The 57,671-nt window shown below is 35.9% G+C and carries 46 protein-coding genes, 5 tRNA genes and 1 other RNA gene (1 of these 52 only partly in view); 26 read left to right on the top strand and 26 right to left on the bottom strand.

Going from position 1 to position 57,671, the window contains the following annotated elements; translation table 11 throughout:
- Positions 1-295: 295 nt before the first annotated feature.
- The gene (gene gltB / locus A9G07_RS10580; protein WP_065735076.1) at positions 296-4,753 is read left to right on the top strand and encodes a glutamate synthase large subunit; all 4,458 of its coding nucleotides are present in this window, start codon (positions 296-298) and stop codon (positions 4,751-4,753) included.
- Positions 4,754-4,767: 14 nt separating this feature from the next.
- Positions 4,768-6,180: an FAD-dependent oxidoreductase gene (locus tag A9G07_RS10575; RefSeq protein ID WP_065563736.1), complete on the top strand. Its 1,413-nt coding sequence runs from the start codon at positions 4,768-4,770 to the stop codon at positions 6,178-6,180.
- Between the two features lie 234 nt (positions 6,181-6,414).
- Here the strand turns inward: A9G07_RS10575 and A9G07_RS10570 are convergent, their stop codons facing one another.
- Both A9G07_RS10570 and mazG read right to left on the bottom strand, forming a co-directional pair.
- On the bottom strand, positions 6,415-6,855 hold the full coding sequence (locus A9G07_RS10570) for a hypothetical protein (RefSeq protein ID WP_065735074.1): 441 nt from the start codon (positions 6,853-6,855) through the stop codon (positions 6,415-6,417).
- Positions 6,848-7,645: a nucleoside triphosphate pyrophosphohydrolase gene (gene mazG, locus A9G07_RS10565; protein ID WP_218060063.1), complete on the bottom strand. Its 798-nt coding sequence runs from the start codon at positions 7,643-7,645 to the stop codon at positions 6,848-6,850. The genes A9G07_RS10570 and mazG overlap by 8 nt, the downstream gene beginning before the upstream one ends.
- A 220-nt stretch (positions 7,646-7,865) precedes the next feature.
- Here mazG and A9G07_RS10560 point away from each other — a divergent pair, with 220 nt between their 5' ends.
- Both A9G07_RS10560 and A9G07_RS10555 read left to right on the top strand, forming a co-directional pair.
- The gene (locus A9G07_RS10560; RefSeq protein ID WP_065735072.1) at positions 7,866-9,869 is read left to right on the top strand and encodes an OPT family oligopeptide transporter; all 2,004 of its coding nucleotides are present in this window, start codon (positions 7,866-7,868) and stop codon (positions 9,867-9,869) included.
- 221 nt (positions 9,870-10,090) lie between these two features.
- A complete protein-coding gene (locus A9G07_RS10555; RefSeq protein ID WP_065735071.1) occupies positions 10,091-12,016 on the top strand; it encodes an ABC transporter ATP-binding protein in 1,926 nt (641 codons plus the stop codon).
- A gap of 312 nt (positions 12,017-12,328) precedes the next feature.
- On the opposite strand, the gene fbpC is transcribed toward A9G07_RS10555, so the two are convergent.
- The 12 genes from fbpC to tcdA form a co-directional block, all read right to left on the bottom strand.
- Positions 12,329-13,375, bottom strand: coding sequence for a ferric ABC transporter ATP-binding protein (fbpC, locus tag A9G07_RS10550; RefSeq protein WP_065735070.1), 1,047 nt, complete (start codon positions 13,373-13,375; stop codon positions 12,329-12,331).
- Between the two features lie 162 nt (positions 13,376-13,537).
- Positions 13,538-15,622: an ABC transporter permease gene (locus A9G07_RS10545; protein WP_065735069.1), complete on the bottom strand. Its 2,085-nt coding sequence runs from the start codon at positions 15,620-15,622 to the stop codon at positions 13,538-13,540.
- A gap of 116 nt (positions 15,623-15,738) precedes the next feature.
- On the bottom strand, positions 15,739-16,740 hold the full coding sequence (locus A9G07_RS10540) for an ABC transporter substrate-binding protein (RefSeq protein WP_416379937.1): 1,002 nt from the start codon (positions 16,738-16,740) through the stop codon (positions 15,739-15,741).
- Positions 16,741-17,264: 524 nt separating this feature from the next.
- Complete coding sequence (gene nusG, locus A9G07_RS10535; protein WP_065563741.1) at positions 17,265-17,810, bottom strand: transcription termination/antitermination protein NusG; 546 nt, start codon at positions 17,808-17,810, stop codon at positions 17,265-17,267.
- A gap of 1 nt (position 17,811) precedes the next feature.
- Entirely contained in the window at positions 17,812-18,213 is a 402-nt protein-coding gene (secE, locus tag A9G07_RS10530; protein WP_065563742.1) for a preprotein translocase subunit SecE, read from the bottom strand.
- Positions 18,214-18,348: 135 nt separating this feature from the next.
- Positions 18,349-19,533 (bottom strand): elongation factor Tu, encoded by a 1,185-nt coding sequence (gene tuf, locus A9G07_RS10525; RefSeq protein ID WP_065733704.1) that lies wholly within the window; start codon positions 19,531-19,533, stop codon positions 18,349-18,351.
- A gap of 182 nt (positions 19,534-19,715) precedes the next feature.
- Positions 19,716-19,791: transfer RNA gene (locus A9G07_RS10520), tRNA-Thr, on the bottom strand.
- A gap of 3 nt (positions 19,792-19,794) precedes the next feature.
- Positions 19,795-19,869, bottom strand: a tRNA-Gly gene (locus tag A9G07_RS10515).
- 55 nt (positions 19,870-19,924) lie between these two features.
- Positions 19,925-20,009: transfer RNA gene (locus A9G07_RS10510), tRNA-Tyr, on the bottom strand.
- Between the two features lie 32 nt (positions 20,010-20,041).
- Positions 20,042-20,117, bottom strand: a tRNA-Thr gene (locus tag A9G07_RS10505).
- A 153-nt stretch (positions 20,118-20,270) separates the two neighbouring features.
- Entirely contained in the window at positions 20,271-22,982 is a 2,712-nt protein-coding gene (gene adhE / locus A9G07_RS10500; protein ID WP_065735067.1) for a bifunctional acetaldehyde-CoA/alcohol dehydrogenase, read from the bottom strand.
- Between the two features lie 263 nt (positions 22,983-23,245).
- On the bottom strand, positions 23,246-24,040 hold the full coding sequence (gene tcdA / locus A9G07_RS10495) for a tRNA cyclic N6-threonylcarbamoyladenosine(37) synthase TcdA (RefSeq protein WP_065735066.1): 795 nt from the start codon (positions 24,038-24,040) through the stop codon (positions 23,246-23,248).
- 78 nt (positions 24,041-24,118) lie between these two features.
- Between tcdA and A9G07_RS12225 the strand changes: the two genes are divergently transcribed.
- The gene (locus tag A9G07_RS12225; protein ID WP_081303423.1) at positions 24,119-24,373 is read left to right on the top strand and encodes a dihydroxyacetone kinase subunit DhaK; all 255 of its coding nucleotides are present in this window, start codon (positions 24,119-24,121) and stop codon (positions 24,371-24,373) included.
- A gap of 247 nt (positions 24,374-24,620) precedes the next feature.
- Here the strand turns inward: A9G07_RS12225 and A9G07_RS10490 are convergent, their stop codons facing one another.
- Entirely contained in the window at positions 24,621-25,976 is a 1,356-nt protein-coding gene (locus A9G07_RS10490) for a PFL family protein (protein WP_065735065.1), read from the bottom strand.
- A 42-nt stretch (positions 25,977-26,018) separates the two neighbouring features.
- Entirely contained in the window at positions 26,019-26,288 is a 270-nt protein-coding gene (locus A9G07_RS10485; RefSeq protein WP_065562050.1) for an ACT domain-containing protein, read from the bottom strand.
- 146 nt (positions 26,289-26,434) lie between these two features.
- On the opposite strand from A9G07_RS10485, the gene A9G07_RS10480 reads away from it, so the two are divergent.
- Entirely contained in the window at positions 26,435-27,649 is a 1,215-nt protein-coding gene (locus A9G07_RS10480) for a pyridoxal phosphate-dependent aminotransferase (RefSeq protein ID WP_065735064.1), read from the top strand.
- A 62-nt stretch (positions 27,650-27,711) separates the two neighbouring features.
- Here A9G07_RS10480 and A9G07_RS10475 read toward each other — a convergent pair whose 3' ends face one another.
- On the bottom strand, positions 27,712-28,470 hold the full coding sequence (locus tag A9G07_RS10475; protein WP_065735063.1) for a M48 family metalloprotease: 759 nt from the start codon (positions 28,468-28,470) through the stop codon (positions 27,712-27,714).
- Between the two features lie 155 nt (positions 28,471-28,625).
- Between A9G07_RS10475 and queA the strand changes: the two genes are divergently transcribed.
- Positions 28,626-29,651, top strand: coding sequence for a tRNA preQ1(34) S-adenosylmethionine ribosyltransferase-isomerase QueA (queA, locus tag A9G07_RS10470; protein ID WP_065735062.1), 1,026 nt, complete (start codon positions 28,626-28,628; stop codon positions 29,649-29,651).
- Between the two features lie 51 nt (positions 29,652-29,702).
- On the opposite strand, the gene A9G07_RS10465 is transcribed toward queA, so the two are convergent.
- A complete protein-coding gene (locus A9G07_RS10465; RefSeq protein ID WP_065735061.1) occupies positions 29,703-30,365 on the bottom strand; it encodes a M48 family metalloprotease in 663 nt (220 codons plus the stop codon).
- A gap of 138 nt (positions 30,366-30,503) precedes the next feature.
- Between A9G07_RS10465 and tgt the strand changes: the two genes are divergently transcribed.
- The 3 genes from tgt to A9G07_RS10450 all read left to right on the top strand — a co-directional run bounded on the left by tgt (position 30,504) and on the right by A9G07_RS10450 (position 31,953).
- Positions 30,504-31,640: a tRNA guanosine(34) transglycosylase Tgt gene (gene tgt, locus A9G07_RS10460; protein ID WP_065735060.1), complete on the top strand. Its 1,137-nt coding sequence runs from the start codon at positions 30,504-30,506 to the stop codon at positions 31,638-31,640.
- A gap of 71 nt (positions 31,641-31,711) precedes the next feature.
- A tRNA-Pro gene (locus A9G07_RS10455) sits at positions 31,712-31,788 on the top strand.
- 40 nt (positions 31,789-31,828) lie between these two features.
- A non-coding RNA gene (locus tag A9G07_RS10450) (RtT sRNA) lies at positions 31,829-31,953 on the top strand.
- A gap of 109 nt (positions 31,954-32,062) precedes the next feature.
- Here the strand turns inward: A9G07_RS10450 and A9G07_RS10445 are convergent.
- Positions 32,063-33,094, bottom strand: a complete 1,032-nt coding sequence (locus A9G07_RS10445) for a LacI family DNA-binding transcriptional regulator (protein WP_065735059.1) — start codon at positions 33,092-33,094, stop codon at positions 32,063-32,065.
- Positions 33,095-33,377: 283 nt separating this feature from the next.
- Between A9G07_RS10445 and A9G07_RS10440 the strand changes: the two genes are divergently transcribed.
- The 4 genes from A9G07_RS10440 to rimL all read left to right on the top strand — a co-directional run bounded on the left by A9G07_RS10440 (position 33,378) and on the right by rimL (position 36,166).
- Entirely contained in the window at positions 33,378-33,821 is a 444-nt protein-coding gene (locus A9G07_RS10440; RefSeq protein ID WP_065735058.1) for a PTS sugar transporter subunit IIA, read from the top strand.
- Between the two features lie 30 nt (positions 33,822-33,851).
- Positions 33,852-34,124 carry a PTS sugar transporter subunit IIB gene (locus A9G07_RS10435; RefSeq protein WP_065562042.1) on the top strand — a complete coding sequence of 91 codons (273 nt, stop codon included), beginning with the start codon at positions 33,852-33,854 and terminating at the stop codon, positions 34,122-34,124.
- Between the two features lie 20 nt (positions 34,125-34,144).
- The gene (locus A9G07_RS10430) at positions 34,145-35,509 is read left to right on the top strand and encodes a PTS ascorbate transporter subunit IIC (RefSeq protein WP_065735057.1); all 1,365 of its coding nucleotides are present in this window, start codon (positions 34,145-34,147) and stop codon (positions 35,507-35,509) included.
- A 105-nt stretch (positions 35,510-35,614) separates the two neighbouring features.
- Positions 35,615-36,166 (top strand): 50S ribosomal protein L7/L12-serine acetyltransferase, encoded by a 552-nt coding sequence (gene rimL / locus A9G07_RS10425; RefSeq protein ID WP_065735056.1) that lies wholly within the window; start codon positions 35,615-35,617, stop codon positions 36,164-36,166.
- 60 nt (positions 36,167-36,226) lie between these two features.
- Here rimL and A9G07_RS10420 read toward each other — a convergent pair whose 3' ends face one another.
- Together A9G07_RS10420 and adhP are read right to left on the bottom strand one after the other, a co-directional pair.
- Positions 36,227-37,672, bottom strand: a complete 1,446-nt coding sequence (locus tag A9G07_RS10420; protein WP_065735055.1) for an APC family permease — start codon at positions 37,670-37,672, stop codon at positions 36,227-36,229.
- Positions 37,673-37,854: 182 nt separating this feature from the next.
- Complete coding sequence (adhP, locus tag A9G07_RS10415; protein ID WP_065735054.1) at positions 37,855-38,886, bottom strand: alcohol dehydrogenase AdhP; 1,032 nt, start codon at positions 38,884-38,886, stop codon at positions 37,855-37,857.
- 335 nt (positions 38,887-39,221) lie between these two features.
- Between adhP and A9G07_RS10410 the strand changes: the two genes are divergently transcribed.
- Genes A9G07_RS10410 through A9G07_RS10385 form a run of 6 tightly spaced genes read left to right on the top strand, consistent with a single transcriptional unit; the run spans position 39,222 to position 45,962 of the window.
- Positions 39,222-40,817 carry an ABC transporter substrate-binding protein gene (locus A9G07_RS10410; protein ID WP_065735053.1) on the top strand — a complete coding sequence of 532 codons (1,596 nt, stop codon included), beginning with the start codon at positions 39,222-39,224 and terminating at the stop codon, positions 40,815-40,817.
- Between the two features lie 11 nt (positions 40,818-40,828).
- Entirely contained in the window at positions 40,829-41,809 is a 981-nt protein-coding gene (locus A9G07_RS10405) for an ABC transporter permease (protein WP_218060062.1), read from the top strand.
- A gap of 2 nt (positions 41,810-41,811) precedes the next feature.
- Complete coding sequence (locus tag A9G07_RS10400) at positions 41,812-42,642, top strand: ABC transporter permease (RefSeq protein ID WP_065735051.1); 831 nt, start codon at positions 41,812-41,814, stop codon at positions 42,640-42,642.
- A complete protein-coding gene (locus A9G07_RS10395) occupies positions 42,639-44,279 on the top strand; it encodes an ABC transporter ATP-binding protein (RefSeq protein WP_065735050.1) in 1,641 nt (546 codons plus the stop codon). Before A9G07_RS10400 ends, A9G07_RS10395 begins: the two co-directional genes overlap by 4 nt.
- Before the next feature lie 12 nt (positions 44,280-44,291).
- Positions 44,292-45,143 (top strand): VOC family protein, encoded by an 852-nt coding sequence (locus A9G07_RS10390; RefSeq protein ID WP_065735049.1) that lies wholly within the window; start codon positions 44,292-44,294, stop codon positions 45,141-45,143.
- Positions 45,144-45,158: 15 nt separating this feature from the next.
- Positions 45,159-45,962 carry a pyrroline-5-carboxylate reductase family protein gene (locus tag A9G07_RS10385; protein ID WP_065735048.1) on the top strand — a complete coding sequence of 268 codons (804 nt, stop codon included), beginning with the start codon at positions 45,159-45,161 and terminating at the stop codon, positions 45,960-45,962.
- 62 nt (positions 45,963-46,024) lie between these two features.
- On the opposite strand, the gene A9G07_RS10380 is transcribed toward A9G07_RS10385, so the two are convergent.
- Positions 46,025-47,344, bottom strand: a complete 1,320-nt coding sequence (locus tag A9G07_RS10380) for an MFS transporter (RefSeq protein ID WP_065735047.1) — start codon at positions 47,342-47,344, stop codon at positions 46,025-46,027.
- 183 nt (positions 47,345-47,527) lie between these two features.
- Here A9G07_RS10380 and A9G07_RS10375 point away from each other — a divergent pair, with 183 nt between their 5' ends.
- Positions 47,528-48,568 (top strand): tagatose 1,6-diphosphate aldolase, encoded by a 1,041-nt coding sequence (locus A9G07_RS10375; protein ID WP_065735046.1) that lies wholly within the window; start codon positions 47,528-47,530, stop codon positions 48,566-48,568.
- A gap of 131 nt (positions 48,569-48,699) precedes the next feature.
- Here A9G07_RS10375 and grxB read toward each other — a convergent pair whose 3' ends face one another.
- Together grxB and A9G07_RS10365 are read right to left on the bottom strand one after the other, a co-directional pair.
- On the bottom strand, positions 48,700-49,350 hold the full coding sequence (grxB, locus tag A9G07_RS10370; protein ID WP_065735045.1) for a glutaredoxin 2: 651 nt from the start codon (positions 49,348-49,350) through the stop codon (positions 48,700-48,702).
- Positions 49,347-49,973, bottom strand: a complete 627-nt coding sequence (locus A9G07_RS10365) for a Pr6Pr family membrane protein (RefSeq protein WP_141677512.1) — start codon at positions 49,971-49,973, stop codon at positions 49,347-49,349. The genes grxB and A9G07_RS10365 overlap by 4 nt, the downstream gene beginning before the upstream one ends.
- A gap of 146 nt (positions 49,974-50,119) precedes the next feature.
- Between A9G07_RS10365 and xerD the strand changes: the two genes are divergently transcribed.
- From xerD to mpl, 4 genes are all read left to right on the top strand, one after another.
- On the top strand, positions 50,120-51,034 hold the full coding sequence (xerD, locus tag A9G07_RS10360; protein ID WP_065562027.1) for a site-specific tyrosine recombinase XerD: 915 nt from the start codon (positions 50,120-50,122) through the stop codon (positions 51,032-51,034).
- Positions 51,035-51,060: 26 nt separating this feature from the next.
- Positions 51,061-51,765 carry a bifunctional protein-disulfide isomerase/oxidoreductase DsbC gene (dsbC, locus tag A9G07_RS10355; protein ID WP_065735043.1) on the top strand — a complete coding sequence of 235 codons (705 nt, stop codon included), beginning with the start codon at positions 51,061-51,063 and terminating at the stop codon, positions 51,763-51,765.
- Between the two features lie 73 nt (positions 51,766-51,838).
- Entirely contained in the window at positions 51,839-53,569 is a 1,731-nt protein-coding gene (gene recJ / locus A9G07_RS10350; RefSeq protein WP_065735042.1) for a single-stranded-DNA-specific exonuclease RecJ, read from the top strand.
- Between the two features lie 121 nt (positions 53,570-53,690).
- The gene (gene mpl / locus A9G07_RS10345) at positions 53,691-55,073 is read left to right on the top strand and encodes a UDP-N-acetylmuramate:L-alanyl-gamma-D-glutamyl-meso-diaminopimelate ligase (RefSeq protein WP_065735041.1); all 1,383 of its coding nucleotides are present in this window, start codon (positions 53,691-53,693) and stop codon (positions 55,071-55,073) included.
- A gap of 253 nt (positions 55,074-55,326) precedes the next feature.
- On the opposite strand, the gene A9G07_RS10340 is transcribed toward mpl, so the two are convergent.
- Positions 55,327-56,685, bottom strand: a complete 1,359-nt coding sequence (locus tag A9G07_RS10340) for an L-serine ammonia-lyase (protein ID WP_065735040.1) — start codon at positions 56,683-56,685, stop codon at positions 55,327-55,329.
- Between the two features lie 237 nt (positions 56,686-56,922).
- Positions 56,923-57,303 carry a hypothetical protein gene (locus A9G07_RS10335; RefSeq protein ID WP_065562022.1) on the bottom strand — a complete coding sequence of 127 codons (381 nt, stop codon included), beginning with the start codon at positions 57,301-57,303 and terminating at the stop codon, positions 56,923-56,925.
- A 170-nt stretch (positions 57,304-57,473) separates the two neighbouring features.
- On the opposite strand from A9G07_RS10335, the gene proS reads away from it, so the two are divergent.
- Positions 57,474-57,671: the beginning of a proline--tRNA ligase gene (proS, locus tag A9G07_RS10330; protein WP_065735039.1), read on the top strand. 1,518 nt of this gene lie beyond the right edge of the window; 198 of the gene's 1,716 nt are visible here — the first part of the coding sequence; its start codon is at positions 57,474-57,476; its stop codon lies off the right edge, out of view.

Below are 57,671 nucleotides of genomic sequence, written 5' to 3'. Positions count from 1 at the left end.
TTGATGCTCAAAAACCCCGTTCCTCAACTTTTTTTTAATCAAATATTAATTATTATTATGAGAAAAAAACCAATTTCTGAAACTTTTGTCTCTATTAAATTTTAATTATAGTATAAACAAATAGTTAATATGAGATATTAGCTTCATTAATAAATATAGACTGAGTTATTAAAAGATTGACTTATAAGTAATATTTATTTGACCAAAAACCTATTTTTAATTACCTTCACACCTATTATGGGATTAATGCCTATATCTTCTCAAAAAATAATAACGATGAATTAGAGGCAATGATATGTTATATAACCAGCATCATGAGAAAGATAACTGCGGATTTGGTTTAATCGCTCATATAGAAGGGCAACCAAGTCACAAAGTGGTGCGTACTGCAATCCACGGACTTGCTCGAATGCAACACCGTGGTGCCATTTTATCCGATGGTAAAACGGGCGATGGCTGCGGGCTTTTAATGCAAAAACCAGATCGATTTTTTAGAGTTGTCGCAGAAGATGCCGGATGGCGTTTGGCAACAAACTATGCTGTAGGCATGCTATTTTTAAGCCAAGATGAAGCCGAAGCCCAAGCAAGCCGTGATATTGTAGAAGAAGAGCTAGCCGAAGAAACTCTATCTATTTTAGGTTGGCGTGAAGTACCAATTGATAAAAGCGTTCTGGGTGAAATCGCCCTGTCATCACTGCCAAGAATCGAACAAGTTTTTGTTAATGCCCCTGCTGGATGGACAAAAATTGATTTAGAGCGTCGTTTATATATGGTACGACGCCGCATAGAAAAACGTGTGCAAGATGATACGTTTTACGTATGTAGTTTTTCAAATCAGGTCAATATCTATAAAGGTTTATGTATGCCTAAAGATTTACCTAGATTCTATTTAGATTTGGCTGATATTCGTATGGAAACAGCAATTTGTTTATTCCATCAGCGTTTTTCAACCAATACCGTACCGCGTTGGCCACTTGCTCAACCATTTAGACATTTAGCCCACAATGGTGAAATTAATACTATCGAGGGTAATCGGCAATGGGCTAAAGCGCGATCTTACAAATTCAAAACGCCACTTATACCCGATTTACAAGATGCCGCGCCGTTTGTTAATGTTACAGGCTCGGATTCAAGCTCGCTAGATAATATGCTTGAATTATTCTTAGTAGGCGGTATGGATATTGTTCGTGCTATGCGTTTACTTGTGCCTCCTGCATGGCAAAACAATCCGGATATGAATGAAGATCTCCGTGCTTTTTTTGATTTCAACTCTATGCATATGGAACCGTGGGACGGCCCTGCAGGTATCGTTATGTCCGATGGACGTTATGCCGCTTGTAACTTAGATCGTAATGGCCTTCGCCCTGCACGTTATGTGATTACCACTGACAAACTAATTACTTGTGCATCCGAAATTGGTATTTGGGATTATCAACCAGATGAAGTAGTGACCAAAGGACGTGTTGGCCCGGGTGAATTACTAGTGATTGATACTGAAGAAGGTCGCATTTTACAATCGTCAGAAACGGATAACGATTTACAAAAACGTCATCCGTACAAAGAATGGATGGCTAAGAATGTAAAACGGCTGATTCCATTTGAAGATCTTCCTGATGACGATATCGGCTCTCGTGATTATGACGATACTTTACTAGCTACTTACCAAAAACAATTTGGTTATAGCAGTGAAGAACTTGACCAGTGTATTCGAGTCTTAGGTGAAAATGGTCAAGAAGCAACAGGCTCTATGGGCGATGATACGCCATTTGCGGTATTATCAAGTCGTCCTCGCTTAATTTATGATTATTTCCGACAAAAATTTGCTCAGGTAACTAACCCACCTATCGACCCATTACGTGAAGCACACGTGATGTCACTATCAACGAGCATTGGTCGTGAAATGAATGTGTTTGCTGAAGCTGAAGGTCAAGCTCATCGAGTTGCTTTTAAATACCCGGTATTAGTTCATTCGGATTTTAAACAATTAACGACCTTAGAATCACGCTACTACAAATCTGAAACGCTTGACATCACTTATGAAATTGATGGTAGCTTACGTGATGCAATTGAACAATTATGTGGTGATGCCGAAGCAAAAGTACGTGAAGGAACTGTACTACTAATCCTATCTGATAAAAATATAGCGCCAGATCGCTTACCTATTCCAGCCCCAATGGCTGTTGGCGCAGTGCAACAACGTCTAGTTGAAAAAAATCTACGCTGTGATGCCAATATCATTGTTGAAACCGCAAGCTGTCGAGATCCGCATCAGTTTGCAGTCTTGCTAGGGTTTGGCGCAACTGCAATCTATCCATACTTAGCTTATGAAACTTTAGCGCAAATGGTCGATAATGGTACGATGAATAAATCTTACCGTGAAGCGATTATTAATTACCGTAATGGTATTAATAAAGGCTTATATAAGATTATGTCAAAAATGGGGATTTCAACAGTCGCCTCTTACCGTTGCTCTAAACTATTTGAAGCAGTTGGTCTCCATGAAGAAGTCGTTGAGCTATGCTTCCAAGGTGTAACTAGCCGTATCAGTGGTGCCAATTTTGAGGACTTTGCTCAAGATCAGTTTAATTTATCTAAAAAAGCATGGTTACGACGTAAACCATTAGAACAAGGTGGATTACTCAAATTTGTTTATGGTGGTGAATACCACGCTTATAATCCAGATGTGGTGCAATCACTACAAAAAGCAGTTAATGAAGGTAATTATGAAGATTATCAACGTTATGCGGATATTGTAAATAATCGACCACCAGCAACTCTACGAGATTTATTAAAACTAAATCCTCCTGAAAACGCGGCTATTTCGCTTGATGAAGTTGAACCAGAATCATCATTGTTTAAACGCTTTGACTCCGCTGCCATGTCAATCGGTGCCTTAAGCCCAGAGGCGCATGAATCATTAGCTGAAGCAATGAATACATTAGGTGGTTTTTCTAATTCTGGTGAGGGTGGAGAAGATCCCGCTCGTTACAACACGATAAAAGTATCACGTATCAAACAAGTGGCTTCTGGTCGATTTGGTGTTACACCAGGCTACTTAATGAGTGCCGATGTTATTCAAATCAAAGTAGCCCAAGGCGCAAAACCAGGTGAGGGAGGACAATTACCTGGTGATAAAGTCACCCCTTATATTGCGAAATTACGTTTTTCTGTGCCGGGAGTGACATTAATTTCACCTCCACCACACCACGATATTTATTCAATTGAAGATTTAGCTCAATTGATTTTTGACTTGAAACAGATTAATCCAACTGCAATGATTTCGGTTAAATTAGTCTCTGAACCAGGAGTAGGCACTATCGCAACAGGGGTTGCTAAAGCATATGCAGATTTAATCACCATTTCAGGTTATGACGGTGGTACTGGTGCCAGCCCATTAACATCAGTTAAATATGCGGGTTCCCCTTGGGAGCTTGGCTTGGTTGAAACCCAGCAATCATTAGTTGCTAACGGGTTACGTCATAAAATACGTTTGCAAGTTGATGGTGGGTTAAAAACCGGGGCAGATATTGTAAAAGCTGCAATTTTAGGCGCTGAAAGTTTTGGTTTTGGTACTGGGCCAATGGTTGCATTGGGTTGTAAATACCTCCGTATTTGTCACCTAAATAACTGTGCAACCGGCGTAGCCACTCAAGACGAAAAATTACGTAGCGAACATTATCATGGATTGCCAGAAAAAGCGATGAACTACTTCCGTTTTCTTGCGCATAATACTCGAGAAGTTATGGCTGAACTTGGTGTTAGACAAATTGTTGATTTAATCGGTCGTACTGATCTGCTTATTGAACTAGATGGTATTACTGCAAAACAGCAAAAACTGGATTTATCAAGTTTACTTAAAACAGCATCACCTATTGAAGGCAAACCAGTTCATTGTATTGAAGATAACAAACCATTTGATAAAGGTGTGCTTAATAAAGAGATCATAACTCAAGCACAAGATGCGGTTGATAATCGTCAAACTAAAAGTTTCTACTTTGACATTCAAAATACAGATCGCTCTGTTGGTACCACTTTATCCGGTTATATTGCTAAAAAATATGGCGATCAAGGCTTGGTTACCTCCCCTATTTCGTTGAACTTCAATGGTACTGCAGGTCAAAGTTTTGGCGTTTGGAATGCTGGTGGTGTGGATTTAACCCTTACAGGGGATGCTAATGACTATGTTGGTAAAGGCATGGCTGGTGGTCGCATTGTCATTCGTCCACCACAAGGCTCTGCATTTTTGAGCCATGAAGCAACTATTGCTGGTAATACCTGTTTATATGGCGCAACTGGCGGTAAATTATTTGCTGCTGGTCGGGCGGGTGAGCGTTTTGCTGTGCGTAACTCTGGAGCCATAAGTGTGGTTGAAGGCATTGGTGATAATGGCTGTGAATATATGACGGGCGGAATTGTCTGTGTTTTAGGAAAAACTGGCGTAAACTTCGGTGCTGGTATGACTGGTGGTTTTGCTTATATTTTAGATACCGATGGTGATTTGCATAAGCGTATTAATAAAGAGTTGGTGGAAATGTTAAATGTGGCTGACTACTCGATTCATGAAGAACATTTACGTGGTTTAATCATGGAACACGCACAGCTTACTCACTCATCTTGGGCAGAAGAGATATTAGCTAATTGGGAAGATTTTGCGAAACAATTTGTTTTAGTTAAACCAAAATCTAGTGATGTTAAAGCGCTATTAGGTCACCGTAGTCGCTCTTCAGCAGAGCTACGTGTGCAAGCACAGTAAGGAGAAAACACGATATGAGTCAAAATGTTTATCAGTTTATCGATTTACAACGTGTTGATCCGCCTAAAAAATCGCTAAACGTCCGTAAAATTGAGTTTGTTGAAATTTATGAAGGCTTTTCAGCCTCGCAATCTCAAGCACAAGCAGATCGTTGTCTGGCTTGTGGTAATCCTTATTGTGAATGGCGCTGTCCAGTACATAACTATATCCCAAATTGGTTAAAATTAATTAATGAAGGGAAAATTTTAGAGGCTGTTGAGCTATCTCACCAAACCAATAGTCTACCAGAGGTGTGTGGACGAGTTTGTCCGCAAGATCGTCTTTGTGAAGGTTCCTGTACTTTAAATGCTGAATTTGGAGCCGTAACGATTGGCAGTATTGAACGTTATATTACTGATGAAGCCTTTAAAATGGGATGGAAACCAAATCTATCTAACGTTGAAAAAACTGGACTAAGAGTCGCAATTATTGGTGCAGGCCCTGCTGGATTAGCTTGCGCTGATGTCTTAGTACGTAATGGTGTTACACCAGTTGTTTTTGATCGTCATCCGGAAATTGGTGGCCTATTAACTTTTGGTATTCCTGCTTTCAAATTAGATAAAGAAGTCTTAATTCACCGCAGACATGTCTTTACCGAAATGGGAATTGAGTTTCGCCTTAATACTGAAGTGGGTAAAACTGTACAATTAGCCGATCTCATCAATGAATTTGATGCAGTTTTTGTTGGTACTGGTACTTATCAATCAATGCGTGCAGGCCTAGAAAATGAAGATGCCGATGGTGTTTATGATGCCCTACCATTTTTAATTGCTAATACCAAACATATTATGCAACACCAACAAACTGATGATGCGCCTTATGTCGATATGAAAAATAAACGCGTCGTGGTATTAGGTGGTGGTGATACAGCAATGGATTGCGTTCGAACGTCTATACGTCAAGGTGCAACTGAAGTGACTTGCGCCTATCGCCGTGATGAAGCTAATATGCCGGGTTCTAAACGCGAGGTTAAAAATGCTAAAGAAGAAGGCGCACAATTCCAATTCAATGTACAACCTCTGAGCATCGAAATCAATGATGCCGGTCATGTTACTGGTGTAAAAATGGTAAGAACGGAGCTTGGCGAACCTGATGCAAAAGGACGTCGTTCTCCGGTGATAATTCAAGGATCGGAATTTGTACTTCCGGCAGATGCAGTTGTAATGGCATTTGGCTTTAAACCTCATTCTATGCCGTGGTTAGCCGAACATGGTGTTGATTTTGATGATAGAGGGCGCATAATCGCACCACAAAGCAAAGGTTACCAAACCAGCCATCCAAAAATCTTTGCTGGTGGTGATGCGGTAAGAGGATCGGATTTAGTGGTGACTGCCATTAGCGAAGGTCGCAAAGGGGCAGAAGGGATTTTAGATTACTTAGAAGTATAAAGTGATTAACTAAGTAAACCTTATTTCCATTCTCTACTGAGTGGGAGTAAGGCTTATTACTTAATATTTATTGATCTGCCTAAACCATAACGTTTATTGATTACAACCTAAATATCGTCATTTATCGAGTTGAAATCGCCAATGCATATTCACTTTGATAATTGGCATTAATGACTATTAGCTGATAACATGAAATTGTATCAGCTAATAACCTTTAATTATTGTATTATTTGGTTATAAATAGACAATCTGAGAACCATTTTCAGGATTTTTAGTCGCCTCAGCAAACCCTTCTAAGAAAAAGGCTAGATGATCAGCTTCATCCCCTAAAAGGCGCCCTTTGACTTTATTCCAAGTTAATAACACGATAGCTGCTTGTGGTTCACAACAAATTAACATCGGTTGTTCAAGTTCTTCATTCCAATAAAACTCACCGCCGTATAATTTTTGGGCTGTCAGTAATAAGTAACAACCATACTCTTGAGCAATCATATTAAGCTGTTCTTCAGGGATACTAAAATTTTTATCAGCTAATTCACCAATAATAATTTCAACAACAGAAATACTTTTTTCGGAATAATCGAGCTGGTTAATACTCCACGTTGGGCTATGTAAAATGGCATTTTGTGCCCATGCTTCGATTTCTTGATATAATTCATTTTTTTGTTCAGTCATTTTGATTTACTTCGCTAGATAATTGTTCAGATTGTTTGACAATTTGCCATGCATCTTCCATTTCTTCAAGTGTTGCGTCAATTAAATTGTGATTTTTTTGTTTAAGTAATAATTCTACCTGCTTAAAACGCCTTATAAACTTGTTATTGGCATTTTGTAAACATAACTCAGATTTAACTTTTAAATGTCTGGCTAAGTTAACGGTGGCAAAAAATAAGTCGCCAAGCTCTTCTTCAATTTTGGATTGATCTTGTGCGGTTTTATTCAATTCCTCTTCCACTTCGCTAAGCTCTTCTTTAACTTTATCAATAACAGGTTTTAACTCTACCCAATCAAATCCAACTGATGCACAGCGTTTTTGTATTTTTTCAGCTTTCATTAATGCTGGAATGGCGATGGGAATATCATCTAATAGTGAATATTGTGCTCGTTTATCACGTTCTTGTTGCTTAAGTTGTTCCCAATTTGGCTTAACAGTAGTATCATTTGAAAAGACATGGGGATGACGACTAATCAGCTTATCAGCAACAGAGAGGCAGATATCATCAAAATTAAATAAACCTTGTTCATTTGCTAAGTCAGCATAAAAAACAATCTGAAACAGTAGATCACCGAGTTCATTTTTAAGTTCAGCCATATCTTTTTTTTCTATGGCATCTAAGACTTCATAAGTTTCTTCTAGAGTATATGATTTTAATGATTCAAAAGTTTGCTTACTGTCCCATTCGCAACCTTTAATTGGATTACGTAATTGTTTAGTAATAGCTTGTAAACGTTCTAATTGGTTCACGATATTTCTCACAAAGTAGTAATTGTTAAATAACATTGTATCAAAACAAAATAGTAATGTTTTAATAACTAAATAGTAAGCATCCAAAATTTAATAAAAATATTTCCATTTAAAAACAATGAATAAAAATTTAAAAACAATAAAATCACACAGATTTACACTCAAAATACACAATTAAGTATATAATACATTTAATTTCAACTTAAAAAACACTAAAAATATGAATAAACTACGAGAACTTACATTTAGAGGTATTATTCTTGGTGCACTGATAACAATGATTTTTACTGCATCAAATGTTTATCTGGGCTTAAAGGTCGGTTTAACTTTTTCATCTGCAATTCCTGCAGCTGTAATTTCTATGGCGATTTTGCGGTTTTTCCCTAATTCAACCATTTTAGAAAATAATATGGTTCAAACGCAAGCTTCTGCTGCAGGGACATTATCTTCAATCATTTTTGTTATTCCGGGCTTATTAATGATGGGATACTGGCATGATTTCCCTTTTTGGTTAACCTTTGCTGTATGTTTGGCTGGTGGTATGTTAGGTGTGTTATTTTCTATACCGCTTCGACATGTCATGGTAGTAAAAAGCGATTTACCTTACCCTGAGGGTGTTGCTGCTGCCGAGATATTAAAGGCTGGGTCAAAGGCAGAAGGAAATGACGCTAATGGTGGATTAAAAGATATTTTATTCGGTGGCATAATTGCTTCTTTAGTCAGTTTATTTACTAATGGATTCAAACTGCTATCTGGAAATACAGCTTATTGGTTCACAGCAGGCAAAGCAATATTTCAAATACCCTTAGGGTTTTCTTTAGCATTATTAAGTGCAGGCTATCTAATTGGTATTATTTCAGGTATTGCAATACTACTTGGGACTATTATTGCTTGGGTATTTGGCATACCGATTTTAACAGTTATCAACGGTTATGATTCAAGTTTACCTTTATCTCAAGTTGCCATGCAAATTTGGGACAACGATATCCGTTTTATTGGTGCAGGAACGATTGCTATTTCAGCTGTTTGGACTTTGCTCTCTTTAATAAAACCAGTTATTGAAGGAGTGAAAATTTCTTTTAAAACTCTACGTTCAGATGTGTCAATAAAAGACACAACAGAACGCGATCTATCCCCTAAATGGATTTTTTCTATTATGGGGATGATGTTAGTCATTTTAGTCGTGACTTTTTATTCATTTATAGCTGATAGTGGCTTATCTACAGGCATAGCTTGGTCATTAGTTGCATGTGCGGTATTGTTTTCTTTTATTATGGGTTTTTTAGTTGCTGCAGCTTGTGGATATATGGCTGGTTTAGTCGGATCATCAGCAAGTCCTATGTCTGGTATTGCAATAGTTGCAGTTATTGCTGTTTCACTTATTTTATTAGGACTAGGTGAAATTAATGGCATGTTATCAACGATTGAAGGATCGAATTTTGCAACAGCATTAGCATTATTTACGACAAGTACTGTTTTAGCAATAGCATGTATATCAAATGATAATTTGCAAGATTTAAAAACAGGCTATCTAGTCAATGCAACACCATGGAAGCAACAAGTTGCTTTATTAATTGGTTGCTTTGTGGGTGCTTTAGTTATAGCTCCTATTCTAGAAACCTTATATCACGCTTACGGCTTTACAGGCGCTGTTCCTCGCAGTGATATGGATCTTTCTCAAGTTTTAGCTTCTCCTCAAGCATCTTTAATGACAACTATTGCACAAGGTATTTTTTCGCATAAACTTGATTGGACAATGATTTTTATTGGCCTAGTATTAGGGGGAATAATTATCATCACTGATTTAATTTTTGCTAAAAATAACTCAAAATTTAGATTACCAGCTCTTGCTGTCGGATTAGGCATTTATTTACCACCAAGTGTCACTACACCGATTTTTGTTGGCACATTACTATCTTGGATTATAAAACGTTATACTTATGCTAACGCAAAGAAAAATAATACTGATCCAGAAATACAATTTAAAAAAGTTGATAGCAAAGCAGCTTTAATTGCATCAGGCTTAATTGTTGGTGAAAGTTTAATTGGCGTTATATTAGCGGTAGTAATTGTGATAAGTATTACTAATGGAGGAAGTGATGCCCCATTGGCGATATTTAAAAACTTAGGAAATTTACCACAATACCTAGGATTATTTGTATTTATCCTTATCTGTTGGCTTTTTATTCGCAGAGCTTTGTCGGCAATAAAAAGTAAAATTTAAGTGATATTAATATTTAGGCAATGATTACATTAATTATTAAATATGATTTTTATTCAACATATTAATAAATAATCTTATTTTATCATTTTCCGCATTGTTTACCGTATCAATCATAAATATTCGATTCAAATGCAATGCGGATAAATCACCGGTAAAACGTATTGCATAAAGTTCTTTTTTTGTTAGCATAGCTTTTTTTTAGAGTAATAGATGGCAATATTATGATTGTTTTTGATTCTATCCAAATTCGTCGTGGTGTTAATCTGCTTTTAGATAACGCTTCAGCAACAATTAATCCTAAACAAAAAGTTGGATTAGTAGGTAAAAATGGTTGTGGTAAATCCACCCTTTTTTCATTAATTAAAGGCGAAATTCACTCTGATGCTGGAAGTGTATCAATACCTACACAATGGCAGCTTGCTTGGGTTAATCAAGAAACACCTGCTTTAGATGTTCCAGCTATTGAATACACTATTGATGGGGATCGAGAATATCGCCAATTAGAACAAAAACTAACGATTGCTAATCAAGAAAATAATGGTGAGCAAATTGCGATTATTCACGAACAACTCGATACCATTGATGCTTGGACAATACGGGCAAGAGCCGCAACACTATTACATGGTTTAGGATTTTCTAACGAACAACTCAATTTACCGGTTAAATCCTACTCGGGCGGTTGGCGGATGAGACTAAATTTGGCGCAAGCGTTAATGTGCCGTTCTGATTTACTGCTGCTTGACGAACCAACTAACCACCTTGACTTAGATGCAGTGATTTGGCTTGAAAAATGGTTGAGTAATTATCAGGGAACGCTTATTTTAATCTCTCATGACCGAGACTTTTTAGATCCACTTGTTAATAAAATTATTCATATTGAACAAAAAAGTTTATTTGAATATACCGGAAACTATTCTTCATTCGAAAACCAACGTATAACTAAATTGGCACAACAACAATCATTATACGAAAGTCAGCAACAAAAAGTCGCCCATCTGCAAAGCTATATTGATCGCTTTAGAGCAAAAGCAACCAAAGCAAAACAGGCTCAAAGCCGAATTAAAATGTTAGAAAAAATGGAGCTTATTGCACCGGCACATGTGGATAATCCTTTCCATTTCAATTTTAAACCTTCTGAATTTTTACCAAGTCCATTATTGATGATGGATAAAGTGGTTGCTGGTTATGGAGATAAAATCGTCCTTGAAAAAATTAAATTAAATCTTGTTCCCGGTTCGAGAATTGGTTTATTAGGACGGAACGGAGCTGGTAAATCGACTTTAATTAAATTATTAGCGGGAGAATTACAACCTAAAGAAGGTCATATTAATTTAGCCAAAGGTGTTCAATTAGGCTATTTCGCTCAGCATCAGTTAGAGTATTTGCGTGGTGAAGAATCCTCACTTTGGCATTTAACTAAGCTTTCTGATCCTAAAATAACAGAACAAGAATTGCGTAATTACTTAGGTGGTTTTGATTTTCATGGCGATAAAGTCAATGAACCTGTAAAAACCTTTTCAGGTGGTGAAAAAGCTCGATTAGTTTTAGCATTAATTGTTTGGCAAAAGCCAAACCTACTGTTACTTGATGAGCCAACTAACCATTTAGATTTAGATATGCGCCAAGCATTAACTGAAGCGCTTATTGATTTCGAAGGCGCGTTAGTTGTTGTATCGCATGATCGCCACTTACTACGTTCAACAACTGATGAGTTTTATTTAGTTCACGATCACAAAGTTGAACCATTTAATGGTGATCTCGATGATTATCAAAAATGGCTTGCCGACGAGCAGAAAGCGGAAAATCAGCCTGAACCAGATCAAGATACAGCTAAAAAAGATAGTGTCCAAAATATTTCTTCGCAAGAACGCAAAGAACAAAAACGCCGTGAAGCGGAATTAAGAGCGCAAATGCAGCCAATTAAAAAATTGTTGCAAAAAGAAGAGCAAAAACTTGAACAATTGAGTACCGCTCTTAAAGACATTGAATTGCAATTATCAGATCCGATTATTTATGAAAATGATAAAAAATCAGAATTAACTGAATTATTATTAAAACAGAGTCAACTAAAAAACCAGCAGGAACAAGTAGAAATGAATTGGCTGGATTTACAACAACAATTAGAAGATCTTAATTGTGAGCAGTGAAACGGCTTCTTAAATTTTATTGTTGTTAATTTGAAGTGCACTCAGAATAATCTTTAATATTAATCATTGCCGCTAGTTATTTTCCCTTTAATGGCTAATTTTGGATATTCCAATATAGGCTTCGCACCACCAATATATCCTTTCTTGGTCTCTGTTTACTAAGAGTTATCTGATTAAAGAACAAACGATTTAAATGACAACAAAATACCTCCTTAGAAGAGGAGGTATTATACTTTAGTAAAAAATGATAAAAACAGTTAAGCAAACCAGATTGTATCACTAAAAATGATTTATTAAATCTGTATAGGTAATTTACTCATCTAACACAAACATTCCTTCTGGATGAATTTTTAGATAAAATTCATCGCCTACTTTAGGTTTTAATAAAATAGAATTAACTTGTAAAAGTAAAATTTGATCATGCCAGTTAACTGAAATTTCATACTGAGCCCCCATGTATGCTACATTTTCGACACGACATTTTTGGCAATCTTCAGCGCGGTTTTCCATCAATTCAATAGCCTCTGGCCTAACACCAACAACGCATTGTGTTGATTTAGGTTTGATTTGATCTTGGCAATCGAGCTTATAACCAAAAATTGAAATATAACCATTGTCATAATGCGCAGGGAAAATATTAGCGTCCCCCATAAAATTAGCCATGAACCTTGAAGCGGGTCTGCGATATAAACGTTGTGGTGAATCAACTTGCATAATGATCCCCTTTTTCATAACCAGTACCCTATCCGATACAGCAAAAGCTTCGCTCTGATCATGAGTGACATAAAATGAAGTAATATTAAAACGTTGCTGTAGTTCTCGTATTTTCTCTCGCATACTGCGACGTAAATTGGCATCCAAGTTACTTAATGGTTCATCAAATAATAAAACTTTAGGCTTAAGAATCAACGCACGGGCTAAAGCAACACGTTGTTGTTGTCCACCCGAAATTTGGTCGACAAAACGATCGGCAAATCCGGCTAGATCAACTAATTCTAATGCTTCTTCAACCCTTTTTTTACGCTCCTCTTTAGGTACACCAATCATTTTCAATCCATAACCAATGTTTTCACCTATCGACATATGTGGAAAAAGTGCATAAGATTGAAACACCATACAAATATCTCGTTGCTGAATAGATAAATTAGTTACATCTTCACCATCAATAAATATTTGCCCTTCACTAGGCTTTTCAAGTCCTGCAAGTTGACGCAAAATTGTGGTTTTTCCACAGCCTGAAGGGCCTAGTAAGGTAATCATTTCACCTTTAGCAACAGATAAATTGAAATTTTCAATCACCGTGTTTTTACCAAATCGTTTAGTAATATTTCTTAGTTCAACATAATTCTCATTCGACATAATTCATTCCTACACAAAAGTTTTTTAATATTAAACTTTTAATTTAATTCAAAAAATTTATTAACCTTATAGATTCTATTTATATAATTAAACAATCCTAAGATTCAAGCATAACCAAAAGCTACTTACGTTCAATTAAACCTATAGTCCTTCTGAGACAAACTATTGGGTATTTTTAGCAGTTGAACGAGAAGTTCTTGATTCACCAACTAAATAATCAAACAACAAAATAATTGACAGCATAACTACAATTAATATTGAGCCGTAGGCAATGGCAATACCGTATTCACCATCTTCAACTCTATTTAAAATATAGGCAGTTGCAACACGTGTATCGGGTGTAACCAAGAACACAATTGCGCTCACCGTAGTAATAGCTCGCACAAAGCTATAAACTAAAGCTGATAAAATCGCTGGGCGTAAAAGCGGAATTAAAATATAAAATATAGTTCTAAATGATCCAGCCTTTAAGCTTAATGAAGCTTCATCTAGAGATTTATCTAATTGCCCTAGCCCAGCTATTCCAGCCCGAATACCAACCGGTACATTACGCATAATCATCGAGATAATCACTATAGCAGCGGTACCTGTTAGATAAAATGGGGCGGTATTAAAAGCTAAAATATAAGATACTCCGGCAACTGTTCCTGGCACAGCAAAGCAAAGCATTGTAGTAAACTCAATAATCTTTTTACCTTTAAAATGTTGTCTAACAACAACATAAGCGATTAATAAACCCAAAAAGGCTGTGATTGGCGCAGCAATACCTGCAAATAATAAGGTATCTAATAAAGATGGCCATGCGCCATCGCTAAATCCTTGTCCAAATAGATTAATGAAATTTGCCAATGTTAGGGTGTAATCAACGCCCCAATTAACCGTAAAGCTACCATAGAAGATACTTCCATAAAGCAATCCATTAAATAGTGTCCAAAATGCAAATAATCCCACAATGATCCATTTCAAACTAATTGGTAATGGCTGAACATCACCACGAGAAAATTTTCCTGAAACGGTAACGTAAGATCTTTTACCAATCCAAAGATACTGTACACAAAATATTGCTAAAGAAAATAGTAATAACACACTACCAAGGGTACTTGCTGAAGGATAATCTAACTGTGCCCCAGTAATATAAAAATAGATCTGTGTAGCAAGCACATCAAAATTACCACCTAAAACTAAAGGGTTACTAAAATCGGCAAGTGATTGTACAAAAACAATTAAAAATGAATTGGCTAATGCTGGTTTTATTAATGGCAGAAAAATAGAAAAAAATGTCTTATAGGGTGTTGCTCTTAGTGTATAAGAAGCTTCTTCCAATGAAGGATGAACTGTTTTGATTGCACCGTCTAAAATCATAAATGACATTGGAGCAAAAGCTAATACCTGTGCAAGCCAGATACCAGTAAAACCATACAACCAGTTAGTATCAGATAAACCTAAATAATTAGCAGCAAATTCAGTAACATAACCAGATCGCCCCATCATCAGCGTAACACCAAGCCCAACGACAAAAGGAGGGGTAACAATTGGTAATAGAGAAAAAATTCGACCTATAACCACCGAACGCTTAGCGATTCTAGCAGTATACAGCGCACAGATTAAACCAAAAAATGTTGCACTAATTCCAACAGCAATACCTAATAAAATAGAGTTAAAAATCACCCGAATAATATAAGATTTTGACAAAATATCGATGAATTGGAATGGTACAAACTTCTCTCCGTCAGTAAACATTGGCATAAAGATAGTAATAGTTGGGTATAAAATAAATATTAATATCAATACGATAATTGTTATCATTGATCCAATAACAAAGCAATCCCCACCCATCCACTCAAGGCGAGCAAATGCATGAGTCATTATCATCCCTAAGCCAATAAACAAAAATATTGTCGCATAGCCCATGCTGTGATTAAAAAACCATGAACTTGTTACGGTAAATACCATACAAAATAATGCATAAACAGCATCAAAATAATGACGAGATAGCGCAGAACGATCAAGAGGCTTAATAGGTCTTACTAATAAAACTAATGGTAATACAAACCATACAATACTAATACCAATAGTTGACCAACCATATGATTCTAATAATTCATCAGTAGTTGATTCAAACAATCCATAATCTAATCCATAGGATGGAAATAAAATAAAAGAAATAACAATAAAAGCTAACCAGAAAAAAACTGGATCACACTTACACATTTGCTGTTTTAATTGACTAGAAATACTATATGACATAAATTCACCACAACTAACATAGTGCAAAAATTTTATTATCTACACAAAAAGAAGTAATTAGTAATTACTAGCTGATATACACAGCTAGTAGTAGGTAATATTCCAGAAAAATAATGTTATTTTTCCATTTTGACGTCATTAACCCATTTGTTAATTAAATAAGTTCGCATTTTGGAATCACCATATTTATCAAAATCATACTTAATTAGGTTAAGATCATTTAATTTTAGTGCTAGTGGTGAGGACTCTGCTGTTATATTAGTTGGAATCTGATAGGATTTGGCTTTTTGCCAAGCAATTTCTTGTGCTTGCTTAGATAATACCCAATCAACAAATAACTTAGCATTATCTAAATTACGTGCTCCTTTAATAATACTTATACCACCGATCTCATAACCAGTGCCTTCACAAGGTGAAATTAAATCTAATGGCGCTCCGTTTTCCTTTTCTAATGAATAGTCATGTAAAAAACCGATACCAATCATAGTTTCTCCTCTTGCAGCATTACGTGCCGGAGCTACTCCAGATTTAGTATATTGAGAAATATTACGATTAAGCGCTTTAAGATAATCAAAGGCTTTATCTTCACCCCATAGTTGAGTAAAAGTCGCTAGTGCTGTATAAGCTGTGCCAGAACTTTGTGGATCAGCAATTTGGATTTCACCTCGAAATTCAGGTTTAATCAGATCAGCCCAACATTTTGGTACTTCAACACCTAGCTGTTTTGCTCTGTTAGTATTTACACCAAATCCTAAAATACCAATATAAACGGCTGAAGAATAATTCCCTTTTATTTTAGCTGGATCACGGAATTCTGGTATGATTTGCTCTAAATTTGGTGATTGATATGCATACAATAATCCCATTTCACCGGCTTGAGAATGTGGATCTAGTGTTCCACCATACCAAATATCTGATTGCGGATTTTCTTTTTCTGCTTCAATTTTTGCCAATGTACTACCACTACCATTACGAATAAGTGATGTTTTAACATTATATTTTTCGCCAAAAGCCTTAGCTTCTTCCTCACATAACGCGTTTGTACCACTACAATAAATAACCAATCGACCTTTGGCATTAGCAACCGATGCACTTCCAACAGCAATTCCCATCAACATTAATAATGTTAATATTTTTTTTTGCATAGTTAATTCCTTCCCTTAGATAATTAATATTTTCTTTTTCATTGAATAAAAAACTATAATTTTTATATGTTACATAAAATGCATAATTGATACTGTGATAACGATCTAATTTTTTAGACAATTTATAATATTTACAACTATTTAATAAGAATGTTGTTTAAGACTTAAAGTTAAGTACATCATTATGAACTATCAAAATACTTGTTAGGAGAGATACTTAATGAGGTATGTAGTGATAGGATTGAACTTTTGAAGAAAAAAATATAAAAAAGTATCCAATTTGTCGGTGATGAAAAAAATTCACCAACATTTTATATCGTACTTTTTATTGAAAGAATAGAACGTTGACGTTGATATCAAAACAAGGCTATCTACGTCATTACGTTTAAGTAGTGAATAAAGAATAATAGTTGTTATTTTATAAGGCAGGTTAAAAAAAAATCACAGAATAATTTCTGTGATTTTTCTTTTCATTGAATTAAAAATATTCAGATAAATTAGCTCTTTTCTACTTGGCTAAAATCAAGTTCAACCGGTGTTGAACGACCAAAAATTGATACCGATACTTTTAGGCGACTTTTTTCATAATCAACTTCTTCAACTACACCATTAAAGTCTGCAAACGGTCCTTCATTAACTCGAACAAGTTCACCTGGTTCAAATAGGGTTTTAGGACGTGGTTTATCACCAACTTGTTGTAAACGATTCATGATAGCGTCAACTTCACGCTGGCTGATTGGTGCTGGTCGATCTGATGTTCCACCGATGAATCCTAAAGTTCTTGGAACACTTTTAACTAGATGCCAAGTCGCATCGTTCATCATCATTTCAACTAAAACATAACCTGGGAAAAATTTACGTTCACTTTTACGGCGTTGACCGCTTTTCATTTCGACAACTTCTTCGGTTGGTACTAAAACTTCACCAAAGGAATCTTCCATATTATGTAATTTAATATATTCACGTAATGATTGTGCAACACGTGCTTCATAGCCAGAATAAGCTTGGATCACATACCAGCGTTTTTGTTGTGTTTCACTCATATTAACGCCCTATTAATGTTAAATAAAAGATGACTGAACGGAATAAAGAATCCATACCCCAAAGAGCTGTACCAACAATAATTGTAATAACAGCTATTAATAAAGTTGTTTGTACTGTTTCTTTACGAGTTGGCCATACAACTTTTCTTAACTCTTTTCGTGATTCTTGCAGAAATGTTATAAATGATTTTCCTTTATTGGTTGTAAATGCAATAAATAAGGTTAAAAGCGAAATGACAACAACCGCAATAATTCGAACAACTGTATTTGGTTGATATATATCATTAGGCGCAGAGAAATAAGAATTTCCCCAAACAATTAACGCAATTAATACTAGAACCAAAACCCATTTAAACTTGTCTAGAACTGTGCTTGTATCTTGACTCTCGTTACTTACTAGCATATAGAACCTATAATTATGTTATTTATAATATTATCCATTTTCCAAAATGCTCTTTCTTAATAAAAACATTTTGCTAAACAGACTAGATAAGAAAGGGCATCAAACGACACCCTTTCTAAATAGTGCTTGCTTAAATTATTTAATAACCTTAGCAACAACACCAGCACCAACAGTACGACCACCTTCACGGATAGCGAAACGTAAGCCGTCTGCCATTGCGATTGGGTGAATTAATGATACTGTCATTTTGATGTTATCACCTGGCATTACCATTTCTACGCCTTCTGGTAATTCAATAGTACCAGTTACGTCAGTTGTACGGAAGTAGAACTGTGGACGGTAGCCTTTGAAGAATGGAGTATGACGACCACCTTCATCTTTGCTTAGGATATATACTTCTGATTCAAAATCTGTATGTGGTGTGATTGAACCTGGTTTTGCTAATACTTGACCACGTTCGATTTCTTCACGTTTTGTACCACGTAGTAATACACCTACGTTCTCACCAGCACGACCTTCGTCTAGTAATTTACGGAACATTTCAACGCCAGTACAAGTTGTTTTTGTGGTTGGTTTGATACCAACGATTTCAACTTCTTCACCAACTTTAATTACACCACGTTCTACACGACCTGTTACCACTGTACCACGTCCTGAAATTGAGAACACGTCTTCAATTGGAAGTAGGAATGGTTTATCGATATCACGCTCTGGTTCCGGAATATAGCTGTCTAAAGCTTCAGCTAATTCAACAATTTTTTCTTCCCATGCTGCATCGCCTTCTAACGCTTTTAACGCTGAACCACGAATTACTGGAGTGTCATCACCTGGGAAATCATATTGAGATAGAAGTTCACGTACTTCCATTTCAACTAATTCTAATAATTCTTCATCATCAACCATATCGCATTTATTTAAGAATACGATGATGTAAGGAACACCTACTTGACGACCTAAAAGGATGTGCTCACGAGTTTGTGGCATAGGACCATCAGTTGCTGCTACTACTAAAATAGCACCGTCCATTTGTGCCGCACCAGTGATCATGTTTTTAACATAGTCAGCATGGCCTGGGCAGTCTACGTGTGCGTAGTGACGAGTTGGTGTATCGTATTCAACGTGTGAAGTGTTGATGGTGATACCACGTGCTTTTTCTTCTGGTGCATTATCGATTTGATCGAATGCGCGAGCTTGACCGCCGTATTTTTTAGAAAGTACAGAAGTAATAGCTGCTGTTAAAGTTGTTTTACCATGGTCAACGTGGCCGATTGTACCAACGTTAACGTGGGGTTTTGTACGTTCAAATTTTTCTTTAGACATTTATAGTCCCTCAATGTAATACAAATCGGTGGTGAATCACCACATTAACCAAGTATCATATTTAGTTTTAACATAATACTAATTTAAAATTAGCTTTGCATAATAACAGATAAAGCCATCTAGTGACAAGCTTTAAAGCTATCAAATATAATTTTTTTAGAAGTTTAGGAAAGTAACAAGAATGGTGCTGATAGGCAGATTTGAACTGCCGACCTCACCCTTACCAAGGGTGCGCTCTACCAACTGAGCTATATCAGCAATTGGAGCGGGCAGCGGGAATCGAACCCGCATCATCAGCTTGGAAGGCTGAGGTAATAGCCATTATACGATGCCCGCATGTTCAAACTCGGCTACCTAAATGCTTCAATTAGCAATTGCTAATGTTAGATAATGGTGGTGGGGGAAGGATTCGAACCTTCGAAGTGTGACACGGCAGATTTACAGTCTGCTCCCTTTGGCCGCTCGGGAACCCCACCCCGAATCATTATAAACTGTTTACTTAGGAAAATGGTGCCGGCTGCCGGAATCGAACTGGCGACCTACTGATTACAAGTCAGTTGCTCTACCTACTGAGCTAAGCCGGCCTAAGTGCTGCGCATTATGGACTAGAACATTTAACCTTGCAAGCAAAAAAAACATTTTTTTTATTGTTTGCTTAAAAAAAAATCAAAAATATAAAAAAAACCTGAAATATAGACTATTTCAGGTTTTTATTTAATCAAAAATAATGTGTTAAATTATTTCTTTTTTGTCGCTTTTTTAGTCGTTGCTTTTTTCTTAGTTGAAGCAACACCTTTAGCTGCTGTATGTACTGCTACATCTTCGCTGATATCACCTTTATCTTGATATGCACGACCGTAATAAGTATCAAGTAGAATTTGTTTCAATTCTGCAATTAAAGGATAACGAGGGTTAGCACCTGTACATTGATCATCAAATGCATCAACTGCAAGTTGGTCAACTTGAGCTAAGAAAGCTTTTTCATCAATACCAAACTCTTTAATAGAGAATGGAATTTCAAGATCTTTTCTTAATTGATCTAACCAACCAATTAATTTCTCAACTTTCTTCTCGTCTTTGTCTGATGCAGCAGTTAAGCCTAAGTGGTCAGCAATTTCAGCATAACGTCTAACGGCTTGAGGATAACCATATTGGCTAAACGTTCCTTGTTTAGTTGGTTTATCTGTTGCATTGAAGCGAACAACATTACTAATCAGCATTGCATTTGCCACACCATGAGGGATATGGAATGCAGCACCAATTTTATGAGCCATAGAGTGACAAACGCCTAAAAATGCTTGAGCAAATGCAACACCAGCTAACGTTGCAGCACTATGCACTTTTTCACGAGCAACTGGGTTTTTAGCCCCTTCTTTATAGCTTGTAGGTAGATATGCTTTCAATATGCTCAATGCTTGTAATGCTTGTCCATCAGAGAACTCGCTTGCCATAATTGACACATAAGCTTCTAAGGCATGAGTTACCGCATCATAACCACCTGCAGCACAAAGTGATTTAGGCATATTCATTACTAAGTTAGCATCAACAATTGCCATATTTGGTGTAATTGCATAATCAGCTAATGGATATTTTTGGCCAGTTGCATCATCTGTTACTACCGCAAACGGTGTAACTTCAGAACCTGTACCAGAAGTAGTTGTCACACAAATTAATTTGGCTTTTTTACCCATATTAGGGAAATGACAAGTACGTTTACGGATATCCATAAAGCGCAATGCTAATTCATCAAATTTTGTTTCTGGATGTTCATAAAGTACCCACATAATTTTTGCGGCATCCATTGGAGAACCACCACCTAAAGCAATAACAGTATCCGGTTGGAATGCTATCATTGAGTCAGTACCTTTACGAACAACACTTAATGTTGGGTCTGCTTCAACATCAAAGAAAGTTTCACAAATTACACCACGTTCTTCAAGTTGATCGGTAATTTGTTTTGAGTAACCATTGTTAAATAAGAATTTATCGGTTACTAAAAATACGCGTTTGGCACCTTGTTCAATTACTTCATTTAAAGCAACTGGAAGTGAGCCACGTTTAAAATAGATAGAACTTGGTAATTTGTGCCATAACATGTTTTCTGCTCTCTTAGCGATTGTTTTCTTGTTGATTAAGTGTTTCGGACCGACATTTTCTGAGACCGAGTTACCACCCCAAGAACCACATCCTAGTGTTAAAGATGGCGCCAAATCAAAGTTATATAAATCACCAATACCACCGTGAGCAGCTGGTTGATTAATTAAAATACGACATGTTTTCATTTTACTACCGAAATAAGCAACACGATCACGATTGCTATCTTGGTCAGTATAAAGAACAGAAGTATGACCCATACCGCCCATTTCAACTAATTTCTCAGCTTTATCTACTGCTTCATTGAAGTCTTTAGCTTTAAACATAGCTAAAGTTGGAGAAAGTTTTTCATGAGCAAATGGTTCTGATAAGTCAACTTTACTCACTTCACCAACAAGCACTTTTGCACCTGCCGGCGCTTTAAATCCAGCTAATTCAGCAATTTTAGTCGCTGGTTGACCAACGATATTAGCATTTAAAGCACCTTTATCATTTAAGATAATACCTTGAACAGCTTTGGTTTCCTTAGCATTTAAAATATAAGCGCCATATTGTTTTAATAAACTACGAACTTCATCATAAACAGAATCAACAACCACAATAGCTTGTTCTGAGGCACAAATCATACCGTTGTCGAATGTTTTAGACATCAATACTGATGCAACAGCACGTTTTAAGTCAGCTGTTTCATCAATAATTACAGGAGTATTACCTGCTCCAACACCTAATGCTGGTTTACCAGAACTATAAGCTGCCTTAACCATACCTGGACCACCAGTAGCTAAGATAGCTGACACACTATCATGATGCATTAATGCATTAGATAATTCGATAGATGGTTCATCAATCCAACCAATAATATCTTTTGGAGCACCAGCTTTAATTGCAGCATCTAGCACAATTCTAGCTGCTTCAATGGTAGATTTTTTAGCGCGTGGATGAGGTGAAAATACGATAGCATTACGAGTTTTTAAGCTAATTAATGATTTAAAGATTGCAGTTGATGTTGGGTTTGTTGTTGGAACGATACCACAAATAATCCCTAACGGTTCAGCTAAAGTAATGGTCCCATATGGTTCATTCTCAGCGATAACACCACAAGTCTTATCATTGCGATATTTATTAAGAATATACTCAGCAGCAAATAGGTTTTTGATAACTTTATCTTCAACAATTCCCATTCCTGATTCAGCAACAGCTTGCTGTGCAAGAGGGATTCGAGCTGCGGCTGCAGCTGTTGCTGCTGCTACGAAGATTTTATCAACTTGCTCTTGAGTATAAGTAGAATAAGTTTCTTGAGCTTTTTTCACTCGAGTCATTAACTCATTTAACTCATTCATATTGGTTACTGCCATAGATTTCTCCTTGAAAATTAAAAAATAAACTGGGATCGTTTGGCGTCTTCCTTGAACATATTTGTAATAGCAAAACGAAATTGTGGAATATCGTAAATCAGTTTTTTACTTAATACAATAAGATATTTAACAAAAAATGAATGTTCTTTAAAAGAACAAAATTTATTATTACTTTAAGCGAATTAAATTTGAAGATTTTAAAGAAATATAATTAATTAGCTAAAGGAAGCAAAATTGTTTCTTTAGCTAAATTGAATTAAAAATCAAACATTAATTAACTTGTCTAATACATAACTCACAGCCACAAAACCAAAAGTCGCTGTCACGGTAGTAATAGCACCAAATCCGGACTGACAATCCATTTTCTTACTACCTTCAGCTTGATTTTTAGTTGAACAAACCTGACCGTTTGGAGCTGGATAAATTAACTGTTCAGTCGAGAAAACACACGCTATGCCATACTTACCTTTACTATCTTTATTGAGTTTATAATCATTTTTTAAGCGCTCACGCAATTTGGCCGCTAACGGATCTTGAATGGTTTTAGCTAAATCAGCAATTTTAATTTTGGTCGGATCTTTTTGCCCGCCAGCGCCACCAATGGTGATAACTTTTAATTTATTTCGCTTGCAGTGCGCTAAAAGTGCAGCTTTATCACGCACGCTGTCAATGGCATCAATAATAAAGTTGAAGCATGGGTTTTGTTTCGACCCTAAATAATTTGCAACATTATCCGGACTGATAAAATCATCGATGACATTGACGATGCATTGAGGATTGATCTGTAAAATTCGTTCAGCCATAACAGCAGTTTTAGCTTTACCAATATTGGTATTTAACGCATGAATTTGCCGATTAGTATTGGTGATACACACATCATCCATATCAATTAAGGTAATTTGCCCAATACCACTACGGGCAAGGGATTCGGCCACCCATGACCCAACACCACCAATACCAATGACACAAATATGAGCTTGTGAAAATTGCATTAATGCTGCTTCACCATAGAGCCTTGCAATACCGCTAAAACGTTGAAAGTAGGATTCTGATTTCATAATTGATTATCGAAGGTGCTTATCGTCAAACACCCAACACTCCAAAAACTTGTTTACCAATAATAAAGATAATTTGCTTTGCTAACTAATTTATATATAAATAATGTCGATATATTCGTTTTCAAGGACTCTGGATGCAATATATGCTTTCTCATTGCCAGAAAAGTCGATATTAAACTTGATTCACGCTGCATAATCAGCCATGAGATTGCTATTGGCCATTTTTGTACCTCACTGGAAATGTCCGGCTTTTCGATCACTTTAGTCAAATTAGATCAGCAGTTACAATACCTTTACGACCTACCTTGCCAAACCTTAGGAAGGAGAAAATAGAATGAACTTATCACTACTAATAAGATTATCGCCTTACTTGCAACTGTTTGAGATGTAGCCGCTCCACTCCCACATGCAATGATAATCTTTTTCTTAAAGTCTCCCAATAAATAGATTATTTGATGTCGATAATTTAAAAACTTAACGCGGGTAATATCTGGGATTAGTTATACTAAGTTAGTTAGACAATTGTGATTCTGCTATTAGCAATTTAATAGACAGAATCACAATAAGTATTGAAGGTTATTTAATTTTTGAAAGAGTGAATTGGTGCCGGAATTCGTCCGCCACGATGAATGAAATCAAATGAACTGAATTTACTCACCGGCATCACAGGAGCATGACCGAGTAATCCACCAAACTCAATATTATCACCCACCTTTAATCCCGCAGCAGGAATAATCCGCACGGCAGTGGTTTTGTGGTTAATGACACCGATTGCAGCTTCATCAGCAATAATAGCAGAAATCGTTTCAGCGGAGGTATCACCCGGTATGGCTATCATATCAAGACCAACTGAACACACACAGGTCATGGCTTCGAGTTTTTCCAAATTAAGTGCCCCGCAATTAACCGCATCAATCATGCCGGCATCTTCGGAAACGGGTATAAAGGCGCCACTTAAACCACCGACATGACCACACGCCATTACGCCGCCTTTTTTAACGGCATCATTTAACATCGCTAAAGCTGCTGTTGTGCCATGTGTGCCGACAACTTCCAGTCCCATTTCTTCTAAAATATGCGCAACCGAATCACCAATTGCCGGCGTCGGTGCGAGCGATAAATCTACGATACCAAATTTCACACCTAAGCGCTCTGATGCTTCTTTTCCAACTAATTGTCCCATACGGGTAATTTTAAAAGCAGTTTTTTTAATCGTTTCGGCAACCACATCAAAAGGTTGACCTTTTACTTTCTCAAGCGCACGTTTAACAACGCCCGGTCCACTAACACCGACATTAATCACACAATCAGCTTCACCAACACCATGAAATGCGCCAGCCATAAAAGGGTTGTCTTCAACTGCATTGGCAAATACAACTAATTTTGCACATGCCATACTGCTATTATCAGCGGTTAACTCTGCCGCTTGTTTGATAATTTGCCCCATTTGCTTAACCGCATCCATATTGATACCGGTTTGAGTTGAGCCAACATTGACCGATGCACACACCCGCTCAGTTTGAGCCAGCGCTTGCGGAATGGATTTAATTAAAATCTCATCCCCTTTGTGATAGCCTTTTTGTACTAAAGCAGAAAACCCACCAATAAAATTAACGCCAACGGCTTTCGCTGCACTATCAAGGGTTTTAGCAAAGGCAACATAATCTTTATCATCACTGGCGCCGGCAATTAATGACATTGGCGTGACGGAAATACGTTTATTGATAATAGGGATGCCAAATTCGGAAGTGATTTGATCCCCAACTTTGACAAGATCTTTAGCTAATGTCGTTATTTTGTCATAAATTTTTTGGCGAGCTTTCTCACCATTACTATCGATACAATCAAGGAGAGAAATACCCATGGTTATTGTGCGGATATCAAGTTTTTCTTCCTCAATCATTTTAATTGTTTCGAGGATCTGTTTTGTTTCCATTAGTCCTATCCTTAAGTAAGAAATGTAGAATTAGAATTGAAATTACAAACGATGCATAGCATCGAAAATCTCTTCTCGCTGAATATTTACTTTTACCTTGAGTCTGTCGCCTGTTTGCGTTAACGAAGTTTTAACTTCATCAAATGAGACTTTTATTTTGGATAAATCAAGCAACATAATCATGGTAAAATATTCATCCATAATCGTTTGGCTCACATCTAAGATATTGATATCTAATTCAAACAGCTTTTGACTAATTCCCGCAATTATTCCGGTTTGGTCTTTTCCAATGACAGTTAAGATCGTTTTCATCACATACTCCGCACAAAATTCACACAATTAAAAGATATTTATTGAGTTGATTATAATAACATCTTCAAAAATTATCGAAATAGGAGTAGATTGTTTTTTTCAACAAAAATAAAAATATCATTAGAATAAACTGAAAGGGCGAAGTTATGATAAATTTCCAAAAATCCAATAAATTGGATCATGTCTGTTACGACATTCGTGGACCTATCTTAGATCATGCAAAACGACTTGAAGAAGAAGGTCAAACTATCCTTAAACTCAATATTGGAAATCCCGCCCCTTTTGGTTTTGCCGCCCCTGATGAATTATTGGTTGATGTCATTCGTAATTTACCTTCTGCGCAAGGATATTGCGATTCAAAAGGGCTTTACTCAGCTCGTAAAGCCATTATGCAACACTATCAAGCCAGAGGAATTACCAATTTAGATATTGAAGATATCTATATCGGCAATGGTGTGTCTGAACTGATTGTGCAATCGATGCAAGCACTACTTAATAGCGGAGATGAAGTTTTAGTGCCTATGCCTGATTACCCATTATGGACAGCGGCAATTAGTTTATCCGGTGGTAATGCCGTTCACTATTTATGTGACGAAGAAGCCAACTGGTCACCGGATTTAGAGGATATAAAACGAAAAATCACCCCCAAAACCAAAGGGATTGTGATCATTAATCCTAATAATCCAACCGGCGCAGTTTATAGCAAAGAAGTGTTACTTGAGATTGCCGAAATTGCTCGCCAACATAATTTGCTTATTTTTGCAGACGAGATTTACGATAAGATTTTATACGATGATGCCGTGCATCATTCGATTGCCGCCCTTGCTCCTGACTTATTTGTTGTTACCATGAGCGGCTTATCAAAAACCTATCGAGTAGCAGGCTTCAGACAAGGTTGGATGGCGCTTTGTGGACCTAAACAGCATGTAAAAGGCTATATTGAAGGATTAAATATGCTCGCCTCGATGCGTTTATGCGCCAATGTGCCATTACAACATGCTATTCAAGGCGCATTAGGCGGATATCAAAGCATAAATGAATTTATTGTGCCCGGTGGCCGTTTATATGATCAATGTATGTTAGCTTGGCGGTTGTTAAATGAGATTCCGGGCGTTTCATGCACCAGACCACAAGGCGCGTTATACCTGTTTCCAAAGCTGGATCAACAAAAGTTTAATATTCACAATGACCAAAAATTAGTATTAGACTTTTTATTACAAGAAAAAGTATTGTTAGTGCAAGGCAGTGGCTTTAATTGGCACAAACCCGATCATGTAAGAATTGTTGCACTGCCACATACCGGTGATCTTGAAGATGCCATTAACCGCTTTGGTAACTTTTTATCAAGTTATAAACAATAATTAGATACCAATAAAAAAGCGCCGGAATTGGCGCTTTTTATTTAACCAGTAATGTGAATTAATTATCTTTTTAATTCAGCTAATTTATTACGGATATTTTGTGCACGTTTAGATGAAGATGGATGGCTACTTAAAATTGATGATTCACCGCCACCTAATTTATCAAATGCTGTTGCAAGACCAGCTGGATTAATTTTTCTCTTGATTAAATAATCAAATGAGAAGTTATCTGCTTCTTGTTCTTGAGCTTGTGAGAATTGAGCATTGATAACTTTTTCTGCTAATTTACCAATACTTGATTTAGATAATTTAGCAACTGCTGCATTACCTGATGCTGCTGCTGCATCACGAGCAATTTCTGTAGCATAAGCAACTTGGATTGCTTTTTTACTATGACCTAAAGCTACGTGACCTAATTCATGACCTAAAACACCTTCGATTTCGTTGTCATTCATCATATCCATTAGACCGCTGTAAACACGTACACAGCCGTTAGCCATTGCCCATGCGTTAACATCTTTAGTAATATATACTTTATAGTTAACTGGTGTACCGTTTATATTATTACCAAGAGCTTTGGCAATTTTATTTAAACGTTTGGCGTAAGCACTTTTAGCTGGAGCAATTTTTGATTGAGCATCCATTTGTGCACATGATTTTTGGCTTAATGCTTTCACATCATTATCACTGAGTGTTGCCGCTTTCAAACCTTTCATGCCAAGACTAGTTAAATCGTTAGCACTCATGTTTTTACAACCAGCTAACGACATAGCTGCAACTAAAGGTAGTGCAACAAGCAAAGTTTTTTGATGTTTTTTCATACTCTTTTCCTTATATTAACAAATTTTACTTTTTTCTAACTTAAAGCTAGATTTTTTGAATTTTAACGCAAATTTAATAATAATCAACAAATAATTACTTGCTTAGTCATTATTAGCACTTTAGACTAGTGCCTCATTTTTTGAGGAACACAAATATGCAACTGTCAGATTTTGATTTTACACTACCAAAAGAACTGATTGCAAAATACCCATCAGAAACAAGAAGTTCATGCCGATTATTATCACTTAACAGCCGTACAGGTCATATTGAAGATAAAGTATTTACTGATATCACTGATTACATCAATCAAGGAGATTTACTTATTTTTAATAACACAAAAGTGATTCCGGCTCGAATATATGGAAAAAAAGCATCTGGTGGAAAAATTGAAATCTTGATTGAACGTTTATTAGAAGATAATCGAGCTCTTGCACATATAAAAGCATCTAAATCACCTAAAGCAGGTGCTGAACTCATTTTAGGTGAGGAAAATAATATTAGCGTTACCATGCTTGCTCGCCATGATACTTTATTCGAATTACAATTTCCTGATGATGTACTTAAAATTTTAAATGAAATTGGACACATCCCTTTACCACCTTACATAGATAGACCTGATGAAGATCAAGATCGTGAGGTATACCAAACTGTTTATAGTAAAGTACCTGGTGCAGTTGCTGCACCAACAGCAGGTCTTCATTTCGATGAGCCTTTATTAGAAAAGCTTAAAAACAAAGGTGTCGAAATGGAATTTGTAACGTTGCATGTCGGTGCAGGGACATTCCAACCAGTAAGAGTTGAAAATATAAAAACGCATATCATGCATGCTGAATATGCAGAAGTGCCAGAATCAGTTGTCAAAGCAGTTTTAGAATGCAAAGCCCGAGGAAATAAGGTCATTGCTGTCGGTACAACATCAGTCAGAGCGTTGGAAAGTGCAGCAAAACAATCTGGCAAAATTGCACCTTTTTTTGAAGATACTCAGATATTTATTTATCCAGGTTTTGATTTTAAAGTAATCGATGCACTTATTACTAATTTTCATTTACCTGAATCCACTTTAATAATGTTAGTTTCTGCATTTGCTGGCTATGAAAATACCATGCGAGCTTATCAACATGCAGTAAACGAAAAATATCACTTTTTTAGTTATGGTGATGCCATGCTAATTACTAAATAAGTTATAGCCAATTAAATTTTACCTAAATTTAATTGGCAAAATATAAAAATACTAATAATGCTTTAACTTGTTAGTGATGTTATTAATACGATTTATATTAGTTGGATGGGATGTTGGTTGATTTTTAGCATGAATTGGCATTTTTGTTAACATATTAACCAATCCTTTGGGATCTATTTTTTCCTTAACTAATAAATCAAAAGCATAATTATCTGCTTCAACCTCATATTGATGGGAAATTTCTTCTTTTACCATAATCACTATTTCATTGGATTTATCAGTAATCTCAATATAAGGCGCTTGTCTAAGTAAACTTATTCCGTGTTTTAGTGCAATATGAGCCTGTTCATGAGCAATCACTGCTTGTAACTCATCATCTTCAAGTAATTTCATCAATCCACTATTTATTCGAATACAACCATTAGCTGTAGACCAAGCATTAGGTTCACTATCAAGATAAACTTTGTAACTTAATTCAATATTATTTATTTTTCTAGGTAACTTATTGTTAAGATTAGATAATCTCTTACTAAGAAAATGATAATCAGGTGCAATAATTGCCTTCTTATCATTTTCAATGCAAGCTTGTTGGCTAATAGCTAATATATCAGAGTCAGATAATGTTTTAATTCGTTCAGATGAAATGATAGTTGGCTGTATTTGATTTTGACATCCAACTAACATTACTACAAATAATAAAATAATATATTTCAAAAGCTCAAAGATCCTTATAGATATTGTCTATTTAGGTTTAGCACGATAAACTACGCACCGCAAAAATAATACGATAACGTATTATATCAATAATTAGCGCCAAACTGTTTATTTGGTCGCAAGAGGTTAACACAAAAAATGAAATTTGAACTAGATAATACTGACGGCTTAGCTCGTCGTGGACGAATGAAGTTCGATCGTCGTGGTGTTGAATATACAGTTGAGACACCTGCATTTATGCCAGTTGGCACTTATGGTACCGTCAAAGGTATGACCCCAGAAGAAGTCGCTGCAACAGGTGCACAAATTTTATTGGGTAATACTTTCCATTTATGGTTAAGACCTGGACAAGAAATTATGCGTAAGCACGGTGATTTGCATGATTTTATGCAGTGGCCAGGCCCGATTTTAACCGACTCTGGAGGATTCCAAGTTTTTAGTCTTGGTGATATTCGTAAAATTAAAGAAGAAGGCGTCTATTTCCGTAATCCTATCAATGGTAATTCAATCTTTTTATCACCTGAAATTTCAATGGAAATCCAATATGATCTTGGTTCTGATATCGTCATGATTTTTGATGAATGTGCCCCGTTTCCTGCCGAGTGGGACTATGTCAAAAAATCAATGGAAATGTCTCTACGTTGGGCAAAACGTAGTCGCCAACGTTTTGACGAATTAGGCAATAAAAATGCCTTATTTGGTATAGTACAAGGCGGCATACATCAAGAATTACGTGATATCTCGATTAAAGGATTAACCGAAATTGGTTTTGACGGCTATGCCGTTGGCGGATTAGCGGTGGGTGAACCGAAAGCCGATATGCATCGTATCTTAGAAGGAACTTGTCCACAATTACCAGCTGATAAACCACGTTATCTAATGGGTGTTGGTAAACCTGAAGATTTAGTTGAAGGTGTTCGTCGTGGTATTGATATGTTTGATTGCGTGATGCCAACTCGTAACGCACGTAACGGGCATCTGTTTGTTACTAATGGGGTCATTAAAATCCGTAATGCAAAATATAAAGATGACACTACCCCACTCGATCCTGAGTGTGATTGTTACACCTGTAAAAATTACACTAAATCTTATCTTCATCATTTAGACAAATGTGGAGAAATATTAGGGGCACGACTCAATACCATTCATAATTTACGTTATTATCAACGCTTAATGGCTGAAATTCGTGAAGCGGTTGCTAATCAACGTTACGAAGCATTTGTCATCGAGTTTTACCAAAGAATTGGCAAAACCCCCGCTCCTTTCACAAAATAAAAATTATCATTATAATTTTTAGGGGTAACTATTGACACATCGAGGTTAGCGCAGTATTATGCGCATCCTAACGGCGAGTAGCGCAGCTTGGTAGCGCAACTGGTTTGGGACCAGTGGGTCGGAGGTTCGAATCCTCTCTCGCCGACCAATTTAAATAAAAAAGCCTGCTCATTGAGTAGGCTTTTTTATTATTCACTTCAGTCTAGAGGATGAGAACCGACGGAGGTTAGAGCCGAGCGCAGCGAGACAACGTTGCTTTAGCAACAACCAGAAGAGTTAGTATGAAATGCAAGGAATTCTCTCTCGCCAACCAATTTCATGAAAAGCCCGTTCTCGTTAATAGGCTTTTTTAAAACTAACTTATTTAAATTTAACTTCAAGTTAACTACAACAATCCTTCTTATTATCCTAAATTTTTAAAGCTATAAACTCGCTCTTGAACATATTATTGGTTCTAATGATGGCATGTCTGGGGTTAAATCATCTTCTTTATTTATTAAATTATTCAGCAATAAACGAGCAATATATTCCCCTTTATTATTTGATGGCAAAGAAACTGTTGTCAATGTTGGAAAACTCACCTTACTAAATTCGCTATCTCCAAACCCACAAACAGCTAACTGGTATGGAACACGAATATGCCTCCGCTGGCATTCATAAAGAACCCCACAAGCTAATTCATCTGTTGTACAGATTAATGCATCTATTTCTGGCCAATTCAATAGAATGTCTGATAGTAACTCACTTCCTGTCGTAAAGTTGGCTGGTTTGGCTGCATTAATAATTCTGTGTGTGGGTAAATGTTTACTTAACATGACTTTATGCCAGCCATGTAACCTTTGTTGGAATATATGATATTGATGATTAGCACAAAGTAATCCTATATTTTTGTATCCTTTGTCAATTACATGTTCAGTTAACATTGACATTGCTAGACTATCATCTAATCCGATTTTAATGTTTGAGCATTCATCATAATGTTTACCTACATTAAAAATAGGAATTGTTTTATTATTAGTAAGAAGTTTTAAGAAATCATCATCTTCAAAATAGAAAAGCAATATAGCTTCAAGATTATGACTATAAAGAATATTTAGCAGTTGAGATTCTCGCTTATAATAAAGATTAGATTCAAATATAAGGATTGTATAACCTTGTTTAGCTAAATATGTTTGTAACGAATTTAATGATATTTGTATAGAATGTTCGAAAATTTTTGTAGTTATAACAGCAATAACTTTATTGGCAGAAGCTGAAGCTAACAAACTGGCAGAAATATTTGGTTTATAACCTAATGTATCGACGGCTAATTGAATTTTTTGGCGAAGTTTATCTGATACCTTATCTGGAGTTCTTAAAGCACGCGAAACTGTCATGGCTCCAACACCTGCGTATTTAGCCACATCAAACAAGGTTGTTTGGCCTGTACCCTTACGTTTTTTTACATCCTGCATACTTAATCTCAAAAGAACAAATCTAATTCATACTATTTATATATTATATCATTTAGGTAATATGAAAAGTTTGTTAGATAAAATGCACTTATTAATATAATATCATTACGTTAAAACAATTAGCTTTTAGCAATATATCAAAAATGCTACCTAAATCACATAATCGAAAAAAAACGCACCAAAAATGATAGCGCTATCACATTTTTATCTTTTTTAAATTTTTATAGTTAGACAATATGTTAATTTTCAATAGAAACATATAGAGATCTATTTCGGAGGTAAAATGTTAAATCAATGGCTAAATTATCAAACCGTCAAAACTATTGATTCTGTACAAGATTGGAAAGAGGCAATAAAAATTTGTGCAGAACCTTTATTAAATAACCATTCAATTTCTTCTAACTATATTGATGCTATTTTTCAACTACATGAATCAATTGGCCCTTACTATGTATTAGCTCCAGGTATTGCAATGCCACATGCTCGCCCAGAACAAGGGGTAAATAAGCTAGGTTTATCTATGTTGCTTGTAAAAAAAGGCGTTAATTTCAATTCAGCAGAAAATGATCCAGTTTATTTAATCACTTTATTAGCCGCTAATGACAGTACTAGTCATATCGAGTTATTAACTCAATTAGCAACATTATTCGCCGAAACAAAAGATATTCAGACAATTTTCAATGCAAAAAGCAGCGATGAAATTTTGTCTGTAATTAATCGTTATTAATCAAATTAAACAAATAAAAGGATAAACAATATGAAAATTATGGCAGTTTGTGGCTCAGGCCTTGGTAGTAGTTTTATGGTAGAAATGAATATCAAAAAAGTACTCAAAAAACTAAACATTGATGCAGAAGTCACTCACGCTGATCTAGCGTCAGCAACACCCGATCAAGCTGATTTGTTCGTGATGACAAAAGATCTAGCTACCAGCTCAGGAATTCCAACCGAAAAATTAGTAGTATTAAATAATATTATTGATATCAACGATTTGGAAAAGAAACTCGTTGAACATTTTGCCAAAAACTAAGCAAATTTTGAGGTGTTACTATGATTCAGGAAATAGTAAAATTTATTGTTGATATCCTAAAAGTTCCAGCGGTACTTGTTGGTTTAATCGCAATGGTAGGATTATTGGCTCAACGTAAATCGTTTGCCGATACGGTTAAAGGAACCATTAAAACTATTTTAGGTTTCTTGGTATTAGGCGGTGGTGCAACAGTACTCATCAGTGCCATTACCCCATTAGGCTTAATGTTTGAACAAGCATTTGAACTACAAGGAATTGTTCCCAACAATGAAGCCATTGTTTCAATGGCATTAAATGAGTATGGCACAGCAACTGCTTTAATTATGGCGTTTGGCATGATTGCAAATATTATCGTTGCTCGATTTACTCGTTTAAAATACATCTTTCTAACTGGTCATCATACTTTTTATATGGCTTGTATGATTAGTATTATTCTAACTGTCTCAGGGTTTAAAGATTGGCAATTAGTCTTTACTGGCGCATTAGTTTTAGGGCTAATTATGGCGTTTTTCCCAGCTTTAGCTCAACCACAAATGCGCAAAATTACTGGTAATGACGATGTCGCGTTTGGTCACTTTGGTACACTAGGTTATGTCTTAGCTGGTTGGCTTGGAATGGCAGTTGGAAAAGGATCTCGTTCAACCGAAGAGATGAATTTGCCAAAAAACTTAAGCTTCTTACGTGACAGTTCAATTTCAATCTCGTTAACCATGATGATTATCTACCTTATTTTAGCTGTATTTGCCGGTTCTAATTATGTTGAAAGCAATCTTAGCAGTGGTGATAATTATTTAGTTTATGCCATTATTGAGGCAATTACGTTTGCCGCAGGCGTCTTTATTATATTGCAAGGTGTACGCTTAATACTTGCTGAAATTGTCCCGGCATTTACAGGGTTTTCTGAAAAGTTAGTCCCAAATGCAAAACCAGCTTTAGATTGTCCTGTCGTCTTCCCTTATGCCCCTAATGCCGTATTAATTGGCTTTTTATTCAGCTTTTTAGGTGGATTAGTCGGATTATTTGTTCTAGGTCAACTTAACGCTGTGCTCATTTTACCGGGCGTGGTTCCACATTTCTTCTGTGGTGCAACTGCTGGTGTATTTGGTAATGCAATGGGCGGACGTCGAGGCGCAATGCTTGGCGCATTTGCTAATGGTTTATTAGTGACATTCTTACCTGTGGTATTATTACCTGTGTTAGGATCACTTGGTTTTGCCAATACAACGTTTTCTGATGTCGATTTTTGTGGTGTAGGCATTTTACTTGGTAATATGGCAAAATGGTTTAATAAAGATGTTATCATGATGATTATTGTTGGTATCTTCGCTTTATTAGTTGTGTATAACTATGTAGCTAAACCGAAAAGCGAAACCCATAATGATTAATAGATAATATTGTATCGATTAAAATCCATCTAATTTGCCAGACTAATCAGTCTGGCAATTTTATAAAAATAGTCATTGTATAGTTGTTTTTTAAAGGAATAAAAAATGGATGATAACCAACAAAATGGAATTTATGTCACTGAAGATATTTATCTAAAAACCGCAACGGCTCATTATGCCAATGCATTATATCAGATTATTGATTCAAATCGTGTTTTGTTCAGTCAATTTATGGCATGGCCAGACTTTGTCAAATGTGAGTCAGATACGGCTAACTTTTTAGCAGATTGTTTTATCAAACATCAACAAGATGAAACTAAAACCTATGTCATTTTAAATAATAACATACCAGTTGGATTACTTTCCTTTAACCACATTGATAAAAGCAATAAAACAGCTTATATAGGCTATTGGCTAGATAGCAAAGCACAAGGTAAGGGTATTATTACACAAGCTATCCAAGCACTCACACATTATTATGCGATAAAAAAACTTATTAAACGTTTTGTCATTAAATGTTCTGTCACTAATTTAAAAAGTAATCAAGTCGCTAAGCGTTGTGGTTTTGATTATGAAGGAACACTTAAACAAGCAGAATATCTTAATGGCACTTATTATGATCAAAATATTTATAGCTTAATTTCAAGTTATATCTAAATTTAAAAAAATAAACCGACAATAGTCGGTTTATTGAATGTATTTATTAAGGAATATATTTCAATTAATGATATAACCATACACAATTAATGCAGTTATAACGATTAAAGTTCCACAAGCAATAACGTATTGTGTTTTGACACGATATCTTTTCATTTCACCAAGCGAAAGCTCTTTATTATGATTTTTTCTGTGATAATAGTAGTACAAAGGTAAGCCTATCAATGTCAAACAGATTGAAGCAATACCGTTTACAGTTTGATAAATCAACATACCATAAATAACATAAGCTGCTCCGCTTATAGCCACAATGGGAATAATAGGATAACCGATAACTTTATAAGGCCTAGGCACGTCAGCATATTTTTTTCTGGCAATAATCACGCCAACAAAAGTAAGTAGATAAAATACCCAAATCGCAAACATTGAAATCTCAGATAACCGATCAGCATCTAGTAATATTGAATACAAAAATGAAAAAATGACCAAAACAATAATGGCATTAACCGGAGAACGGCTATCTTCATCAATAGTACTTAAAAAACGCGCTCCAATAATCGTACCTCGTTCCGCCATACTAAACATAGTTCGGGATAACGTCATGATATAACCATTGATACCGCCTAAAATTGAAACCATAATGCCAACTGCAACTAAATTACCACCTAAATGTCCAAACATTCGTTGTGAAGCCACCGCAGATGCATCATGTCCAAGCGTAACCATTTCTTTTACAGGAAATATTTTGAATAATGCAATATTAATACAAGCATAAACTATTACTAAAAATATAATGCCGAGAATAATGGCTTTGGGTAACACTCTTGATGGATTACGAATTTCACCAGCAACGGACGCTACTTGCGCCCAACCATCATAAGCAAACAAGGTTGCCAATATTGCTACTGCAAATGGCGCAGTAGTTTCAATTCCTTGGCCGCTTGAACTAAATAATGCAACTTGACCATTACCTTTCCATAATCCAAATATTGCTAACAACAAAATTGGAATGAGTTTACAAAAAGTAGCGATGGTTTGCAGATATCCAGCTTGTTTAACCCCTATTGAATTGATACATGCAATGAACCCCAAAACCCCAGCACTAACCGCCAATCGATAAGAATCATTGATATCAAATAATAAACAACAAACTGAGCTAAAATATCCTACCAATGCGCCTACTAATGATGGCGCAAATAAAACGGTTATCATCCAACCATATAGATGTGAAACTTTTGCACCATAAATCTTTTCTAAATAAACCAACATGCCACCTGTTTTCGGGAACATAACGCCCAATTCACAGAGTGTTAAACCACCACAAATAGAAAAAGCACCACCGATTATCCAAGCTAACAATGCAAAATTATAATCCCCAGCTACTTCTAGTACCGCTGGCGGTTTCATAAAGGCACCAGCCCCTAAAACCATTCCAACAACTAGTGATAGTGCAGAAAGTAAACCCAAATCTTTCCGCAAATTATTCTCTAAATTGTGCTCAGACATAAACAACCCCTTAAATCTATCAATTAAGCAAGCAAAATTGGCTTATGATAGGGTTTTATTTATAAAACACAAGAAAGATTATTCTTAATCTAAAAAAAGTCATACAAGTTATAAAATAGTTAACATTCTGTTTAATAAAAAAGTCAGCATAAAGCTGACTTTTAACTATTCAATGATAATGATTATTTTTTCTTCATTTTCATATCGATAACCATACGACCACGAATTTTACCCGCTTTCATTTCATCAATCATATTATTGATATCTTCAAATGGGCGTTTTTCAACTATTGGCACAACTTTACCTTCAGCACTAAAACGAAATGCTTCGGCTAAATCTTCACGTGTACCAACTAGCGAACCTAAAACTTGAATACCATCTAAAACTGTCTTAGGAATACTTAAATCCATTGTTTCAGAAGGAAGACCTAATGCAACAACACGACCTAATGGACGAACAGAACCTATAGCCTGATTAAATGCAGTTTTAGTAACTGAAGTCACAACTGCACCATGAACACCACCACCTGTATGCTCTTTAATATAGGCACCAACATCTTCCACCTTTTTAGGATTAACAACTAAATCAGCGCCAAGTTTTTTACACAATTCTAACTGGCTATCACTGTTACTAATAGCAACAACTTTGTTATTAAAAACATTCTTACCATATTCAATAGCCAAAGTTCCAAGGCCACCAATTCCAAATACTGCGAGCCATTGACCTGGTTTAGTATCAGCTACCTTAATTCCTTTATAAGTGGTAACCCCCGCACAAGTTACACTTGTTGCTTGAGCTGGATCTAATCCATCAGGGACTTTTACCGCATAATCAGCTTTAACAATACATTGCTCAGCCATACCGCCATCAACAGTATAACCAGAATTTAATGCACTACGACAAAATGTTTCGTTACCGGAAATACAATATTCACAAGTACCACAACCTGCATGGAACCATGCAATACTGACACGATCACCAACTTTCAAGCTTTTTACATCAGGCGCAATTTTAGTCACGATACCGACACCTTCATGACCAATTACACGACCAGGTTTTTTACCGAAATCTCCAGCTGCAACATGAAGATCGGTATGACAAAGTCCACAATATTCAACCTCAACTAAAGCTTCCCCCGCTTCTAAAGGACGTACAGGAATATCTTTAATTTCAACTTGACCATCGCATTCTTGTCTAATAACTGCAGCTTTCATTTGTTTCTCCTAGATAATTACAATTTAAAAACATAACTGCTTTTATTTTAGCCTATTTATTTAGAAAAAATATGCGCTATTTCACAATTATCAATAAAAATGAGAATTATTTTTAATTTATTGTGTATATGCGATATTTACCCTAAACATCTAAAAAAACTGGTGATCATAAAAATTCTACAAGTTAGCCTCGCGGGTAAATATATAACTAAAAGTAATATAAATATGCGATATCGGCATTTCTCAACGTTTCTAAAAATTTTTATAGTGAAATCCTAAAAATTTCATAGTGATAAATACCGAAAATATGGTGACAACAATTGTAAGGAGCATACATGAAATTATTCAATATCAAACAAACATTTATTATAGGACTACTCTCAATTTTGTTACCATTTTATTCAATGGCGGATGAAAAAACACCGCAACGAGGTGGAACACTAGTTGTCCATTATTCAGGAGAACAAAGAGTTCTCAACCCAGCTTTACGCGCGTCAACGGGGGTATATGAAGTATCAGGAAAAGTAGTTGAATCATTAGTCGATCTCGATGCAGATGGTCAAATTGTTCCTGTTCTTGCTACATCATGGACTTCCTCACCGGATGGAAAAACAATAACATTTAAATTACGCGAAGGCGTCAAATGGCACGACGGTAAACCATTTACATCACAAGATGTGAAATATAATGCACTAGAGTTTTGGAAAAAAAGATTAAATTTCTCAACTACATTACAACTTAATTTAACCTCTGTCGATACACCTGATGACCATACAGTGGTATTCAATTATTCTCGTCCAATGCCATTAGATTTACTATTAAGAGCTTTAGTTGATCTTGGCTATGTTGTTCCCAAACATTTGTACGAAGGCACCGATGTGTTAAATAATCCTTATAACACCGCACCTGTAGGGACTGGGCCATTCAAGTTCGTTGAATATCAACGAGGACAACATATTATTGTTGAACGCAATGCTGATTATTGGCGAAAAGGATATCCTTATTTAGATAAAATAATCTGGCGCATTATTAACGATAACTCTTCAGCATCAGCTGCACTTGAAAGTGGACAAATTGATTTAAGTGCCTACTCAAAATTAAGCCTTGCTGATATTAATCGATTCAAACAAAACTCAAAATTTGAGGTTTTAACAAAAGGTTCTCAAGCAAATATTTTCAATAATACTTTAGAATTTAACTTCCGCAATCCGATCATTGCTAACCTAAATGTTCGCAAAGCAATTGTTCAATCACTCGATATTCCTTTCTTCATCGATGACTTTTTATACGGATTTGGTAAGCCTACAACAGGTATTATTCCATCATCAAACGTTTTTTACCCTAAAGACAGTAAAATTGTTTACCCTTTTGATAGAGAAAAAGCTGAACAATTATTAGATGAAGCGGGTTATCCACGAAAAGCTGACGGCACTCGTTTTACCTTAAAATTAGTCCATATTAATAATGGTGAAGATGTTCCACTTTTTGCAACATTTATCCAACAATCTTTAGCTGAAGTCGGCATTAATGTGGTTATCGTTAATCTCGACACTGCTGGCGCTTTAAATGCCGTTTATAAACTCCACGATTTTGATATTGCAACAGGGTGGCACCAATATAGAGGCGATCCGGCAGTTTCGACAACTGTTTGGTTACGTTCTGGCAGTCCTGAAGGAGCACCTTGGACAAATCAATATGGCTGGAAATCAGATGCTGTCGACCAATTAATCGATAGTGCCGCAACCGAAATAGATCCAGTCAAACGTAAAGCACTTTATGGTCAACTAGTTGATGTCGTGAATACTGAACTACCACTCTGGTTCGCAACAGAACGTGAATTCATCTCAGTGATTAATAACAAAGTGCACAATCATCATAATACAGCACGTTGGCCATCAAGTAGTTGGTTTGATGTATGGATAGAACACTAAGTTAAGGTGAAATGATGACGCATATACTGACTTTAGCACTTAGACGATTATTAACCACGATTCCAGCACTGGTTATCATACTAATTGCGCTATTTTTATTATTACAATTGGCGCCTGGCGATACAGTGGATGCTTTACTTGCCCAAATTGGTGGTGCCGAGTCAAGCGTTATTGATGAAATGCGTCATCATTATGAACTTGACCAATCAACAAGTTCAAGATTAATCAATTATTTATGGCGATTAGTTCATTTAGATTTGGGGCAATCAGCAATATATAATAAGCCAGTTAGCCATATGATCTTAGAACGTTTACCGGCTACATTACTATTGATGGTTTGCGCAATGTTCTTAGCGTTTACCTTCGGTACAATCCTTGGCATTTTATCCGCTCAAAAAGTGAACCGCTGGCAAGATACATTAATTTCAATATTGGGACTTATTTTTTATTCAACACCTTCATTTTGGTTAGCTCTCATGGGAATTGTCTTCTTCTCAATTTATTTGAATTGGTTACCACCTAGTGGGTTTGGCAGTATCGGCGAATCATTAACGGGTATTTCAGCATTTTTTGATATTGCATGGTATTTAATCTTACCAACTACCACCCTAGCTTTAGTTTATCTAGCAATCTATTTACGCATTATGCGCGCTTCATTACTTGAAGTATCGACCTTAGACTTTGTAAAAACAGCTAAAGCAAAAGGATTAAGTAGCCGCCAGATACTGGTTAATCACATACTACGTAACGCCATGTTACCAATGATAACGCTAATCGGTCTACAAGCAGGCACCATGTTAGGCGGTTCGGTGGTTATTGAAACCATTTTTGCTATTCCAGGATTAGGACGACTTGCCTATGATTCTGTAGTACAAAGAGATCTAAACACTTTACTTGGCGTAGTATTTGTTTCAGCAATACTCGTTATCATTATTAATTTTATTGTCGATATGCTTTACGCAAAGCTCGATCCACGCATTACAGGACATTAATAATGGCGATATTAAAAGACTATTTCCGTAGCCCAATTGCTAGAATTGGTACAATTTTACTGTTATTAATTATCATAATTGCATTAAGCGCAGATTGGTTTTTTCCTGGCAATCCGCTTCGCTTAGCTGGCCGCCCCTTACAATGGCCTTTTACAAATCCTAAATTTATTCTTGGAACAGATCAGGCAGGAAGAAATATCGCTGCCCAGCTTTTTCATGGTGCAAAAGTATCACTGATTATCGGACTGATCTCAACATTCATAGCAATTATTATTGGTGTGGTTATTGGTGCCATCTCAGGATTCTACGGAAGATGGGTTGACGACATACTGATGCGCCTTACAGAAGCATTCCAGATTTTACCTAACTTTTTACTATTATTCGTTGCTGTTGCGGTATTTGGTTCAACAATCAATATTGTGGTGATTGCAATTGGTGTTGTTTCTTGGCCACCCGTTGCAAGGTTAACTCGAGCAGAATTTTTATCATTACGCAATCGTGAATTTGTGCAGGCGGGAAAAACCATAGGTATGAGCTCAACTAGACTCATGTTTAAAGAGATTTTACCAAACGCATTACCGCCAGTAATTATGTATGCCAGTGTTATTTTATCAACCGCGATATTAATGGAAAGTGCGCTAGCCTTTTTAAGCCTTTCCGATCCCAATATCTCATCATGGGGAAATCTAGTCGGTAATGGACGACTAGTATTACGTCAACAATGGTATGTTTCAGCTATTCCTGGCATTGCAATATTGCTAACCGTTTTATCTGCATCACTAGTTGGACAAGGAATAAATGATGCACTCAATCCAAGGTTAAAAAAACGATGAATCAAAAAAGACTAACTATTAAAAATTTAACCCTAGATTTGCCTCATGGTTCGGATCGAAAATATGCGGTTAATGATGTGTCACTCGATCTTTATGCTAACGAAATCCTATGTATTGTTGGTGAAAGTGGTTCGGGTAAATCTTTATTATCCAATGCAATCATGGGATTATTACCTGACGGTATTATTGCTTCTCAAGGTGAGATTGATTTCGACGGAAACAACCTACTTACTTACCATGATGAACAAATGCGTAAAATTCGTGGTGCACATATTGGTATGGTTTTCCAAGACCCGATGACTGCGCTAAATCCATTAAAAACCATCGCTAATCAAATTAGTGAAATGTTCACTATCCACACTAAGTTAACTAAACAAGAGATAAACCAAAAAGTTATCCAATTATTAACGGATGTGCAAATGCCCAATCCACAGTCTGTTGCTAAAGCTTATCCACATCAACTTTCTGGTGGCCAGCGTCAACGAGCCATGATTGCTATGGCATTAGCATTAGAACCCGCTATTTTGATTGCTGATGAACCAACAACAGCTTTAGATGTCACAACTCAAGCATGCATATTGAAATTGATACGTGAACTACAATCACGTAAAGGTACCGCTGTATTATTCATTACTCATGATTTTGGTGTAGTTGCTGATATTGCAACTCGTATTGCGGTTATGCAGAAAGGAAAACTTGTTGAGCAAGGCTTAGCGAGTGACGTATTAAATTCGCCAACACATCCTTATACACAAGCGTTAATAGCAGCTGTCCCTCCCCTTACTCCTGGTGATGTTCGACGTATTAATAAAGAAATTATTCTTGAAGTGAACAACCTATCAAAAACGTATCACAACCATAGCTTTTTCAAGCAAAACCGACGTACAACCTATGCGGTTAATAATGTTAGCTTTAAGTTACATAAAGGGAGTACTTTAGGCATTGTGGGAGAAAGCGGCTCAGGCAAATCAACGTTAGCCAGATGCATTATTAAATTATTAGAAATAGACAGCGGTCAAATCAACTTTGAAGATGTAGATATTGCCAATTTAAAAGGGAAAAAACTTAAACAATATTCACGCCATATTCAGATGGTCTTTCAAGATCCCTATGCGTCATTAAATCCACGTCGAAAAGTCGGCGATCAAGTTACGATTGGACCAATACTTCACGGAACAAACAAACAAGAAGCAATCAAAAGAGCAAAAGCGTTATTCAACATGGTGGGATTGGAAAGCGAGGCATTAAACCGTTATCCTCATGAATTTTCAGGAGGACAAAGGCAACGAATAGGCCTTGCTCGAGCATTAGCATTAGAGCCGAAAATATTGATAGCTGATGAACCTGTATCGGCGCTTGATGTTTCAGTTCAGGCACAAGTTCTTGAACTATTGACGCAATTACAAAAAAAGCTGGATTTAACGGTTCTATTTATCACCCATGACCTACGAGTTGCTGCACAAATTTGTGATCATATTATTGTAATGAAATCAGGAAAAATCGTCGAGCAAGGTATCGCATCACAAGTCTTTCTAAATCCGACAGCATCTTATACCAAAGATCTACTTGATGCGGTTCCTGGTAAAGGATGGAATCCACATCGATTAATTGATATGTCTCCCGCTATTCATATTTAAGGAGTGAATATAATGACAACACTTAGTCCACAAATTGATCATGTTGTAATCACCGTATCAGATCAGCTCGATCAAGCAAATTATCAATATCAAAAACTGGGATTCACAACAACCCCAAGGGGCCACCATTCACTAGGAACAAGTAACAATTTAGCGATATTTACGACCACATATCTTGAGCTTTTAGGTTTTGAACCTCAAAATGCGGGTAAAGTAGATAAAAGTTGGTGTTTTGATGACGGGCTAACTGGGTTGGTTTTCAAAACCAAAGATGCCAACAAACTTTATCAACAACTTGTTAGCCAAGGTATAAAAGTTGAGGGTGACGGTCCAAAATCCTTTTTTAGACCTGTCGAATTAAATGATGGCACTAAACCAGAGGCGCGTTTTAAAACCGTCAGATTAGACCCTTCCTATACACCAAATGGACAGATCTTTTTTTGCGACCAACTGACCCCGGAACTCGTTTGGCGTAAAGAGTGGCAAACGCACCCAAATGGTGTAATAAATATTAATCAAGTCATTATTGAAGCTCAAAAACCCCGTTCCTCAATTAACTTGCTTGAAAAAACTTTCCCTTCAGCAAACATTATCGAAATTGACGGAGGCGTACGTCTAAAAGCTGAAGATAAATTTATTGATTACCTTACACCAAGTGCAATACAGCATCTTTTTGGCTCGTCAGTAAGTAAAGCGAATAACGACCAAGATCGTAAAGTTGCTTTAGGCTTCACAACAAAATCATTAGCGCAAACCCAACAAGCACTAGAAAAAGGAAAAATTAAATACAATTTACAAAATGATACGATTATCGTACCTGCCAGTGAAACATATGGTGTAGTTATGATTTTTAGCCAATTATAAATAGGAACGATAAGTATGAGTACAATTTTATTTATAGGTAGTGGCCATATGTCTGAAGCGATTATTAGCGCTTTGATAAAAAATAAAACATATGAACCCCAAGATATATTAGTGAACGATATTGTTAAATCTCGCTTAGACTATTTACATTCAACTTATGGCGTTACCCCAACTGGCAAAATCGTCAATGCAGATATTATTGTATTGGGGGTTCGACCTCAAGATGCATGGCGTAACATTGTTCAACAATTGGATGTTAAAGAGACTATTATCATTTCAATCATTGCTGGAGTAACAATTGCCCAAATAAAACAATCCTTAAAAGTTGATCTTCCTGTTATTAGAACAATTCCAAATACACTTACCGATACAGGTTTTGGTTATTCAGGTATTGCTACCGACGAGAATGATCAGGCTGTTGCAAAACAAAAATCCGTCACCCAATTCTTCAAAAGTTTTGGTAAACTTGAATATATTGACGAATCACTGCTTGATATTTTTACTGGCTATGCCGTTGCAGGACCGAATTATATTTATTATTTTTATGAATCGTTAGTTGATGCTGGAGTTTTAGTTGGATTGCCCCGAGATATGGCCAAACGCATTGCAATTGAAAATTTACACGGCGCAGCCTCAATGCTTCAATTAAGTCAAAAACATCCAAGGCAATTGCTTGATATTAATAACTCGCCAGCCGGAGTTGGAATGCATAGTTTGTATGAACTAAATAATAGTGATTTTGCCGCAGGGTTACAACGAAGCGTGAAAGCTGGAGTCATTCGAACTATTGAGCTGGGAAAAAGCAGTAAAATAAGCTAAATATAATTGTTGAGGAACTTAAAAAACCCCGCTCCTCAACTTTTTTTATTATCTATTAAATGTTAAGAGATATCTTTTGCTATATATTTTTGGCTATTATTATTGATTAATAAAAATAGCCCGATCAATGCACCTAACACAAATAATCCAACAACATAAATAGCGGGCGCCATTTTACTCACAAAATCACTAAAAAATGAGATTAGTAATGGCGTTAAGCCACCAGCTATGGCATAAGCCATATTAAATGAGAACGACACACCGCTATAACGCACCTGAGTTGGAAACACTTTAACCATAAAATAAGCAAAAGAACCGACAATTCCAACACTAAAACCTGCTAATGAATAAGTGATAAATAGAAGATTCGGATTATCGAGTGATAGATAAAATATAGCAATCATGATAGCAGCCACGATACAACCAACAACAAGTACTTTGCCCATCGAAAACTTATCCATCATCATACCGTAAAATGTACAACTGATAATCAGTCCGATGATAGCTAATATATTCCCTTGCAAAGCTTCGATTGCTGAATAACCAAATTGTTTTTGTAATAAAATTGGCGTCATTAACATTATCACCATAATACCGGCTGACAACACCCAAGTAAGTAGCATCGATAAAATTGTTTGGGGTAAATATTGAGTAATCACTGTAATTACTGGCAACTTTCTTGATAATTCTTGATTTTTACGCTTTTGAATTTCAAGAAAAATCGGCGTTTCTTTTAGCCAACGACGTAGATACATAGCGATTAAACCGAAAATACCACCGATAATAAATGGAATTCGCCATCCCCACTCATTCATTTGTTCTACCGAGATACTTTTACTCATTATTGTCGATACCAGTGAACCAAGCAGGATACCTAAACTTAATCCACTAGTTAAAATACCACACGCTAGACCTATTTTATTTTTAGGAACATGTTCGGCAACAAATGTCCATGCTCCAGGAACTTCACCACCAACGGCAAGTCCTTGGCATAATCGCATCATTAACAGTAATAATGGCGCAAAAATACCGATATTGGCATAAGTTGGTAGACAGCCAATAAATAATGTTGGTAAAGCCATTAATAGGATGCTAAGTGTAAACATTCTTTTGCGGCCAAATATATCACCAAAATGAGCCATCACAATACCACCAAAAGGGCGAATCAAATAGCCAGCAGCAAAAATACCAAAAGTCTGAACTTGGCTTAACCATGTAGGCATATTAATCGGAAAAAATAAATGGCTAATCGTTATTGAGAAAAAAACAAAAATAATAAAATCATAAAACTCTAATGCGCCACCTAATGCTGAAAGTGCTAAGGTTTTATAATCCTGATTATTTAATGTTCTCACATTTTGGGAAATTGCAGAATTTGGCATAATCATCCTTGTAAATAATTGTTTACAATCAGTCTAGTAAATTGTACTACTATACAAGAACTAACTGTTATTTAAAAGAAAATATCTAAAAGTGAACAAAAATCAAAACTAGCACTAAATGATTAATAGTTAGCCATACAAATACCTACAATAACAAAATCTTAACAAATGGAGAGTTCTAAAATGGCAACAAAACGCATTTCTCGTGGAAAATTCAACCGTATGCAACAATTATCTAACCAAGATGGCGTAATTGCAGCATTAGCAATCGATCAGCGTGGTTCAATGGTAAAAATGATGCAAAATGCCGTTGGTCAAGAGCGTTATCACATTGACATGGTTTATGAATTTAAAGAGCTTGTTTCTCAGGAATTAACCAAATATGTTAGTGCCATTTTGCTTGATGAAGAACTTGGTTTCAAAGGTATGGCGGCAAAAAATAAAAATGCTGGCTTAATCATGTCCTATGAAAAAACTGGTTATGATGCCAATACTCCCGGTCGTTTACCCGATATTTTGCCTGAAGATTCACTGCAACGTTTATTGAAAAAAGGTGCTGATGCAGCAAAAGTCCTTGTTTATTATAATCCGGATGATCCTCAAGATATCTTAGATAAAAAACATGCCTTTTTAGAACGTTTAGGCAATGAAGCGAGAGCCGCTGATATTCCGGTATTTGTCGAACCAATTGTCTATGATAATGTGGTGACTGATGATAAAAGCCCTGAATTTGCCAAAATCAAACCTCAAAAAGTGATCAAAACTATTGAGGAATTTACTAAAGATCACTATTACATCGATATCTTAAAAGTAGAAGTGCCAGTTCTATTTAAAAATGTTGAAGGATTTAACGACAATAATCCAGTTGTATATTCCCAAAAACAAGCTGCTGAATATTTTAAACAAGCAAGTGACGCTGCTACACGCCCATTTATCTACTTAAGTGCGGGTGTACCAACCAAAACTTTCCATGAAGAGCTTATTTTTGCTGGCGAACATGGCGCTAAATACAGTGGTATTTTAGGCGGTCGTGCAACTTGGTTTGAAGGCGTGGCAGCATATGCTAACGGCGGTAAAGATGGCTTAAAACGTTGGCTAGATACAACTGGTCGTGAAAATGTTGAGCACCTTAACAAAATCTTAAAACAATACGCAACACCTTGGTATGATGTGTATGGTGGCAAAGATAAGATTGAAATTATTGATCCTGTGTTAAGCAATTAATTGATTATTTTTTTGAAATTTATAACGAAGATTTAATACAAAAAAGAGTACAAGTTTTCTTCCTGCTTGTACTCTTATAATTAGCAATTAATTAGCTGATTACTTTTTGATACTCCTGCAAATATCTCCAATTAGATAGCTTTATCAAAAAATAAATTTACTTTACTTTTTTTAGACATAGATTCTAAATATTCTCTGATTTTAGTCGGAAATTTAAGTCCTTTAACACATGTCAAATTGCGTAATATTGGGAACAAACAAATATCATCCCAAGATAATAAGCCATTACATGCATTAGGTGAAGTAATTAAAGATTCAAGTTGAGTGAATAAATCAGCAACCTTAGCGATTAACGAATCAGTCTGAGCAAAGCATTCATCAAACGATCCCATCTTTTTACTCTTATTTGTGACAAAATTATCAATAGCATCTTGAGTAGCAAATTCAGCTAAACCAAGTTTGATATAACGCGGACACTCTAACTTATAGTCATATTGTTGAAGTTGTTTTATCAATGCCTCAATTTTTGGATTTTTAGGTCCTGTTAAAATAGGGCTACCGCCATAATTGCTATCGATATAAGCAACAATATCCAAACTTTCTGGCATATAGCTACCATCTTCTTTTTGTAAGATGGGCACCATTTTTTCGCCAATCATGCTTTCTGGTGATTTAGCATCATTACTTAGAAAAACATGCTGCTCAACAGGAATATTTTTCAAGCCAAAAATCATTCTTGCGCGGACACAAAAAGGACAGTGTTCATAAATAAATAATTTCATATTCGTCTCCTAAAACAATCAATGCCCCATAATAAAAAAGCCAAGACTAAAAACAGCACAAAAACCAATCCAGAGGAATAAAGCGCTTTAGCGTAACCAACCTTCACTACATTAATAAAAGGATAGGGATATTGATTAGTAAAATAACCTCTTGTGAAGATATAAATACCATAAATTAGCATTGACAAAAACGAGCCAACGATAATCTTGAAATGAATGCGTCGAAATGGCCCCCATATTAACCAACTTAATACGCCAGCAATAGGTAAAACGACATGTAAACTCTCATTAGTAAATTGTAATAATGTACTCGGTGGTTTATGAATACTTCTTAATAATAGATTATAGACAATAGCCGTTATAATTACTCCGATTAAACCATTTAATCGAATCACTTTAAATAAATATCGATTACAGTTTGGATTAAAGGCTAACCACAAACAGCTAAATGCCAACATGAGATTAGACAACACGGTAAAAAAACTGTAATAAAAAACCATTCTCCCGATAGGTGTTCCTGGTTGCCAAGGCCGAAGTCGTGTATGCCAATAAATATAAGTTTCAAGACCTATTACCAAAAAAGCATATAGCACAATAAAAAGATTAATATTTCGTTTCAGCATAACTTATTATAAAAAATAACTGATAATGCAGTATATCGTAGGCTAAAGAAAAGATACAAAAGATTCTTCCAACATAAACTAAAGTGAATAGTTATTAGCAGTTAGTATATAATAGGAAAAATCGTCGAAAAAAGAGTTGGCTTTTAATGTCTGATAAAGAGATATCATCACAAAATAAAATATTAATTGAACAATTTTTAGACTCAATTTGGTTGGAACGAAATCTTTCTGAAAATACTATCGAATCTTATAAACTCGACCTGTTTGCTTTAAGCCAATCACTGCAATCACAACAAGTTAATTTCATCACTGCGCAATCAATTAATTTGCAGGAATTTTTATTGCAACGCGTTAAAGATGGTTATAAAGCAAGTAGTTCAGCTCGTTTACTTAGTGCGACTAAACGTTTTTTTCAATATTTATATCAAGAAAATTATCGTACGGATGATCCATCAGCTATATTATCATCACCCAAATTACCCAAAAAGTTACCCAAAGATCTAACAGAATTACAGGTTGATGCTCTTCTTGAATCACCAAGTATTGATGATCCAATAGAATTGCGAGATAAAGCCATGTTAGAAGTGCTTTATGCAACAGGGCTACGCGTTTCGGAGTTAGTGAATCTAGAGATTAGCGATGTAAGTCTTAGACAAGGAGTAGTTAGAGTCGTTGGTAAAGGAAATAAAGAGCGTTTAGTTCCTTTGGGAGAAGAGGCTATTTATTGGCTTGAATACTATTTCAAATATGCGCGCAACGATCTTTTAAAAAATGGTCCTGTTGATGTTCTTTTTCCAAGTCGATTGGGTAAAAAAATGACACGACAGACTTTCTGGCATAGGATAAAATATTATGCCATACTAACGGGCATTAATATAGAAGCCCTTTCGCCTCATGTACTTAGACACGCTTTTGCAACGCATTTGCTTAATCATGGTGCCGATTTGCGTGTTGTACAAATGTTACTTGGGCATAGTAGTTTATCAACTACACAGATTTATACACATGTTGCAACAGAAAGATTAAAACAGTTGCACAGCAAACATCATCCTCGCGCATAGCGGTTCAATAAACTAAGGATAATTGAATGAAAAAATTAGTAATCAGTTTAGGTTTAGCATTGATCTCAACTTCAGTATTAGCCTCTAACGCCGATATTACAAAAACAATGGAAAAGTTAGGTTTTTCTAGCAAAGAGATTACAATCGAAAATAACCCAATACAAGGGCTAAAAAGTGTTACCACACCTGATGGTATCTTTTATGTCACTGATGATGGTAAATTCTTAACTCAGGGGCCAATCTATAATCTTGAAGGCAGTGAACCAGTAAATATTGCCAACAGCAATAACTTAAAATTAATGAAATCAATTGAAAAAGATGCCATTGTTTATCAAGCTCCAAATGAACAATATGTTATCTCAGTTTTTACCGATTACACATGCCACTACTGTAAATTATTACACGAAAATATTGAGCAATATTTAAATGCAGGCATCTCAGTTCACTATTTTGCTTTTCCACGAGCAGGAGCAGATAGTGAAGTAGGTAAAAATATGCAATCCATTTGGAGTGTAGTTGATCGCAAAGCCGCTTTTGAAAATGCATATAAAGGTAATAAAATTTCACCTGCTAATAGCATGATCCCTTATGTAACACAGCAATTTAACGTTGGTAAAAAACTAGGTATTAGTGGAACACCAGCAATAGTATTACCTGATGGACAACTTGTCTCTGGTTACGTTCCGGCTGATAAATTAATCGAAATTTTAAAAAAGAAATCTAATAACTAGTACTGTATAATTTATAACCTTTAAATTATAGAATACAAAAAATTGTTAGCGCATACGCGCTAACATTCATCATATGAAAGCAGATAAATTAATACATCGTAAGTTACCCGAAACGCTACCAGAATTATCAAATGACATTCCGTTATTGTTGCAGCGAGTATATGCATTGCGCGGAATAACGTCTATGCAAGAACTAGACTATACCACTCGTAATCTATGTAACTACGACAATCTAGATGGGACCAATAAAGCTGTTGACATTCTTTATTCTGCAATGAAGAACAATGAGCGAATAATGATTGTTGGAGACTTTGATACCGATGGCGCAACCAGTACCGCATTAACGGTAAAAGCGTTAAAAAAAATGGGGTGTCAATTTGTCGATTATATTATTCCAAATCGTTTTGATGATGGATATGGTTTAAGTATTAACGTCGTAAAGAAAGCAATTTTACAAAAAGCGGATCTTATTATTACTGTTGATAACGGTGTTTCTGCTGTTGAGGCGGTCGAATTTGCAAAACAGTCGAATTTAACCGTCATTATTACCGATCACCACTTATGTCCAGAAAAACTACCTCCTGCGGATGCAATTATCAATCCTAATTTACCAAATTGCACTTTTCCTTCAAAACATTTAGCAGGTGTTGGTGTAGCTTTTTATTTTATGCTGGCATTACGGTCAAAATTACGCAAGGAAAACTGGTTCACCACACATAATTTAGAAGAATTTAATATTGCTAGCTTATTAGACTTAGTTGCCCTTGGCACTATTGCCGATGTGGTAAAACTCGACCTAAATAACCGAATACTAGTCCATCAAGGTGTTAGCCGTATCCGAGCAGGCTATTGTTGTGAAGGAATTAAAGCATTATTAAATATTTCCAGACGAGATCCCCTCACGTTCACCTCAACAGATCTTGCTTATTATATAGCCCCAAGACTAAATGCTGCTGGACGAATGGATAATATGTCTCTGAGCGTAGAATTATTGTTATGTGAAGACTATGATAGTGCAGTCAATCAAGCAGCCGACCTTGATACGCTTAATAGTGATCGAAAATTAATTGAGCAAACGATGTATCAAGAAGCTTTATCCCACGTTGAACAGATACATAAACCTTCTTTACCTAATTCAATAGTGGTACATCATCCTGAGTGGCATCAAGGTGTTATTGGTATAGTCTCAGCACGATTGAAAGACAAATATTATCGTCCTGTGATATGTTTCGCTTCGACAGAAGATGGATTATTGAAAGGTTCTGGAAGATCAATAGATGGTATTCACTTACAAAATGTACTCTATGAATTGAATCAAAGATATCCAGATATTTTGGTTAGCTTTGGTGGTCATGCCATGGCTGCTGGATTAAGTATTCAAGAAAAAGATTTAGATAAATTTAGGGATCTTTTAGAAACAGTGATAACTGAGCAACTTGATTTGAAGGTACTTGAACAAACGATTGAAACCGATGGCGAGATAAATAACGAAGATTTTAATTATTCAATTGCAAAACTACTAAAAGACTCTGGTCCATGGGGTGAAGGATTTATCGAACCTACATTTGATGGCGAATTTATTATTCATCAGCAACGCATATTTGCTGAAAAACACCTTAAATTAGTATTAGAACCCAAAAATGGGGGACCAATAATTGAAGGGATCTGTTTTAATGTTAATTTAACAAAGTGGCCAGACCAAACGATAAAAGAAGCAAAAATTGTTTATCACTTAGATGTAAATGAGTTTCGAGGAAATCAAACCCTAAAATTAATGATAAGACATATCTGGCCTATCGCATAAGCGATTAAGATCGACTATAATTACTAGATTCTGTAAAATCAGAACAGTTAATCACAAAAATAAAATTAGCAATACAATAGTTTTATCATTAGTACATTTTATACAACATTAAGGACAAAAAATGCATATTCATATTCTTGGGATTTGTGGCACATTTATGGGCGGTATTGCATTAATAGCTCGTTCATTAGGTCACAAAGTAACAGGATCAGATAAAAATGTTTACCCACCAATGAGTACGCTGTTACAAAAAGAGCATATTGATATTATTGAAGGAGACGATCCATCACAATTAATACCAACTCCTGATCTAGTTATCATTGGCAATGCCCTATCAAGAGGAAATCCTTGTGTTGAATACATTTTGGACAATAACATTCCTTACGTCTCTGCACCACAATGGTTACATGATAATGTACTAAAAGACCGTTGGGTTATTGCTGTGGCAGGTACACACGGCAAAACAACAACGGCTGGAATGGTTAACTGGATTTTAGAAAAACAAGGCTATAAACAGGGTTTTGTTATTGGTGGTGTTCCGGGTAATTTTGAAGTATCAGCAAGATTAGGTGAAGGTAACTTCTTTGTTATTGAAGCAGACGAGTATGACTGTTCATTCTTTGATAAGCGCTCTAAATTCATGCATTATTGTCCAAAAACACTGATTATGAATAATTTAGAGTTCGATCATGCAGATATTTTTGATGATCTTAGTTCTATCCAAAAACAGTTCCATCATCTAGTTCGTTTAGTACCAAGTAAAGGATTGATAATTTCTCCTCAAGAAGATGTCAATTTAAAACAAGTATTAGCAAAAGGTTGTTGGAGTAAACAATCTTTTACCGAATCTGAAGACGGTTGGTTAGCGAAAAAGATTGCTAATGATGCCAGCCAGTTTGATGTTTATTACAACAACAAAAAGATGGGTACAGTTAACTATTCTTTAGTTGGTGAACACAATATGCATAATGCCTTAATGGCAATTGCCGCTGCACACAATGTTGGTATAGATCCAGCAGATGCTTGTTTAGCGTTAGGATCATTTTTAAATGCTAAAAGACGCTTGGAGCTATATGGTGAGGTCAATAACATTGAAATTTATGATGATTTTGCTCATCATCCAACGGCAATTTTAGCAACATTAGAAGCATTACGCAGCAAAATTGGTGCAAATCGACGAATTTTAGCAGTATTAGAGCCTCGATCTAACACAATGAAGTTAGGGATTTCAAAAGATGAACTTGCTCCATCATTAGGTCGCGCTGATGAAATATATATGTTCCAACCAGAACAACTACCTTGGTTAGTTGCTGATGTAGTCGATGCCTGTATCCAACCGGCTTATTGGACAGCTGATATTGACTTATTAGTTGAAATGATAACAAAATCAGCCAAACCAACCGATGCCATTTTGATTATGAGTAATGGTGGTTTTAGTGGAATTCATAACAAGATTTTAGAAAGCTTGAAAAAACAACAATTAAGAAAACAATTAGATGCATAACTATTAATTGCATTAAATAATTAATTTACCTAAATGCATCTGCATATTAAAAGATGCAAAAAAGATTATTGTAATACTTAGATATGCCACTCTTATTTATAATCACATAATAGTGGCATCGAGCAATAGTGGTAATGTTTTAACAGTGACTCGGTAAGACTTATAACTTAACATTTATCACTCACTAAATTAACGCCGGTGAGTGATTACTTACATTGTACAGCTGAAGTCTCAAATAATTAGCTCTTTATTATTAACTACAGTGAACAGTAATTGCTAACCCACCGCGCGAAGTCTCTCGGTATTTTGCATTCATATCCTTTCCGGTTTCGTACATAGTTTCAATCACCTTATCAAGCGAAACGATAGCTGCAGTAGTGCGTCTTAATGCCATGCGTGTCGCATTAATTGCTTTAACTGCAGCAATCGCATTACGTTCAATACAAGGAACTTGTACTTGACCATCAACAGGATCACAGGTTAAACCTAAATTATGTTCCATACCAATTTCGGCTGCCATACAAACTTGCTGAGGATTACCCCCCAACAATTCAGCCAGACCAGCAGCCGCCATTGAACAAGCAACACCGACCTCACCCTGACAACCAACTTCAGCACCTGAAATAGATGCATTTTTTTGATAAAGTAAACCAATGGCTCCACAAGTTAAAAAATAGCGAATAAAAATATCGGGCGAGACCGGATCGATAAACTTATCATAATAGGCAAGAACGGCTGGTATTATGCCGCAAGCACCATTGGTTGGCGCAGTCACTACCCTTCCCCCTGCGGCATTTTCTTCACTGACTGCTAACGCAAACATATTTATCCAATCAATAATAATCATTGGATCATTATTATTTTTGCTAGTCAATAATTGGCGATAAAGTGCATTTGCTCGACGAGGAACCTTAAGCGCACCAGGTAATAATCCTTCAGTATTCATGCCGCGTTTAATACAATCAAGCATTGTTTGTCCAACTAAAGAAAAATAATTTACAACATCATCATAACTATGCAGTTGTAACTCATTTTTTAACACAATACTCGATACCGACAACGAATTATCATCACAATGCTTCAATAATTGCGCTGCTGTTGAAAAAGGATAAGGCACATCAACAGAATTCTGTTCTTGTTGTCCAAACTGCTCCTCTTCAACAATTTTTCCTCCACCCACTGAATAATAGGTTTTCTGGACGATGAGTTCATTACCATGATAAGCGCTTAACGTCATACCATTTTCATGTAATGGTAAAAAAGTTGAATGAAAAATAATGCTTTCGTTTGAAAAATCAATTTGGTATTTACCATTATATATCGGTAATTTACCACATTGGTTCATGGTTTGAATAAAATGGGGAATTTGGTCAATATTAACGGTATCAGGCTTTTCGCCAGATAACCCAAGAATAATTGCAACATCAGTATGATGCCCCTTGCCGGTCAGTGATAAAGAACCATAAACATCTGCCACAATTTTTGTCACTAATGGCATTTGCCCATTATCAATCAGTTGATCAATAAACGCCTTACCCGCTCGCATTGGACCAACTGTATGTGAACTTGAAGGACCTATACCAATTTTAAATATCTCAAAAACTGAACCCATTTTATCCCTTTTATAATCTTTGACATGCACGTAGTTATGAATAAAAAATGACTTATATAGTGCTATATTATGGTGATAAGTATTAGCTAATCAAGCTAATAATTGAGATTAAATTTTTATCCTTAAATAAATTAAAAAAAAGTTGAGGAGCGGGGTTTTTGACACCTAATTTTGGTTTAAAAACATGTCAAAATGATTATATAGAATCATAGTAACAATTTTATAATACCCGTTATTTTAATCCATAACAGAGTCGTAGTAACAAATGAACCCTGTATCTATATGTTCAATTTTTAAAAATCCCCCCGTCAAAAGATCCATTTGAAAATAGCTTGGTTTTTCTATCAAAGTCACCTTACCATAGAGTTTATTACCAAAGTACATGTATCCGTCGTTGTTAATGTAAACATCATCATCCGGTTCGATTAATCCACCACACGGGCAATCAGCACTGCTTACTAAATCATCATCTTTAGTTTTGCAAGTATCAAAGCGCCAACCGACATTTGAAATTTCATCATAACTCATATCCATTAAATGGTATTTGGCGATTTTGAATGGATAGTAAAGTAGAATCATGCAGAACAAAATAAGAGCAATACGAGATAAAAATTTCAAAAATATTCAACCTTATTATTTTTCTAATCTTATAATTATCTAAATTTACTCTATATTTTTACTCATAACAACAATAACCAATAAAATTACTTTAGTGTTACGTTAGGTACTGCTAAACTAGCTCACATTTTAGTATATTATTAGTACATTATTTTTTTCAGGATAAATTTATGCGAACCAGTAAATATCTTCTATCTACATTAAAAGAGACACCCGCTGATGCTGAAGTGATAAGCCATCAATTAATGTTACGTGCCGGCATGATCCGTAAAGTTGCCGCAGGATTATATACTTGGCTACCTACTGGCTATCGTGTACTTAAAAAAGTTGAAAATATTGTTCGGGAAGAGATGAACAAAGCAGGGGCA

This window comes from Gilliamella sp. wkB72 (assembly GCF_001693745.1).
GTDB lineage: Bacteria > Pseudomonadota > Gammaproteobacteria > Enterobacterales > Orbaceae > Gilliamella > Gilliamella apicola_E.
The sequence above is the reverse complement of the archived record's forward strand: the minus strand, read 5'-3'. Positions and strand labels throughout refer to the sequence as shown.

Excerpts from the sequence above, each read along its gene's own strand:
- gltB (WP_065735076.1), top strand. The coding sequence starts at position 296 with ATGTTATATAACCAGCATCATGAGAAAGATAACTGCGGATTTGGTTTA.
- A9G07_RS10575 (WP_065563736.1), top strand. The coding sequence starts at position 4,768 with ATGAGTCAAAATGTTTATCAGTTTATCGATTTACAACGTGTTGATCCG.
- A9G07_RS10570 (WP_065735074.1), bottom strand. The coding sequence starts at position 6,855 with ATGACTGAACAAAAAAATGAATTATATCAAGAAATCGAAGCATGGGCA.
- A9G07_RS10560 (WP_065735072.1), top strand. The coding sequence starts at position 7,866 with ATGAATAAACTACGAGAACTTACATTTAGAGGTATTATTCTTGGTGCA.
- A9G07_RS10555 (WP_065735071.1), top strand. The coding sequence starts at position 10,091 with ATGATTGTTTTTGATTCTATCCAAATTCGTCGTGGTGTTAATCTGCTT.
- fbpC (WP_065735070.1), bottom strand. The coding sequence starts at position 13,375 with ATGTCGAATGAGAATTATGTTGAACTAAGAAATATTACTAAACGATTT.
- A9G07_RS10545 (WP_065735069.1), bottom strand. The coding sequence starts at position 15,622 with ATGTCATATAGTATTTCTAGTCAATTAAAACAGCAAATGTGTAAGTGT.
- A9G07_RS10540 (WP_416379937.1), bottom strand. The coding sequence starts at position 16,740 with ATGTTGATGGGAATTGCTGTTGGAAGTGCATCGGTTGCTAATGCCAAA.
- nusG (WP_065563741.1), bottom strand. The coding sequence starts at position 17,810 with ATGAGTGAAACACAACAAAAACGCTGGTATGTGATCCAAGCTTATTCT.
- secE (WP_065563742.1), bottom strand. The coding sequence starts at position 18,213 with ATGCTAGTAAGTAACGAGAGTCAAGATACAAGCACAGTTCTAGACAAG.
- tuf (WP_065733704.1), bottom strand. The coding sequence starts at position 19,533 with ATGTCTAAAGAAAAATTTGAACGTACAAAACCCCACGTTAACGTTGGT.
- adhE (WP_065735067.1), bottom strand. The coding sequence starts at position 22,982 with ATGGCAGTAACCAATATGAATGAGTTAAATGAGTTAATGACTCGAGTG.
- tcdA (WP_065735066.1), bottom strand. The coding sequence starts at position 24,040 with ATGAAATCAGAATCCTACTTTCAACGTTTTAGCGGTATTGCAAGGCTC.
- A9G07_RS10490 (WP_065735065.1), bottom strand. The coding sequence starts at position 25,976 with ATGGAAACAAAACAGATCCTCGAAACAATTAAAATGATTGAGGAAGAA.
- A9G07_RS10485 (WP_065562050.1), bottom strand. The coding sequence starts at position 26,288 with ATGAAAACGATCTTAACTGTCATTGGAAAAGACCAAACCGGAATAATT.
- A9G07_RS10480 (WP_065735064.1), top strand. The coding sequence starts at position 26,435 with ATGATAAATTTCCAAAAATCCAATAAATTGGATCATGTCTGTTACGAC.
- A9G07_RS10475 (WP_065735063.1), bottom strand. The coding sequence starts at position 28,470 with ATGAAAAAACATCAAAAAACTTTGCTTGTTGCACTACCTTTAGTTGCA.
- queA (WP_065735062.1), top strand. The coding sequence starts at position 28,626 with ATGCAACTGTCAGATTTTGATTTTACACTACCAAAAGAACTGATTGCA.
- tgt (WP_065735060.1), top strand. The coding sequence starts at position 30,504 with ATGAAATTTGAACTAGATAATACTGACGGCTTAGCTCGTCGTGGACGA.
- A9G07_RS10445 (WP_065735059.1), bottom strand. The coding sequence starts at position 33,094 with ATGCAGGATGTAAAAAAACGTAAGGGTACAGGCCAAACAACCTTGTTT.
- A9G07_RS10440 (WP_065735058.1), top strand. The coding sequence starts at position 33,378 with ATGTTAAATCAATGGCTAAATTATCAAACCGTCAAAACTATTGATTCT.
- A9G07_RS10435 (WP_065562042.1), top strand. The coding sequence starts at position 33,852 with ATGAAAATTATGGCAGTTTGTGGCTCAGGCCTTGGTAGTAGTTTTATG.
- A9G07_RS10430 (WP_065735057.1), top strand. The coding sequence starts at position 34,145 with ATGATTCAGGAAATAGTAAAATTTATTGTTGATATCCTAAAAGTTCCA.
- rimL (WP_065735056.1), top strand. The coding sequence starts at position 35,615 with ATGGATGATAACCAACAAAATGGAATTTATGTCACTGAAGATATTTAT.
- A9G07_RS10420 (WP_065735055.1), bottom strand. The coding sequence starts at position 37,672 with ATGTCTGAGCACAATTTAGAGAATAATTTGCGGAAAGATTTGGGTTTA.
- adhP (WP_065735054.1), bottom strand. The coding sequence starts at position 38,886 with ATGAAAGCTGCAGTTATTAGACAAGAATGCGATGGTCAAGTTGAAATT.
- A9G07_RS10410 (WP_065735053.1), top strand. The coding sequence starts at position 39,222 with ATGAAATTATTCAATATCAAACAAACATTTATTATAGGACTACTCTCA.
- A9G07_RS10405 (WP_218060062.1), top strand. The coding sequence starts at position 40,829 with ATGATGACGCATATACTGACTTTAGCACTTAGACGATTATTAACCACG.
- A9G07_RS10400 (WP_065735051.1), top strand. The coding sequence starts at position 41,812 with ATGGCGATATTAAAAGACTATTTCCGTAGCCCAATTGCTAGAATTGGT.
- A9G07_RS10395 (WP_065735050.1), top strand. The coding sequence starts at position 42,639 with ATGAATCAAAAAAGACTAACTATTAAAAATTTAACCCTAGATTTGCCT.
- A9G07_RS10390 (WP_065735049.1), top strand. The coding sequence starts at position 44,292 with ATGACAACACTTAGTCCACAAATTGATCATGTTGTAATCACCGTATCA.
- A9G07_RS10385 (WP_065735048.1), top strand. The coding sequence starts at position 45,159 with ATGAGTACAATTTTATTTATAGGTAGTGGCCATATGTCTGAAGCGATT.
- A9G07_RS10380 (WP_065735047.1), bottom strand. The coding sequence starts at position 47,344 with ATGCCAAATTCTGCAATTTCCCAAAATGTGAGAACATTAAATAATCAG.
- A9G07_RS10375 (WP_065735046.1), top strand. The coding sequence starts at position 47,528 with ATGGCAACAAAACGCATTTCTCGTGGAAAATTCAACCGTATGCAACAA.
- grxB (WP_065735045.1), bottom strand. The coding sequence starts at position 49,350 with ATGAAATTATTTATTTATGAACACTGTCCTTTTTGTGTCCGCGCAAGA.
- A9G07_RS10365 (WP_141677512.1), bottom strand. The coding sequence starts at position 49,973 with ATGCTGAAACGAAATATTAATCTTTTTATTGTGCTATATGCTTTTTTG.
- xerD (WP_065562027.1), top strand. The coding sequence starts at position 50,120 with ATGTCTGATAAAGAGATATCATCACAAAATAAAATATTAATTGAACAA.
- dsbC (WP_065735043.1), top strand. The coding sequence starts at position 51,061 with ATGAAAAAATTAGTAATCAGTTTAGGTTTAGCATTGATCTCAACTTCA.
- recJ (WP_065735042.1), top strand. The coding sequence starts at position 51,839 with ATGAAAGCAGATAAATTAATACATCGTAAGTTACCCGAAACGCTACCA.
- mpl (WP_065735041.1), top strand. The coding sequence starts at position 53,691 with ATGCATATTCATATTCTTGGGATTTGTGGCACATTTATGGGCGGTATT.
- A9G07_RS10340 (WP_065735040.1), bottom strand. The coding sequence starts at position 56,685 with ATGGGTTCAGTTTTTGAGATATTTAAAATTGGTATAGGTCCTTCAAGT.